This is a genomic window from Novipirellula herctigrandis, from assembly GCA_007859835.1.
Classification (GTDB): Bacteria; Planctomycetota; Planctomycetia; order Pirellulales; family Pirellulaceae; genus Novipirellula_A; species Novipirellula_A herctigrandis.
In genome coordinates this window covers 7,803,322-7,860,992 of record SJPJ01000001.1, presented here as the reverse complement: position 1 = coordinate 7,860,992, position 57,671 = coordinate 7,803,322, and the positions used below count along the sequence as shown (strand labels likewise).

At 54.2% G+C, this 57,671-nt stretch carries 54 protein-coding genes and 2 pseudogenes (1 of these 56 running past the window's edge); 26 read left to right on the top strand and 30 right to left on the bottom strand.

The features are described from left to right. Window positions 1-1,157, top strand: the 3' portion of a protein-coding gene (locus CA13_RS28630) for a rhamnogalacturonan acetylesterase (RefSeq protein ID WP_419194953.1). It extends 796 nt beyond the left edge of the window; the window shows 1,157 of its 1,953 coding nt (coding positions 797-1,953); the start codon falls outside the window, past its left edge; it ends in the stop codon at window positions 1,155-1,157. Between the two features lie 226 nt (window positions 1,158-1,383). After that, window positions 1,384-1,800, top strand: a complete 417-nt coding sequence (locus CA13_RS28625; RefSeq protein ID WP_146402493.1) for a rhamnogalacturonan endolyase family protein — start codon at window positions 1,384-1,386, stop codon at window positions 1,798-1,800. Between the two features lie 259 nt (window positions 1,801-2,059). Here the strand turns inward: CA13_RS28625 and CA13_RS28620 are convergent, their stop codons facing one another. Continuing rightward, entirely contained in the window at window positions 2,060-2,284 is a 225-nt protein-coding gene (locus tag CA13_RS28620) for a hypothetical protein (protein WP_146402491.1), read from the bottom strand. 161 nt (window positions 2,285-2,445) lie between these two features. On the opposite strand from CA13_RS28620, the gene CA13_RS28615 reads away from it, so the two are divergent. Beyond that, window positions 2,446-3,273, top strand: coding sequence for a hypothetical protein (locus CA13_RS28615; RefSeq protein WP_146402489.1), 828 nt, complete (start codon window positions 2,446-2,448; stop codon window positions 3,271-3,273). 121 nt (window positions 3,274-3,394) lie between these two features. Further along, on the top strand, window positions 3,395-4,363 hold the full coding sequence (locus tag CA13_RS28610; protein ID WP_146402487.1) for a CE1 family esterase: 969 nt from the start codon (window positions 3,395-3,397) through the stop codon (window positions 4,361-4,363). A gap of 135 nt (window positions 4,364-4,498) precedes the next feature. Here CA13_RS28610 and CA13_RS28605 read toward each other — a convergent pair whose 3' ends face one another. Then, window positions 4,499-4,756 carry a capsid cement protein gene (locus tag CA13_RS28605; protein ID WP_146402485.1) on the bottom strand — a complete coding sequence of 86 codons (258 nt, stop codon included), beginning with the start codon at window positions 4,754-4,756 and terminating at the stop codon, window positions 4,499-4,501. A gap of 48 nt (window positions 4,757-4,804) precedes the next feature. Here CA13_RS28605 and CA13_RS28600 point away from each other — a divergent pair, with 48 nt between their 5' ends. Together CA13_RS28600 and CA13_RS28595 are read left to right on the top strand one after the other, a co-directional pair. Beyond that, a complete protein-coding gene (locus tag CA13_RS28600; RefSeq protein WP_419194952.1) occupies window positions 4,805-5,617 on the top strand; it encodes an endonuclease/exonuclease/phosphatase family protein in 813 nt (270 codons plus the stop codon). Window positions 5,618-5,758: 141 nt separating this feature from the next. Beyond that, complete coding sequence (locus tag CA13_RS28595; RefSeq protein WP_146402481.1) at window positions 5,759-6,484, top strand: YqjF family protein; 726 nt, start codon at window positions 5,759-5,761, stop codon at window positions 6,482-6,484. Between the two features lie 23 nt (window positions 6,485-6,507). On the opposite strand, the gene CA13_RS28590 is transcribed toward CA13_RS28595, so the two are convergent. Continuing rightward, window positions 6,508-7,188, bottom strand: coding sequence for an alpha/beta fold hydrolase (locus CA13_RS28590; RefSeq protein WP_146402480.1), 681 nt, complete (start codon window positions 7,186-7,188; stop codon window positions 6,508-6,510). Between the two features lie 154 nt (window positions 7,189-7,342). After that, the gene (locus tag CA13_RS35800) at window positions 7,343-7,540 is read right to left on the bottom strand and encodes a hypothetical protein (RefSeq protein ID WP_419194951.1); all 198 of its coding nucleotides are present in this window, start codon (window positions 7,538-7,540) and stop codon (window positions 7,343-7,345) included. Between the two features lie 162 nt (window positions 7,541-7,702). On the opposite strand from CA13_RS35800, the gene CA13_RS35795 reads away from it, so the two are divergent. Next, window positions 7,703-7,855, top strand: coding sequence for a hypothetical protein (locus CA13_RS35795; RefSeq protein WP_419194950.1), 153 nt, complete (start codon window positions 7,703-7,705; stop codon window positions 7,853-7,855). 91 nt (window positions 7,856-7,946) lie between these two features. Continuing rightward, window positions 7,947-8,096: a hypothetical protein gene (locus tag CA13_RS35790; RefSeq protein WP_419194949.1), complete on the top strand. Its 150-nt coding sequence runs from the start codon at window positions 7,947-7,949 to the stop codon at window positions 8,094-8,096. 246 nt (window positions 8,097-8,342) lie between these two features. Here CA13_RS35790 and CA13_RS28580 read toward each other — a convergent pair whose 3' ends face one another. Together CA13_RS28580 and CA13_RS28575 are read right to left on the bottom strand one after the other, a co-directional pair. Beyond that, a complete protein-coding gene (locus CA13_RS28580) occupies window positions 8,343-10,232 on the bottom strand; it encodes a sulfatase-like hydrolase/transferase (protein ID WP_419194948.1) in 1,890 nt (629 codons plus the stop codon). A 542-nt stretch (window positions 10,233-10,774) separates the two neighbouring features. Continuing rightward, window positions 10,775-11,680 (bottom strand): DUF6528 family protein, encoded by a 906-nt coding sequence (locus tag CA13_RS28575; RefSeq protein ID WP_146402478.1) that lies wholly within the window; start codon window positions 11,678-11,680, stop codon window positions 10,775-10,777. Between the two features lie 117 nt (window positions 11,681-11,797). Here CA13_RS28575 and CA13_RS28570 point away from each other — a divergent pair, with 117 nt between their 5' ends. Next, window positions 11,798-12,172 (top strand): hypothetical protein, encoded by a 375-nt coding sequence (locus CA13_RS28570; protein WP_146402476.1) that lies wholly within the window; start codon window positions 11,798-11,800, stop codon window positions 12,170-12,172. A 278-nt stretch (window positions 12,173-12,450) separates the two neighbouring features. Beyond that, complete coding sequence (locus tag CA13_RS28565; protein WP_419194947.1) at window positions 12,451-12,762, top strand: hypothetical protein; 312 nt, start codon at window positions 12,451-12,453, stop codon at window positions 12,760-12,762. Window positions 12,763-13,110: 348 nt separating this feature from the next. Here the strand turns inward: CA13_RS28565 and dsrP are convergent, their stop codons facing one another. The 3 genes from dsrP to CA13_RS28550 form a co-directional block, all read right to left on the bottom strand. Then, window positions 13,111-14,349, bottom strand: coding sequence for a sulfate reduction electron transfer complex DsrMKJOP subunit DsrP (dsrP, locus tag CA13_RS28560; protein WP_146402473.1), 1,239 nt, complete (start codon window positions 14,347-14,349; stop codon window positions 13,111-13,113). A gap of 79 nt (window positions 14,350-14,428) precedes the next feature. Continuing rightward, window positions 14,429-15,370, bottom strand: coding sequence for a 4Fe-4S dicluster domain-containing protein (locus CA13_RS28555; RefSeq protein WP_146402472.1), 942 nt, complete (start codon window positions 15,368-15,370; stop codon window positions 14,429-14,431). After that, window positions 15,357-16,076: a cytochrome c3 family protein gene (locus CA13_RS28550; RefSeq protein ID WP_146402470.1), complete on the bottom strand. Its 720-nt coding sequence runs from the start codon at window positions 16,074-16,076 to the stop codon at window positions 15,357-15,359. Before CA13_RS28550 ends, CA13_RS28555 begins: the two co-directional genes overlap by 14 nt. A gap of 83 nt (window positions 16,077-16,159) precedes the next feature. Here CA13_RS28550 and CA13_RS28545 point away from each other — a divergent pair, with 83 nt between their 5' ends. From CA13_RS28545 to CA13_RS28525, 5 genes are all read left to right on the top strand, one after another. Further along, window positions 16,160-16,465, top strand: a complete 306-nt coding sequence (locus tag CA13_RS28545; protein ID WP_419194946.1) for a chaperone NapD — start codon at window positions 16,160-16,162, stop codon at window positions 16,463-16,465. Continuing rightward, window positions 16,462-18,891 carry a molybdopterin-dependent oxidoreductase gene (locus tag CA13_RS28540; RefSeq protein WP_146402469.1) on the top strand — a complete coding sequence of 810 codons (2,430 nt, stop codon included), beginning with the start codon at window positions 16,462-16,464 and terminating at the stop codon, window positions 18,889-18,891. Before CA13_RS28545 ends, CA13_RS28540 begins: the two co-directional genes overlap by 4 nt. Then, window positions 18,888-19,682 (top strand): diheme cytochrome c precursor, encoded by a 795-nt coding sequence (locus tag CA13_RS28535; protein ID WP_146402467.1) that lies wholly within the window; start codon window positions 18,888-18,890, stop codon window positions 19,680-19,682. Before CA13_RS28540 ends, CA13_RS28535 begins: the two co-directional genes overlap by 4 nt. 231 nt (window positions 19,683-19,913) lie before the next feature. Continuing rightward, the gene (locus CA13_RS28530) at window positions 19,914-20,525 is read left to right on the top strand and encodes a 4Fe-4S dicluster domain-containing protein (protein ID WP_419194945.1); all 612 of its coding nucleotides are present in this window, start codon (window positions 19,914-19,916) and stop codon (window positions 20,523-20,525) included. A gap of 125 nt (window positions 20,526-20,650) precedes the next feature. Beyond that, window positions 20,651-20,941 carry a hypothetical protein gene (locus tag CA13_RS28525; protein ID WP_146402465.1) on the top strand — a complete coding sequence of 97 codons (291 nt, stop codon included), beginning with the start codon at window positions 20,651-20,653 and terminating at the stop codon, window positions 20,939-20,941. On the opposite strand, the gene CA13_RS28520 is transcribed toward CA13_RS28525, so the two are convergent. Then, window positions 20,916-21,152 (bottom strand): Rrf2 family transcriptional regulator, encoded by a 237-nt coding sequence (locus CA13_RS28520; protein WP_146402464.1) that lies wholly within the window; start codon window positions 21,150-21,152, stop codon window positions 20,916-20,918. The genes CA13_RS28525 and CA13_RS28520 overlap by 26 nt on opposite strands. A 167-nt stretch (window positions 21,153-21,319) precedes the next feature. Here CA13_RS28520 and hmpA point away from each other — a divergent pair. The 5 genes and pseudogenes from hmpA to CA13_RS28495 all read left to right on the top strand — a co-directional run bounded on the left by hmpA (window position 21,320) and on the right by CA13_RS28495 (window position 24,406). Next, window positions 21,320-22,535 (top strand): annotated as a pseudogene (gene hmpA / locus CA13_RS28515) (NO-inducible flavohemoprotein). A gap of 186 nt (window positions 22,536-22,721) precedes the next feature. Then, window positions 22,722-22,877 (top strand): annotated as a pseudogene (locus CA13_RS28510) (DUF542 domain-containing protein); the annotation flags it as partial. Window positions 22,878-23,103: 226 nt separating this feature from the next. Further along, window positions 23,104-23,601, top strand: coding sequence for an RrF2 family transcriptional regulator (locus CA13_RS28505; protein WP_473087500.1), 498 nt, complete (start codon window positions 23,104-23,106; stop codon window positions 23,599-23,601). Then, complete coding sequence (locus tag CA13_RS28500) at window positions 23,598-23,849, top strand: DUF3565 domain-containing protein (RefSeq protein ID WP_146402462.1); 252 nt, start codon at window positions 23,598-23,600, stop codon at window positions 23,847-23,849. The genes CA13_RS28505 and CA13_RS28500 overlap by 4 nt, the downstream gene beginning before the upstream one ends. Then, window positions 23,846-24,406 carry a c-type heme family protein gene (locus CA13_RS28495; protein WP_146402460.1) on the top strand — a complete coding sequence of 187 codons (561 nt, stop codon included), beginning with the start codon at window positions 23,846-23,848 and terminating at the stop codon, window positions 24,404-24,406. The genes CA13_RS28500 and CA13_RS28495 overlap by 4 nt, the downstream gene beginning before the upstream one ends. Here the strand turns inward: CA13_RS28495 and CA13_RS28490 are convergent. The 17 genes from CA13_RS28490 to CA13_RS35780 form a co-directional block, all read right to left on the bottom strand. Then, window positions 24,392-24,700 carry a GTP 3',8-cyclase MoaA family protein gene (locus CA13_RS28490; RefSeq protein WP_419195171.1) on the bottom strand — a complete coding sequence of 103 codons (309 nt, stop codon included), beginning with the start codon at window positions 24,698-24,700 and terminating at the stop codon, window positions 24,392-24,394. The two genes, CA13_RS28495 and CA13_RS28490, sit on opposite strands and share 15 nt — an antisense overlap. A gap of 834 nt (window positions 24,701-25,534) precedes the next feature. After that, window positions 25,535-26,980 carry a nucleoside hydrolase-like domain-containing protein gene (locus tag CA13_RS28485; protein ID WP_419195170.1) on the bottom strand — a complete coding sequence of 482 codons (1,446 nt, stop codon included), beginning with the start codon at window positions 26,978-26,980 and terminating at the stop codon, window positions 25,535-25,537. Between the two features lie 34 nt (window positions 26,981-27,014). Then, a complete protein-coding gene (locus tag CA13_RS28480) occupies window positions 27,015-29,240 on the bottom strand; it encodes a hypothetical protein (RefSeq protein ID WP_146402457.1) in 2,226 nt (741 codons plus the stop codon). A 38-nt stretch (window positions 29,241-29,278) separates the two neighbouring features. Beyond that, on the bottom strand, window positions 29,279-30,343 hold the full coding sequence (locus CA13_RS28475) for an alginate lyase family protein (RefSeq protein ID WP_146402455.1): 1,065 nt from the start codon (window positions 30,341-30,343) through the stop codon (window positions 29,279-29,281). Between the two features lie 140 nt (window positions 30,344-30,483). Further along, window positions 30,484-30,717, bottom strand: coding sequence for a sulfatase-like hydrolase/transferase (locus tag CA13_RS28470; RefSeq protein ID WP_146402454.1), 234 nt, complete (start codon window positions 30,715-30,717; stop codon window positions 30,484-30,486). A 48-nt stretch (window positions 30,718-30,765) separates the two neighbouring features. After that, entirely contained in the window at window positions 30,766-31,284 is a 519-nt protein-coding gene (locus tag CA13_RS28465) for a sulfatase-like hydrolase/transferase (protein ID WP_146402452.1), read from the bottom strand. 53 nt (window positions 31,285-31,337) lie between these two features. Then, window positions 31,338-32,789: a sulfatase gene (locus tag CA13_RS28460; protein ID WP_146402450.1), complete on the bottom strand. Its 1,452-nt coding sequence runs from the start codon at window positions 32,787-32,789 to the stop codon at window positions 31,338-31,340. A 1-nt stretch (window position 32,790) separates the two neighbouring features. Continuing rightward, entirely contained in the window at window positions 32,791-34,341 is a 1,551-nt protein-coding gene (locus CA13_RS28455; RefSeq protein WP_419194944.1) for a sulfatase, read from the bottom strand. A gap of 131 nt (window positions 34,342-34,472) precedes the next feature. Beyond that, on the bottom strand, window positions 34,473-35,174 hold the full coding sequence (locus tag CA13_RS28450) for a sulfatase-like hydrolase/transferase (protein ID WP_146402449.1): 702 nt from the start codon (window positions 35,172-35,174) through the stop codon (window positions 34,473-34,475). A gap of 58 nt (window positions 35,175-35,232) precedes the next feature. Continuing rightward, window positions 35,233-35,580 carry a hypothetical protein gene (locus CA13_RS28445; RefSeq protein WP_146402447.1) on the bottom strand — a complete coding sequence of 116 codons (348 nt, stop codon included), beginning with the start codon at window positions 35,578-35,580 and terminating at the stop codon, window positions 35,233-35,235. A gap of 27 nt (window positions 35,581-35,607) precedes the next feature. Then, window positions 35,608-35,916 (bottom strand): sulfatase-like hydrolase/transferase, encoded by a 309-nt coding sequence (locus tag CA13_RS28440; protein ID WP_146402445.1) that lies wholly within the window; start codon window positions 35,914-35,916, stop codon window positions 35,608-35,610. Beyond that, on the bottom strand, window positions 35,913-36,434 hold the full coding sequence (locus CA13_RS28435; RefSeq protein WP_146402444.1) for a hypothetical protein: 522 nt from the start codon (window positions 36,432-36,434) through the stop codon (window positions 35,913-35,915). Before CA13_RS28435 ends, CA13_RS28440 begins: the two co-directional genes overlap by 4 nt. 51 nt (window positions 36,435-36,485) lie before the next feature. Beyond that, window positions 36,486-36,713: a hypothetical protein gene (locus tag CA13_RS28430; protein WP_146402442.1), complete on the bottom strand. Its 228-nt coding sequence runs from the start codon at window positions 36,711-36,713 to the stop codon at window positions 36,486-36,488. 65 nt (window positions 36,714-36,778) lie between these two features. After that, window positions 36,779-38,542 carry a sulfatase gene (locus CA13_RS28425; protein WP_146402441.1) on the bottom strand — a complete coding sequence of 588 codons (1,764 nt, stop codon included), beginning with the start codon at window positions 38,540-38,542 and terminating at the stop codon, window positions 36,779-36,781. 62 nt (window positions 38,543-38,604) lie between these two features. Then, entirely contained in the window at window positions 38,605-39,585 is a 981-nt protein-coding gene (locus CA13_RS28420) for a hypothetical protein (protein ID WP_419194943.1), read from the bottom strand. A gap of 90 nt (window positions 39,586-39,675) precedes the next feature. After that, on the bottom strand, window positions 39,676-40,038 hold the full coding sequence (locus tag CA13_RS35785; RefSeq protein WP_419194942.1) for a hypothetical protein: 363 nt from the start codon (window positions 40,036-40,038) through the stop codon (window positions 39,676-39,678). Then, window positions 40,035-40,895 (bottom strand): sulfatase-like hydrolase/transferase, encoded by an 861-nt coding sequence (locus CA13_RS35780; RefSeq protein ID WP_419194941.1) that lies wholly within the window; start codon window positions 40,893-40,895, stop codon window positions 40,035-40,037. The genes CA13_RS35785 and CA13_RS35780 overlap by 4 nt, the downstream gene beginning before the upstream one ends. Before the next feature lie 473 nt (window positions 40,896-41,368). Between CA13_RS35780 and CA13_RS28410 the strand changes: the two genes are divergently transcribed. The 5 genes from CA13_RS28410 to CA13_RS28390 all read left to right on the top strand — a co-directional run bounded on the left by CA13_RS28410 (window position 41,369) and on the right by CA13_RS28390 (window position 48,423). Continuing rightward, the gene (locus CA13_RS28410) at window positions 41,369-41,782 is read left to right on the top strand and encodes a GntR family transcriptional regulator (RefSeq protein WP_146402439.1); all 414 of its coding nucleotides are present in this window, start codon (window positions 41,369-41,371) and stop codon (window positions 41,780-41,782) included. Window positions 41,783-41,881: 99 nt separating this feature from the next. After that, a complete protein-coding gene (locus CA13_RS28405; protein ID WP_419194940.1) occupies window positions 41,882-43,546 on the top strand; it encodes a sialidase family protein in 1,665 nt (554 codons plus the stop codon). 137 nt (window positions 43,547-43,683) lie between these two features. Further along, window positions 43,684-44,622, top strand: coding sequence for a dihydrodipicolinate synthase family protein (locus CA13_RS28400; protein WP_473087499.1), 939 nt, complete (start codon window positions 43,684-43,686; stop codon window positions 44,620-44,622). Then, the gene (locus CA13_RS28395; RefSeq protein ID WP_146402434.1) at window positions 44,619-47,246 is read left to right on the top strand and encodes a sodium:solute symporter family protein; all 2,628 of its coding nucleotides are present in this window, start codon (window positions 44,619-44,621) and stop codon (window positions 47,244-47,246) included. Before CA13_RS28400 ends, CA13_RS28395 begins: the two co-directional genes overlap by 4 nt. Beyond that, window positions 47,239-48,423 (top strand): AGE family epimerase/isomerase, encoded by a 1,185-nt coding sequence (locus tag CA13_RS28390; RefSeq protein ID WP_146403949.1) that lies wholly within the window; start codon window positions 47,239-47,241, stop codon window positions 48,421-48,423. Before CA13_RS28395 ends, CA13_RS28390 begins: the two co-directional genes overlap by 8 nt. Before the next feature lie 467 nt (window positions 48,424-48,890). Here CA13_RS28390 and CA13_RS28380 read toward each other — a convergent pair whose 3' ends face one another. After that, window positions 48,891-51,860: an HzsA-related protein gene (locus CA13_RS28380; protein ID WP_146402431.1), complete on the bottom strand. Its 2,970-nt coding sequence runs from the start codon at window positions 51,858-51,860 to the stop codon at window positions 48,891-48,893. A 308-nt stretch (window positions 51,861-52,168) separates the two neighbouring features. Between CA13_RS28380 and CA13_RS28375 the strand changes: the two genes are divergently transcribed. Next, on the top strand, window positions 52,169-53,653 hold the full coding sequence (locus CA13_RS28375; RefSeq protein WP_146402429.1) for a sialate O-acetylesterase: 1,485 nt from the start codon (window positions 52,169-52,171) through the stop codon (window positions 53,651-53,653). An 84-nt stretch (window positions 53,654-53,737) separates the two neighbouring features. Here CA13_RS28375 and CA13_RS28370 read toward each other — a convergent pair whose 3' ends face one another. Together CA13_RS28370 and CA13_RS28365 are read right to left on the bottom strand one after the other, a co-directional pair. Then, a complete protein-coding gene (locus CA13_RS28370) occupies window positions 53,738-55,813 on the bottom strand; it encodes a S9 family peptidase (protein WP_146402427.1) in 2,076 nt (691 codons plus the stop codon). Window positions 55,814-55,871: 58 nt separating this feature from the next. Further along, window positions 55,872-57,434 (bottom strand): sulfatase family protein, encoded by a 1,563-nt coding sequence (locus CA13_RS28365; RefSeq protein ID WP_146402426.1) that lies wholly within the window; start codon window positions 57,432-57,434, stop codon window positions 55,872-55,874. Window positions 57,435-57,671 lie beyond the last annotated feature (237 nt).

Genomic DNA, 57,671 nt, shown 5'->3' with positions numbered 1-57,671 from the left:
CACCGCAAACGGCCTACGAATCCGAACAGGGCTACGGATTCGTCTCCAGTGCGAATACTGAGACACCAGCACTATTTGACGTCAATCTGGTGGAAGCCAACTACGAAGTGACGATGCAATTCGGACATTCCGATCACTCGACATCGACAACGATCAAGGCCGAGGCACGTCGCCTAATGTTGGAAAACGTCGAAACGAAGGCCGGCGAATATATGACTCGCTCGTTCACGGTCAACGTGAGGCGACCGCCGATTACACCCGACCGATCGACAAAGCTAAACAGCCGCGAGACCGGGCCACCAATGCATCTTAACTGGGATGATCAACTCTCCTTTGAGTTCAACGGCACAAAGCCTGGCGTTGTCTCGATGATGATCCGTCCGTCGCATGAGGCAATTACGGTTTTCATCGCAGGGGATTCCACGGTGACCGATCAAAGAACTGAACCCTACGCAGGTTGGGGGCAAATGCTTCCGCGATTCTTCGGCCCAAGTGTGGCCGTATCGAATCATGCGGAATCAGGCCTGGCTTTGCGATCGTTCGAGTACCAGCTGCGACTGGAGAAACTGTTGAGCATGATGAAGCCGGATGACTACGTCTTCATTCAGTTTGGCCACAACGACCAGAAGGACAATCGCGATGGAGCCGGGCCGTTCTCAACTTACAAAAACAAACTGAGTGAGTTCGTGGATGTAATTCGTGCCAAACGCGGCATCCCCGTCCTGGTGACTTCGATGGAACGGCTGCGCATGGACGAAAACGGGAACCAGACACCAACGCTTACGGACTACGCCGAGGCGGTACGTCAGGTCGGGAAGGACCAGAATGTCCCCGTGATCGACCTCAATGTCATGAGCCTGAAGTTTTACGCGGCACTCGGTCCCAAGCGAAGCACAAAAGCCTTCGCCTTCTACCCGGCCGGTACGTTGCTCGGTCAGGAAAAAGAACTCAAAGACCGCACGCATCACAATTCGTACGGGGCCTATCAACTCGCACGTTGTGTGGTCGAGGGAATCCAGAAGCACGTACCCGAACTGGCGAAACACTTGGCGAAAGATGCTGAGCGTTTTGATCCCGCCAAACCTGATGACCCGTTAACCTTCGACCTGCCATCGATTCCAACACTCCAACTTCCAAAGAAACCGGCTGGAAACTGAGGAATGCTCGACAACATCAGACGCCCAAAACAAAACAATCCAACGCGACACGCTACTCGAATTCCGCTGCTGCTGATTCTATTGACCGATGTACTTAGTAGCTGTGCGTGTTCTCAGGCTGACAGTGATCAATCGAACGCAAAGTCTGCGAGACGACCGATGGAGTTTCTCGATCGCGGACAGGGTGGCACTTCAGGTGACAGACGGAGTCTATCTCTGATGGCGGATGCTGGGCAGGGATTCGCCGGACATCGGATTCAATCTCTATCGCAACGGTGACAGGATCACTCCGGAGCCAGTTACCTCGTCGACCAACTTGGTGGACCCGGATGGCAGCGCCGAGGACAAGTACGTGGTCGAGTCACTTGCAAAGGACGGACTAAAAGTGTCAGCCGAGGTATCGGTCTGGCCACGAAAATCGGTCGTGGACAAAGAGGCTCTGTGGAGAAGAAAACCTGGCGTGGCCTGCCTAGAAATTCCGCTGGCCGGGCCTCCATCGGACAAGCACACTCCGGGGGACATGAGCGCTGGCGATCTGGATAGCAACGGATTTGGAGCTCACCTTGCACCGAGAAGGCGACTGGCGATTGGACCGGCCAGCAAGCCCGAAATTTCAGCATTTGGATCGAAGACAAGGGGCTGACATGCACGTACGTGATGCCTGAAGCAAGACAAGAAATACACCGACTCGTTTGTTGGCGTTTTGCGTTGTATCCAACACGCGTCTCGATCATTTGCTGAAAAAAACCTCGCTCTGGTACTACACCGAACGTGGACACCGTGCGTGGGATCACTTGCCTTTCGTGCGCGACGGCAATCCGCTGGCGACGATGCCGTGACCGACAAAATCGTTTTGCCTCAAGGCCGCGGATTCGGCGGCGGAGAATTTCCGGTTGCCAACGTCATTGCTTTGGTAACGCATTTTGGTTGGCAACCCCTTTTAACGCTGATAAGCTATCCAGCGTGCCAACGTTTCTCGCTGCGACTACCAGCTTCGACAATCCAAGCGTTCTGCAAACCGAATTGCCGAGCAGGCTTAGATCACCGATAGGACGGAGGATGGTGGATGGAAAACCCGGTTCCGAGAAGGCTTTGGGTGTATCAGCGAATCGATCTGATTTGGCCATCGATGGAATGGAAAATGCCAAAGTCGCACTGAATTGAAGTACATCGATATGGAAACGCTTTGCTGAATGCGGCAGAGCTCTTGACCGCAGCGGCGATCCGTCCGCCAGTCGTGGCAAGTGCAATTAATAGTGGCGGCGGTTTAGAGCAAAGGTTGAAGATAATGATCGCTGACAAATCATGGAAAGTGCCTTCCTCAATGCGAATGACCATTGTGGCCATTGCCATCTGCGTTTTCCCTCTGGGTGTCGTTTATGCTCAGAACTTCGAAGCCGTGGAACGCCGGTTGGGCGGAGCGGTTGAGGCGGGCGAGTTGTCATTGGAGCAAGCGACTTTAATGCTGGACACACTTCGCCGTTCCACTTCGTCCGGCGAAATGAAAGAAAAGAAGCAGCGGTACGAGCGGTACATGAAAGAGATCAAGGATGCATTGGAGCAAGGCAAACTAACGGAAGAAGAAACTGTAATGAAGCTCGCCGCCGTTCGGCGTGAGATGTTCGAAGAAGGCATACGCAGCGACCGCGAGCGTGGCGAATTGGAAGCCAAGAAACAACGGTACAAGCTGTTCATGGAAGAAATCAAAGCAGCCGTCGAAGCAGGCAAGCTTACTGAGGAAGAAGCCGATAAGAAGCTGACCGCGGTTCGCCGAAAGATGTTCGAGGTTGTCGAGCGTGGCGAATCAGCGAGCCGCGATATGAAAGCGAAAAAGCGCCGATATGAACGGTTTATGAACGAGATCAAGGAGGCCGTCGAAGCAGGCAAGCTTTCGAAAGAAGAAGCTGAAATGAAACTCGCCGCCGTTCGGCGTGAAATGTTCGAAGAAGGCATTCGCGGCAACCGCGAGCTTGGCGAATTGGAAGCCAAGAAACAACGGTATAAGCTGTTCATGGAAGAGATCAAAGCGGCTGTCGAAGCAGGGAAACTAACCGAGGAGGAAGCCGAAGAGAAGTTGATTGAGATAAGACGCGAAATGTTTGAAGAGACCCCGTAACGTGTGTCCCGCCAACAAATGAGCGGCAAGGCGCCGGCCGCCGGTATCATCGTCCCAGAAAAAGCAGCCACAGAAACACCGACGGCAAATACCTTGCCGCTCACCAATAGGTAACCAGAACATGACATTGCGATCCATCTTATTGGTAGCCGCCTGCTGTATTGCTGCGGGAACTGCTGTTTCGAACGCTCAAGATGACGCTACGTCGCAAAACACAAACGCGAACGATCGCACAGTCGGCCCTTCGCGATTGCCGTCCGGTGAGTATTCAATCGCACAGTCGTGGTCGCAGGAACGTGAGCACAAGCGGCCGTATTACGTCAATGTTCCTGATGGCACTGGGAATGCAAAACGTCCGGTGCTTATCTTTCTCCACGGCAACGGCGGCAATGCCCAAAAGGCTATGCGAGGATTCATTCGACACCGCAGCACCATTGCAGCGCAGTACATCATGGTGTTTCCACAGGGCTATCGCGAAAGTTGGAACATCGTTTCGGAGCGCTCCAAAGCCGACGATCGCGGCTTCATTGAGGCCATTGTCCGGAAACTGGCCACATTTGAGAATGTCGACCCAAACAATTTCAGCATCATCGGCGCATCGAACGGCGCGGCGCTGGTCAATCAGTTGATGATCGAAAGCAGCCTGCCGAACGTTCGCAATTACATTAGTGGCGTCAGCCCGCTAAACGTTTGGCAGTACGACGGCAAACACTTTCGGGCCAAAGGTGATGACAACAACTATCGTGTCGCGGTCATTCCCGCCCAAGGGAAGCGGCTGATGAACATCTCGGGAATAAGGGACGAACTTGTTCCGTATGATGGTGGACCTTCAAGAGTGATTCGTGCCAAAGATGGCAAGCTTGCCTTTGTTGCCGCAGAAGAATCGACGTTTGTGTGGGCCCGTCACATGGGGTACGAGGGAAAGAGGCTGGTGAAGCCGACCAAAATCAACGGGGCGGTGGAGGTTTTCAGCTACCTCAATGGCGACGTGGTCCATTGCAAAGTGAACAATGAAGGGCATGGTGCCGTGCACGGAATCCCCGAGCAAACGCTGCTGGATTTCCTCAAAGGAAGTCGCCAAGATCGGTAAGCTGAATCAGGCCTTGGCCCTCTATTGGCCACGATGTAGCTGCCCCTATCGAGCGTGTGAGTTCCTGCAATTGACTATTTGCGTTTTCCGAGTCGTAGATCCCTGAAGCACAGGCTCGCTTTGCCGAGCAATTTGCTACCCGTTGACCTGGTAAATCGCGTGGCCGTTCGTGTCGTCCCAGTGAACCTTGGCACCAGCCGATACGGAGATCACCGGATTCTTGGTCACATCAAACACGCCTACGACGGATACGGAACCGAGCACACCAGCACGGATGTCATGCTTGGTAATACCGACCAGTTCGCCTTGGACAACGACGCTGCCGGCCACCAAACCTGCGGTTGGCGTGTAATCAACTGCCGCCCCTTGTTTGACAAATTCTGCTACGCTCATGCGTTAGTAACCTTTCAGTATCTTGGCAAAATCAATTTGAGTTCCGCGATGATCCTCCGTAGAACCTTGCTGTTAGCAATCTTCGCAATCCCAACGTTCCTCTCGGCGCTGCAGGCATCCGAGCCGTCGCGGGTGTGCGTGTTGACCTACAATATCCACCACGGCGAGGGCATGGATGGAAAGCTCGACTTAAATCGTATCGCGGCTGTCATCAAACACTTGGACCCCGACATTGTGGCGTTGCAGGAAGTTGACAAGGCAACGAACCGATCCCACGGCGTTGATCAAGCGGCAGAGCTTGGAATACTGACGGGGATGCATGCAGCCTTTGGCAAGGCGATGGACTACGCGGGCGGTCACTACGGCGAAGCGATTCTATCGAAGTATCCATTGACCAACGTCAACGTCCTTGCTTTGCCAAGCACCGAGGGCTGCGAACCACGTTGCGCCCTTGCTGCCCAGGTCCGGCTTGGGGAAAACGGGCCGGAGTTTGTGTTCGTTAGCACGCACTTGGAGCACGCCAAGGCCCCACTCCGCTTGCGTCAATCCAATAAGCTCAATCCGTTTCTCGTCAGAGCCAATTCTCTTCCGATGATTCTAGCAGGGGACTTCAATGACGTCCCCGATAGCCCTACGATCCGAGTGCTGCAGCCAAACTGGACAGACGCGAGCGTCAAACAGCCTGACCCGACGTCTCCATCGGCCCCGCCGAAAAGGAAGATCGATTATGTGTTCTTCCGTCCGGCGAATGCTTGGCGTGTCGTCGAGCAGCAGGTGGTCAATGAACCAGTCGCCTCAGATCATCTGCCTCTGCTGGTGGTCCTGGAATGGAGCGAAACCAATGATTCCGTAGCGAACTGATCCATTAGTGAAGGGACCGATGACCGAAAGTACAAATCCTTATCAACCGCCGAGCGAGTTACAGCCGCACGAAAGCTGGTGGTCGAAACTGCACGGACGATTTAGTATCAAGGATCAAATCCTCATTCCGATCGCGTCACCATGATTGATCGTATTGCACCGACGATTCGCCCTAGCGGAAGAGCCGACGGAACCCAGCGATGGGAATCGTTGCTATTCTGCCACTGGGAATTGCCTTCCGATGCACTTCGCAGTGTTCTGCCCGGCCAATTGGAAATGGATACGTTTGAGGGAAGAGCGTTCGTGGGTGTCGTGCCGTTCAAGATGCGTCGCATCAAACCAAGATGGCTACCGCAAGCTTTCGCATTTAACTTCTATGAGACGAATGTTCGCACCTATGTGGTTCACCGAGGGCGACCTGGCGTCTATTTCTTTTCGCTGGACGCAAGCTCTCGTTTGGCCGTTTGGGCCGCTCGCGCCGGTTGGGCACTCCCCTATTTCTATTCCAAGATGAACGATTTACGCGATGGCGACCACGCCACCTATTGGAGTGAACGAGCAAGTAGTGGATCTTCCGCAACTCACTCCGTAAGCTACAGCGTCGGCGAGGAGTTCGGTGAATCACAGCCCGGCACCCTGGAGCACTTTCTACTCGAACGCTATCTGTTGTTTGTTGAGCGACGAGAAACCATTCACGTCGGACACGTTCATCACCGACCCTATTTTGTTAAACGAGCCACCGTTCTCAAAATCCAAGATGGCTTAATAGCGGCGAGCGGATTGCCTGCGACCGGCAAGCATCCGGATCTAGCCCACTACTGCGACGGTGTTGACGTTGAAGTATTCGGAATCCGTCCGGATGTTTGACCCAATTTTCGACAGATTACTAATTAGTGTTCCTTGTTTACTTGTTTCAATACCGAGCGAATGAACGCGTTCACTTCACGAGCATGAGTCAGTGAAATGACGTGTCCACCACCAGCGACGATCTGGGTTGGAGTTGTGTTTCGAATTGGCAGCACGATGTCGCGGTCACCGTGAATGTGAAAGAGGGGGCAGTCAACTTGTGGCGAGAAATCCCAATCGAGGATTCGCGATAGCGACCATTTAAATACTTTCGGCTCGCTGTGACGGAATTGCCGGGCCAGTCCGCTGAGGTGTGGAAACCAACGGCCAACCATCTTCGATCCCATTGGCACGCAAGCAATCTGCATCAGCCGGACATGCAGCAGGGAAACGAGTGGTTGCAAGCGACGAGCCAACTTTGCATATCGAGGTAACTCGACTGGCGAGCGAACGCTGCCAATCAGAATAACCGCTAGCGGATCGAGATACTTTGCGACGTGCAACGCAATGATTCCGCCAAACGACGCCCCCCCAATCACCGCCGGACCATAAGGCCGCAAATCGTTTGCCAAGCGTTCACTGTAACTGTCAAGCGTGTCGTCGGACTCAGGAACCGGCCAACTCGGCACGATCAGGTTTTCGAACGCGAGCGACTGAGAAGCAAAGACTTCGCAATCCGCAGCGAGTCCTGAAAACAGAATCAAGGGGGTTGAGTCACGATGCATCGCTTACTTCACACCTTTTCTAATTCCGAAACGATCCACGAATGGTCACTGTCGTCACGTTTGACGATTTGTGCTATTGGCGTTGCAAAATGATGCAACGAAGCGCCGCTCACTTCCGCCCCCGAGCACTGATACCAGGATAGCACGACCGATCTTACTCAATAATCACGGTCGGCACCGTATCGGTTAACCAAAATCCGTTGGCGGACAAGTAGAAGGTGTAACCGGCAGCGTGCATTTTACCCGCGGCCACAACATCTGCGTCTCCACCATTGACAACATTGCCAACATTGCCAAAGCCCACGGTATTGAACCGGCACGACTCGCAAATGCATAAGATCGTGGGAGACATGCCTGAGTGCGCACTGGGTCGTGATGGCCTCAGTCGACTTCACCACAGCGGAAGTCTGGACCAAGAGTGGCCTGACAACGTTCTAATTGCTTTTTGTCATGGAACTGAAAACACGACGCGTCAACTTTGCTCACCTGCACCACCCATCCGAACGAGGCATGGATGAAGACGATTGCCCGCGAGTTGACCCACAACGAGGATAGCTTTCTAAACAACAAGAAGTACTTGATTATGGACCGCGATGCAACATTCCGTAAGGCGATTCGAAACTTCCTACGCAACGAAGGCGTGAGGCCCGTTCGGTTACCACCGTGAAGCTCAAATTTGAACGTCTATTTGAAACGCCTTTTTTTGATCGCTGAAGTGCGAGTGCCTTCATAAACTGATTCTCTTTGGCGAGAACGCGATGCCAAAAACTGTTCGGGGTTTCCTCGATCCTTATTACACGAAGCGAAATCATTGGGGTTTGGACAACAAATTAATCGTGCCCATGGATCGCCCGCCAGACATGGATGTTGCGATCGAAGCAACCGAGCACCTCGGTGGCTTGCTTTGATCGCATCAACGCGTCGTTTAGTTCGTCTGGTCTTCACTCGCTCCGCACCACTCGAATCTCAAAACATCAATGTGATGTCTGCTGTACGTTGCCGCCGCTTTCGACCACTTAACGCCAGCGCCACACGGTCTGGACACAATCTCGACATAGAACCGGAGTCCATCTACCCACGCAACTGCGGATAACACCAACCAAAATGCCAGTTCCATTTTTTGCCCGCGTGCCCAAAACAGAAAATCACATCGGTCAGTTGACCACGTTGTCGGTACCCAACAGCACATTCAACGTTCGATTTGCGACCCGCGTGATGTATTTGTTGGGTTGGTCTTTCAAGCAGGCTTTCATTTCGGGAATCAATGGCTGGGCCAACTCTCCTGCTTCGCCTAATACGATTGCCGCTCGCAATCGTCCCCATTCATGCTCGCTGGCCAGTTCTTGTTTTAGTACAGGTAAGGCCAACTCCGGCGAGTTCAACTTCAACAAGGCACGGGCTGCCGCGATCCGAACGCAAGGTGCTTCATCCTGAATCGCTGAGATGAGTTTTGGCTTCGCTGACGAGGCGACGTCGGATAAATTCCCGATTCCGATTGCCGCCCAATAACGGACCACGGAATCCTGATCGTCGAGAGCGGCGACGAGTTTGGGGAAGTTCTCTGTTCCGCCGATCGCTAGGTTAGCGACGTTACGGATTCGCTCGATCAGTTTAGGATCGGCATTCAGCAGAATGTTGTAACGGGCACTGGTCGTCTTCTCGCGACGTTGGATTTCGGATTCGGGGATCAAGCCGATATCGCGGGTCTCAACAACCCAGTCCAAATGCACATCACGCATTCGGTCGAGAACTTCCTTGTAGGCTTCGTCTGCTGCGAGATTGTTGATTTCGTAGGGATCCGATTGCAGATCGTACAGTTCCTCCGCGGGCTTGCTGTCCGACATAAACAAAGCGGCGGGTTCGGGAAGTTTACCCTCCGCAAAGACACGACGTAGTTCTTTCATCGTCGCCCCTTTTTCGGGCGTGTTCATGTATTGATAGTACGGTTTGAACGGTTCATAGTTGCGAATGTATCGAAATTGTTTGTCGCGAACGGCACGAATGATGTCGTAACGCTCGTCCATTCGATCTCGAGCGCCAAACACGTAGTCTCGCGGTTGGGTCAGGTTTTGGCCCAGGAAAGCGCGACCCTGAAAATATTCTGGCAGCTTGATACTCGCCAAGTTCAAGACCGTTGGAGCAAAATCGAGACTGCTGATCAGTTGGTCGTCGACCGTTGCGGGCATGCCTTGGTTGGCGATCCGAAACGATTCAGGGATTCGAATAACGAGCGGGATTCGCGTTCCCGACTCGTACAACCAGCGTTTGGCGCGGGGCAGGCCGACTCCGTGGTCGGACCAAAACATAATAATCGTGTCTTCGTAGACGCCATGGTCTTTGAGTTCCTGAATCCTTTCAGCTACCCAGAGATCCATGGCAGTGATCAGTTCGTAGTTTCGTTTCCAATCTTCACGTACGATCGGCGTGTCGGGATAGTACGGCGGCAAAGTGAGGTTGTCGGGATCCTGTCGTTGATTGTTGCTCAGGACCTTGGTGACTTCGTTGTATTTCTCCTCATTCGCAATTCCGCTTTCGTGACAGCCGCCAAAATTGAAGACTGCAAAAAATGGCTGGGAGTCGTCTTTGCGATTTTTCCAATGTGCCTTACGGCTGGACTCATCCCAGGAACCCTTCGGTGTTTTAAACTGATAGTCCTCTTTGCTGTTGTTTGTGCAGTAATACCCTGCCTGTCGCATGTAGGTTGAAAAGGGCTTAACGAAATCAGGAAGTTTTGCATTGCATCGCATGTGATGCGTCCCGAGCGTCGATTGGTAGATCCCCGTGATGATCGCTGACCGACACGGCGCACAAACACCGGCTGTCGTAAAGACGTTGGAGTATCGGACACCTTGCTTGGCAAGTCCGTCGATGTTGGGCGTGATCGCATCTTCGTCGCCGTAGCACCCGATATGTGCACTAATGTCTTCGCAGGATAGCCAAATGATGTTTGGACGTTTGCCGGGCGAGGCGGACGCGGGCTCATTGGCAGGCAATGAACTCATCGAACAAATCGTCAATGACAAAGCGAGGAGTCTTCGAAGCATGCCGGTTTCCATCCTGTTGTGTTTTTTTCGGGAGATCATGGTCTCTCAAAACAGTGCAACGCTAAGGCAAGTGCGTTTTTGAGAGGCGACGTGACAACGCCGATAACGAATATAGCTCGTCCCAGATCTCTGATCACCCAGGGAGCTCACAAAGATTCAACGCCACACGCGTCCAACCCCCTCCCAGAACCTAGCCGGCGGAGCAATCAAACCTCTCAACGGAGAGTCCGAGAGCAAACCGAATCACCGTGAAATCACGAAAAATGCCGGCGCCAGTCATGAAGACCAACGTCGGCTTGCTCGGCAACCCGGCGGTCGGAGTAAACCGACGGGTGTAATCGAAGTTGAGTGGGCCAGACGGATTACGAAACGCTTTCCGGAGACTCTCTGTGGGGGTTATGGGCAAAACGCTGCTTTAGCGAATAACCCAGCGGAAACGTGCACGCAAAACGCTGCTGGGTTATGGGCGGCGTGTCTTTCTGCCTACGATTGCGAAACACGCATCCCCACTGTTTCGGGCGACCCAGTCTATGTCAGCTTGACTAATAACTAAAACTGACCTGTTGCCACCAACGAGCTTTGTAAAACCTTGAAGTCTCTCTGGAGTATCGCTTCACTCCTGCTTTTGAATTCAACGATATAAACGCATTGCTTTGCCATTCCTTAGCACCCTCAATTTCTTTGGGTTCACTCACCCAGATAGAGCCGTCAAGATGTTGGCTTGCACTCTTGATGTTCCTCAACGCGAAGATCATCTCAAACTTTTCAGTCTTGATGTCAAATGAAAACAACGCCTCATTGTTGCTGATCAACAACGCCGCATCTTCCCGCAATGGAAAAAGATCGTGACCCGTTGGACTGAGTGGCAATTTAAACTTCCGGTCCAAAACAAGCCTGCCTTCTAAATAATTGATGCAATACAGGAAGTCTCCAAGTACCCAAAGGCAATTGCGAACTTTGTCCCAGGCCAATCCGTGCGCATACGGTATTTTCAAATCGAAAAACTCGTCCTCTGAATGGTGCAACCGCAATATGCCGTGGTTGCTATTGGCACTTACGATTGCACCGCCTGGCAATATTTCCGCCGAATGACAACTGCTGAGCGTGGAATAGTCTTGGATCAGCATTCGATCACTGAACCGCACCAACCGCACTCGACCATGATATGCGGCAAGGACATGAACGACACCATCAATCTCTACGCGCTTCGCATCCGTTGGCCTGTAGTGATGTGTTTTTTCGTCTTCACCCGGGTAGCACCACAACGTGGCCCTATGAATGTCCGTATTGAGTGGATCGAAGAGTCGGATACGGTTATCAGCCTGGTCAGCGATGAGAACTGCTAACGTTTCGGGAGGCACATCGTGGTGCGAGTCGTCCTGAATGGAATCATCCGCGAGGATGCTGACGGGCAAAACAAGCAACAATGCAATGACTACTGCCTTCAAATTTCTGTCCTATAATACAATTGTTCTGAAAACGCGTCCGGTCAAAAAACATCAGCCGACCATTAGACACGGAAGAAACGGAAATTCAAGTTTTGTGAGCAATGAACCTCAGCTGAATTGACATACTTAATCGCGTCCATAAAGTTCCCGCAACTGTTCTCACTGGAATCACAACAACAAGTCATTGGTTACCTTCGCACCGAGAATGCCGTTCTTAAAGAGAAGCTCGGCAAGAAGCGGATCTTGCTGACCGATGACCAGCGGCGTCGTTTGGCAGTCAAAGGCAAAATCCTAAGCCGAAAACAACTCGAGCAGTTTGGGACTCTGTTCACACCGGACACAATCCGGCGATGGCATCGACAATTGGTTGCCAATAAGTGGGACTACTCCGATCACAAAGAGAAAACACATGGCTGGCCAAGGGTCCGCGAAGTAGTCGTTGATTTGACCGTGAAGCTCGCGACAGACAACCCGACTTGGGGCTACGACTGAATCAGCGGTGCGTTTTCGAACGTCGGCTACCACATCACCGACCCCACCATTGGAAACATCCTTAAAGCCCACGGTATTGAGCCGGCAGCGACTCGCAAACGCACAGGATCGTGGGAAACATTCCTGAGTGCGCACTGGGACGTGCTGGCCTCAGTCGACTTCACGACAGTAGAAGCCTGGACCAAGAGTGCCCTGACAACGTTCTATCGGCGCTTTGTTATGAAACTGAAGACTCGCCGCGTCAACTTTGCTCATCTGCACTACCCATTGGTGGCGCGATGCAGCACGGATTACTTCAGTTGCCAGACCAACAGCTACTCGAACTGGCGCATTGGGTAGTTGCGAAGTTATTGCGGATCGACTTGGTCGGTGAACTTTCCGCTCCGCAAACCTTGGAAGCCTGGGGCGTTTTGTTGATCGGGTTTGCTGCGACAATGATGGCTGCTCGAGGCGTGATCGCGGACCAGAAACGCCAACCGATACGATTTCACTGGGCCGCCACAGTTGGATTTTCGGTACTGGTTAGCATGTTGCCCTTCACCGGCTTCGGGTTTCCGATCACAACGCTGCCGATGTTCTTGATGTCTTGATGTCTTGATGTCAGATGGTTAATCCGCCTCACGCCAGACAACTCAAACGCGTCGAATGGACGCTGGTCGTCGGCACCGTGCTGGCGGCGTTTTGGATGGCTCCCACCCTTTGAAGGAAGCAATTGCAATGACGTAAACCACAATCGATGGACAACGGATTGACATTCTGGACTTTGAATCCGATACCGAACGCAAGCCCAAGGTGCGGATCAAATCCGCCCCGATGAACGTGATGCGTTTGGTCATGCCAACCGGCCAACTGCACAGCCTGACGGCCGTTTGCGATTCGACGATGTTGGTAACAAAGTTGACCGGAGCCGTCCGGCGACGGAGTCTCGTGATTCTATTTTAGTGGTCGGACGATTGCTTCAGCGTCGGCAAAGCAGTCTTGATTGCGATGGTGAAGACCATCAAACCGAACGCCCAAATGCCGACGGTGACTTTCCACTCGAGCTGGCTGGGGATGTATTCAACGACCTCGTGCAGCGTGCTGGGGATGAAACCGGGGACAATCAGGCCCATGCCTTTTTCGATCCACGCTCCGATGAAAGCCATCATGCAAGCGGTGACCAGAAGCGGTCGCCATTTCAGTGACAACAGTCCGGGCCAAAGGAATAGCAAGGCCGCCGCGATGTTCATTGCGATTGCGGTCCAGGTCCACGGCACGAGCGCCGTTTTGCCGTGCAGACCGAAGAATAGGTACTTCGCGGCACTGACGTGCGAACCGCCGGTGTAGAACTCGGTGAAGAGTTCCGATGCGACCATCAGCAGGTTGATCAGGATCGTGACGCGGATAATCTTTGTCAGGGTCGCGATCGGATCATCGAGCCCCACCACGCCGGTGAGTCGTTTGATCAAGATCATCGCGACAATGATGAACGCGGGGCCGGAAACAAACGCGGACGCGAGGAATCGAGGCGCCAGCAAGGCCGTGTTCCAAAACGGTCGTCCGCCGAGGCCGCAGTATAGAAACGCGGTGATGGTGTGAATCGAAATCGCCCAGACGATCGATAACATCACGAACGGCACGTACCAAACCGGGTTGGGTTTGCGACCGAGGAATCGCATGTAAAGCAAGTAGCCGCAGATATGCAGGTTCAAAATGAGGTAACCGTTCAAGACGATCACGTCCCAGGTCAGCATCGAGATCGGCCAATTGAATTTGCCGATGCCCGGCACCATGTGCCAGAACCGGTCAGGGCGACCGAGGTCGGCCATCACGAACATCAAACACATCACGATCGCGGCAATCGCAAGCAGTTCGCCGATGATGACGACGTCGTGCATCTTGCGGTCGTGATACAGGTACGCTGGAATCACCATCATCACACCACCGGCGGCCAGGCCGACCATGAAGGTGAAGTTCGCGATGTACAAACCCCAGGAAACCTGATCGGTCATATTGGTGCCGATCATGCCACCGGCGACCTGGTTGGCCCAGGCATTCGCACCGACCAAGAACACGGCGGTCAGCGCGGTCATCCAAGCATAAAAGCCGAACGATCCTTCGGTAGCGAGCCATAGCGAACGTCCGATGAATCTCGGGTAGCTCGTGATGTGCGTTTCGTTGGCGGGAATGCTACTCATGATTTTCGTGGGGTAAGCTTCCAGCTTGCCGTCAACATGGAATCGCAAGCTGGAAGCTTACGCCACGCGCGGCGGCTGACTAATCGAAGTAATAGAAAAACGCTGGCTTGGTGCCGAGTTCTTCTTTGAGGATGTAGACACGCTTGTTTTCAAGGATCCAGCGGATATTGGAATCCTTGTCCAAGATGTTGCCGAAAACGCGGGCACCGGTCGGGCACGCTTCCAGACACGCTGGCAACTTGCCGCGGCGGGTTCGGTGCAGGCAGTACGTGCATTTTTCGACGACGCCGACCGGACGGACTCGATTGCTCAAGTAGCTTTGGTCCGGGTTGATCTCTTTGGTTGGAACTTCAGGTTCCTTCCAATTGAAACGCCGAGCGTGATAGGGGCAGGCGGCTTCGCAATACCGGCAACCGATGCACCAGTTGTAGTCGACGACCACAATGCCATCTTCTTCCTTCCACGTCGCCTTGACCGGACAAACGTCAACGCATGGCGGCTCGTCGCACTGTTGGCACTGGACGGGCAGATAGAACTTGTCGTCTTTGGGAACCGCACCGGAGTAGGTCGTCGATCCTTGTTCCATGTCCATCGTGCCTTTGGGCATTTCAAGCACGCGAATGTAGGACTGATTGGTTGCTCGGTCATGGTTGTTTTCTTTGTGGCACGCTTCAACGCACTTGCCATTACCGTTGCAGACGCTCAGGTTGATTGCGTAGACGAACTTGGTGCCGGGAATCGGTCGGTCATCGGCGATGGTAACGTCCGCGCCGTATTTCTCTTTCGTTTCCGCTTCCAAGCGAGCGATCACGTCGGCTTTTTGCTCGGGTGATAGCTCCGTGTAGTGCTGCTGCATGAACTCGGCGGCCGTGGTGTTCTTCGCAGCTTGACGCAACGGCGAGATCGCGGCAACAAATGCCCCTGCACCCAACGTCGCAAAGGCACCCTTCACGGCGGCTCGTCGGGTAAAGTTTTCAACGATCGGGAGCGAACGGTTTTTGCTCGGTTCAGTGCTCGTCATGTGAGGCTGCTCCTTCGTGGTCATGGTCGTCGATGGAAGGTTCGTTGAAACGATCCTTGGGCTTGAAGCCGACGATCATCTTGGGATAGCTCGGTGCGTGCGGATCGTGGCAGTCGATGCAGTTGTTCTTCATTTGCGGACCGCGACTTAAATCCCAGTGACCGTTCATGCCACCATGAGCACCGTGAGCGAACGATTCGGCTTGCTTGCTGTGGCATTGCGAGCACAGCGTCATGACGTTTTCGTAGGTAACCGTGCTTCCGTCGGCCAACCGTAGAGCGTCCGAATCGCCCGGATTGTGGCAGGCATAGCAGGCGATGGTGCCGTGATTGAATGTCATGCCTTGGTGAAATTCATCCAGCGTCGCGGCCGTTTTGTTTTCCAAGTTTGGTTTGCGAACACTGTGGCAAGTCGAGCACGCAACGCTGCCGGTTCGGCCTTGTGGGTCGGTGCCGCCGAGTTCAATTCGCGGTGGGCCAGAGGGTTTGCGGATGATGACGGGATATTTCGTGGCGTCAGCTTCCGGCTTGCGATCAGCATCCTTCGCCGGCTGCAAGCCTACGCCACTTTGCTGCGCAACCTGAGCGCGATCGTCACGGGTGTTTTGCAGATTCGCTCGCGTGCCAGACTGCCAAACGGCCACCAGAAACATCGAAGCGGTCAAACACACGACGCCGGCGAAAAACAGATTAGCGACTCGCGGCATGAAATTCTGTTCCAAATGAGGTTTCACTGACGACACACAATGTATACATTGAGGTGCGCCTTAGCGATACCTCAGTTTCGAACATGGTTCCACTTTTCAGGAATGCAAGCACGGTGCCAATCAGCGGACTCGTCGTCACCTTTGGATCCTCGGTCGCGGAACATGCCGACAGCATCGAGTCAATCGCTGCGATTCCTGAGATAGACCTCGGCGAATCCGCGGGCAGTAAGCTGGCGATCGTGGTCGATTCAGAAACCAAACGCCGCGATCAGGAAATTTGGAACACGGTACAACAGTTGCCAGGAGTGATCGACTTGGCCGTCGCCATGGTCGCGTTTGATGAAACCGCCGAGACCAACAAACTTGATTCAATCAGGAACGAAACATGATGGACTCTAAGCGTCGTAATTTCTTGAAATCCGCCGCGATGGCTGCAGCCGGTTCGATGGTTGCCGGCAACACTGGGCTACCGGTCGTCCAAGCTGACGAAGGCGTCAGTGATCTGCCTGATGCTGATGGGCTGTCGTGGAACAAAGCCCCCTGTCGATTTTGTGGAACCGGATGCCACGTTCAAGTCGGGGTGGAAGACGGTCGCGTCGTCGCGGTTGCCGGCGATAAGGCTGCTGACGTCAACAAAGGTTTGTTGTGCGTCAAAGGCTATCACGTCGGGGGCATTCTCTACGGGAAAGACCGACTAACCAAACCGCTGCTTCGCAAAGATGGTCAATTGACGGAAATTGAGTGGGACGAAGCGATCGAGATCATTGCAAAACGGATCTTTGATTCGCCCGACACGTTCGCTTTCTATGGCTCCGGCCAATGGACGATCCCCGAAGGCTACGCCGCTCAGAAATTCATGAAGGGCGGACTCGGTAACAACCACATCGATCCCAACGCGCGTCTGTGCATGGCGTCGGCGGTGACTGGCTTCTTGGCAACCTACGGCGTCGACGAACCGGCCGGTTGTTATCAAGACCTCGACGAATGCAACGTGCTGATCACATGGGGCAACAACCCGGCGGAAATGCACCCGGTGTTGTTCTCGCGAGTGACCGATCGTCGGTCACGCGGCGAAAACATTCGTATCATCGACATCGGCACGCGTCGAACGCGAACCACCGACGCGGCGAACGATTATCTCGAAATGAAACCACACGGCGATGTCGCGATTTCGCTCGGTATCATGCATTTGCTAATCGAAAACGACAATTACGACAAATCGTTTGTCGAGAAGCACTGCAACTTCCGCGGTGCCGAAGAAGTCACGCCGACGCTGCAGGGCGAGCAAATCAGCGAAGACGAATTCCGCAAACGCATTGCCAAGTACACGCCTGAATACGTTGAGGAGCTGTCGGGCGTTGCCGCAGACGACATCCGTATGCTGGCCGATCTGTTTGGCAATCGTGATATCCGCATCACGTCGCTGTGGTGCATGGGGATGAACCAACACACGATGGGCACAGCGGTCAATTCGCTGGTTCATGGCGTTCATCTTTTGTCGGGGCACTTCGGTCGTCCCGGCGACTCCCCAACCAGCCTCACCGGTCAACCGTCCGCCTGCGGAACTGTTCGCGAAGTCGGCACGCTCGCACATGCGTTACCTGGTGGCCGCGTGGTTGCGAAACCAGAACACCGCCAGCAATGCGAAGGGTTCTGGAACCTAAAACCCGGTAGCATCAACGAGGTGCCAGGCTACCACACGGTAAAGATGTTCGATCAATTCACCAAGTCAACGGATGATGGCGGTGACATCACTACCTTGCTCGTGCAAGTCACCAACCCCGGCCAAACGCTGCCCAACTTGAACGCACTTTTCAACGACAAGAAGAGTCTCGAAGACAAATTCTTAATCGTCAGTGACGTCTATCCGACCGCGACCACCGCGCTGGCCGACTTGATCCTGCCCGCTGCGATGTGGGTCGAAAAGAACGGCATGTTCGGTAACAGTGAACGACGAACCCAGCAGTGGTTCAAGATGGTCGATCCGCCCGGAGAGGCTCGTGACGACACTTGGATGACGATCGCGATCGCACACAAGTTGTTCGAGATGGGCTACCAGGGGATGAAGGACAAGGACGGCGAGTTTATCTTCGCGGTCAAAGACGAAGACGGCAAAGAGATTCCGGTTTGGGAGTTCGATCGTTACTACGACACGAATGTCGACAAGCATTTGTTCGAGGAGTACCGGCAATTCACGACGATGAAGCATAAGAACTTGGCCCCCTACGATGAGTATGTCAAAGCCCGTGGGCTGCGTTGGCCGGTCGTCGAACAAGAAGACGGTTCGTGGCGAGAGACCCGGTTTCGCTTCTCTGCGTTTGACGATCCGTTCGTCAAGGAAGGTCAAGAGTTCGATTTCTATCACTCGTCATCCAGCGACGGACGCGCTCAGATTTGGTTCCACGAATACGCTCCGCCGCCAGAAATGCCCGACGACGAATACCCAATGTGGCTCTGCACAGGTCGAGTGCTGGAACATTGGCACACCGGCACGATGACACGCCGGCTCGCCCCGCTGAACCGAGCGATGCCGACGGCTTACGTGGAAATGCACATGGAAGACGCCAAGGCCGCTAACATTCGCCAAGGTGAAGTCGTCACGATCCAGTCACGCCGCGGTGTTTGCGAATTACCGGTCTGGGTTGACGGACGCGGGCGACCGCCACGAGGCACGGTCTTCGTTCCGTTCTTTGACGAAACCAAGTTGATCAACAATGTAACACTCGAAGCGCACGACCCATTCTCGAAACAACCCGACTACAAAAAGTGTGCGGTTCGCGTCGTGAAGAAAACCGCTGCAAAGGTGTCGTCATGAATCGACTGACAACGATCTTTCTTTCGTTGGTCATCGCGATTGCAGTCATCGGTTACTTCGTCGGTATCGGCGACGGTGTGCCGCAACCCGATGGTCTTTACGAATCCGCGTTGCTCGATCGCGAGCTAGCTCGGACTGCGGCCAGCGATGCAAAACTGATCCCGGCGGTCAGCTACGCGGAAATCGCGAACACTCCAATGGGACCGACGAAGTCATGGCAAGCGATGCCTCAAACGTTGCCGGGCGCGGATTACGATCTCTATACCAAGATCGAACCAAGCGAAGCTGAAAAGGAAGCGTCGAGCAAGCTGCGAGCATCACGTCGGGCGTTCAACGGCGCGCCGCCGGTCATCCCTCACCCGGTCGAAAAAACAACCGATGCCGCTTGCTATGCCTGTCATTCCAATGGCGTGAAGATGGCAGGCTTGAAAGCCAGCGTGATGTCGCACCAATTCCTTGGCAACTGTATGCAGTGCCACGCGCCGATGGCACCGGCACCCTTTCAAAACGTCGATGCGAATGTCGAAACCAACTTTGTTGGTTTGCCAGCACCGAGACAGGGCAAACGTGCCTACCAGGGCGCACCGCCAACGATCCCGCATTCCCAGTGGATGCGAGAAAATTGCAGCGCTTGCCACGGCGGCCCGCATGGTTGGGCCGGAATGGAATCGACTCACCCTTGGCGAACCAACTGCACCCAATGCCACGCTCCATCGGCCGTTCTCGATCAAGCCATCCCGGTGATGAACGAAGTTCCGATGCTGCCACCGTTGGATGTGGTGGTGAATTAGTTGGCTGAGAATAAGAAGTTGACGCAGAGTCACGAGAGCCGGAGAGACGCAGAGAGCCCAGCGCAAAGCTTCTTTTCTGTGTTGCAACACTTGGTCTCTGCAACTCTCCGCCTCCCTGTCTCGGCGTCAAAATTTCTCTTCGCACCGTCCCGACCCAACCAAAGCCGACGCGATCTCCTGCGTGGTCGAATATGGAAGTTCATTCCATCGACCAAGTTTGCACCGTTAGTGATGCGGTATCCCAAGCCAGAAGAGGAACCGCCGTCGGAGGCGCCCCCCAAGACACAGCCGCGAAGCATTGGCGGCATCAACATCGCCCCCGTCCCGCCGACAGACTTGGGACGCAAATCGGTCTCGCCAGCGATCCCCGTCTTCCGTCCACCAGGCGCGATTGACGAATCTCAATTCTTGGCCGGTTGCACCCGATGCGGTGACTGCATCACGGCGTGTCCGTACGACGCGATTCGTAAAGGCTCCGATCGACTCGGCAATGTCGCCGGCACGCCGGTCATCGAAGCCGACACGTCTGCGTGCATGATGTGCGAAGACTTTCCTTGCATCGCATCGTGTGAACCTGGAGTGCTCGTTGATTCCATCCCGCCGATCATGGGTACGGCGAAAGTCACCCCGCATTTGTGTCTCGCGCATCACCACACAACCTGCACGGTATGCAGCGAACGTTGCCCGGTCGACGGAGCGATCACCGTCACCGACGGCAAGCCAACGGTCGACGAAGACACTTGCACCGGCTGCGGCGTGTGCCGCTACGTTTGCCCCGCACCCGAAAATGCAATCCTGTTGATGCCCACATTTATTCGCCCTGGGCCGGGGAGAAGAAGTTGACGCAGAGACGGGGAGTCGGTGAGACGCAGAAACAAAGCTGAGCCCCAGGTTTCTCTGCGTTGCCCCCGTACTCTCCCCGTTTCCCCGTGTCTGCGTCTCTGCGTCAGCTTCTCCCACTTAGTATCATGAACGACAACGAACCCTCGCTTCCCGAAATCCTGCAAGCCGAATGGGCCAAGGACCAAGTCTTGCAGCTGTTCGCCGATCTCGCCGGTGGTGCTGATGTTCAACAAGTGCAGATGAAATCGCATGCCACTGACGCTGCGGTGACATTGGCGACCGCCGAAGCTGCCTTCGCGGCCGACGAGGCACAAGCGATTCAAATTCGATACGTCTTCGAGGGCGAAATGTGGTGCGACACCATCATGCCCGGCAATCCCACCACCAAGATCATTCGCAATCGGTTACCAACGTAGACCACGCGTTTGAATAGCCGCCTCGGGAAACACATCGCGATTCCACCAAATCCGCATTTGCTAGGTTTTGCATCACTCGGTGCAGATAGCGTCGTGGGATCTTTGTGACGCCGGCACTCGCGTCGACGGACGAGGGCGTTTTAACCCAGGTGGTCTGGCCAGCCAAGCAAGTGACGGCGCGAAGGGCGTATCCAGCAGTTCTTAGATGCATCGTGGAGAACGGAGCGAGGAAAATACGTGGACCCGATAACCCTGCACCTTGATGTGCCTGTCTCAGCGTATACCTAAACGTGCATGTCTCGAAGTGACGTTTTTTTTCGTCTGAATTCTCTCCACCAGTCCTTCCTTCACTGAACCCTCGATGCTGAGCAAAAAACGATTCGGATTGTCAAGGCAATCACACCACTGGTGGCAGCCAACGCAGAAACCATCACGCGACGGTTTTTTCGAACGGATGTTCGAGGCCAATCCGAAAGTGAAGGCGTTCTTCAATCAGGCTCACCAGCACACCGTCGGTCAACCGAAGACACTCGCCGGCGCGATCTGTGCCTACTTCACTCACATCGACAATCCCGCCGTGCAAATGCCGGCCGTCGAGCTGATCGTTCAAAAGCACGTATCGCTGGGTATCAAAGCGGAGCACTACCCGATCGCCGGCAGCAACCTGCTCGGCGCGAGCGGCGACGTGATGGGTGAGGCGGCGACACCGGAAATCGTCGAAGCGGTCTCCGAAGCCTACGGATTCTTGGCCGACATCTTCATCGGCCGCGAAGGTGCGGTCTACGAACAGCAAGCCTCCGCACCGGGCGGCTGGAATGGAACGCGCACGTTTGTGGTGGCCGAAAAGATTCCCGAGAGCGACATCGTGACGTCGTTGTATCTCAAACCCGAAGACGAAGGCCCACTGCCACCATTCAAACCCGGCCAGTACATCACGGTCCACATTGACCACCCGCATACGCCCACGTCACCCCGCAACGACAGCCTGTCGGACTGCAGCAGCCAACCGCACTACCGGATCAGCGTCAAACGCGAAGAGGCTCTGGCCGCCGACGCACCCGACGGTCTGATTTCGACGCACTTGCACGACGGCATTGAAGAAGGGCACCGCATTGAACTTGGACCACCCTGTGGCGAGTTCACGATTGATCCAGCATTGGTTGCCAAACCGGTCCTGCTGATTGCGGGCGGTATCGAAGTGACGCCACTGTTGTCGATGGCCAAGTCAATCATCCACGCAAATCCCGACGCCCACCTCTCCTTCATTCAAGCGGCACGCAACAGCAAGGTGCAAGCGTTTGGTGCAGAGTTAGCTAATCTCGCCGCGACTGGTGCGAACGTGAAGACCAAGACGGTCTACGACGCACCGCTCGCTGGCGACATCGACAACGGCAACCTCGAAGGTTTCGTCACGACGGAATCACTTCGCGACTTCACGCCCGTCGCCGTCGCCGTCGCCGACTTCTAGTTCTGCTTCTGCGGTCCCAAACCGTTCATGCAAAACATGCACGCCTGTTTGCAAGCACTGGGCATCGACGAACACCGCCTGCATTACGAATTCTTTGCGCCGAAACAAGAGTTAGTCGCTGCCTAGAAAAAAAAAGAGTTGGGTTGAAAATTGAGGGTAGATCATTCCAACATGCGATTCAGCGAATCACGATCAACCCGCAATCTTATACCGAATGTGTTCGTGTCAAAATCTTCCGCACCCTACCCCGAAAACCAAAACATGCTAACCCTCGATCCCGATCAAAGCGTTGGCGACTAAGTTCGTCAGTCACCCGCCCGGGCACGTGTCTTTGAATCGCTTAAGATTGACTACTGTTGTGGTAGCAAAGTCTCACTCGCTCAGGCATGCGACAAACGTGGGATCGCCGTCGAAGACGTGCTCGCAAAGATGGGGCAGTGCGACAATTGCTTGTTGTTGCGTTCGTGATCAGCATTGCCATTGTTCGCCAGAGTAAGGCAAGCTAGAATGTTTCTGCACCCAGACGTACACTTTTCGCGGTATCTTTCGATGGAGACCACCGCGGAAGCTACGAATCAGATTTTCGACACCCCATTTTCTACCTCTCTCGGACGTTGGGACAGATGCTGCCAGCCAACGCGATCCGCCCCGTTTAGGTAACGTGATTGGGTTGCACATTGAGGATAAAAAATGGATGACGACTCAAGTCATGGTGGTGTTTACCGAGAAGTGTACTTTTCAACGTTCTTTCTTGACCAACCGTATGCTCACTAAAACCGCTGAATATTCGCTTCGCGCGGTCGTCTGCATGGGCAGCCAAGTCGATCGGCCGGTCTCGGCGAACTTGCTGGCCGAACAAACCAAGGTGCCACGCCGCTATCTCACGCGTGTGCTTCAAGACCTCTGCGCCGCGGGATTGGTGAAGTCGCGTTCCGGTCCCCGCGGTGGCTACGAACTGATCCACGCGACCAACAAGGTGACGATCCTTGACATCATCAACACGGTCGCACCCATTGCGCGAATCAAAAAGTGCCCGCTGGGACTCAAGACTCACACGCACCTTTGTCCGTTGCATGCGGAACTTGACCGAGCCTACGAGGCCACCGAAAAAGCGTTTGCCGGAGTGACGATTCAGGACTTGGTCGAATCGGCCAGTCCCATTGCGCCCCTTTGCGAAAGTGTCGCGCGATGAAGGAAGCGATCAGCGATATTCAGCAACCGATTATCGGCTACCATCGTGACGACGAAGGTCACTGGGTCGCACAGCTGGCTTGCGGACACAACCAACACGTCCGCCACGCCCCCCCCATGGTTCATCGTGAGTGGGTGAGATCACCTGCAGGTCGCGATTCCATGCTCGGCTTTGAACTTGGATGCAAGAAATGCGCCGAGGGTGCCCCCGACGACGATCGGCCCGTCTTCTCTGAGAGAGAACAATGAACCGCTTCAAGATTTTCCATGCTTCGATCATCTTTGCTGCTGGGTTGCTGATGACGGCGTTGGTAATTGCCGGTGAGCCGGGCCAAACAAACGAATCTGAAATCAAATCGAACATCACACCCGCCAGCACGGCGACCGAAGCACGTGCGAGAGCGAACATGCTACACGAGTTGGTTCGCGGATCCTTGCAAGTGATGCATCGCGACTTTTTTGATGAAGACAACGCTCACGCGATTCCGTCAGCTTCGCTCGAAGATGTCTTCCACGAGATGGGCGAAATCTACGATGTAAAAATGAAGTGGTTGATCGTGAACACCGATGTCGTCAACGTTGATCACCAACCCGAAACGGCCTTTGAAAAAACAGCCGTTAAAACGCTCGCCGCTGGCAAGCCGTTTGCCGAAGCGGTTAACAATGATCGCTACCACTTCGCCGGCGCGATCACGCTCGGTTCGCAGTGTCTGAAGTGCCACGTCAAGCGTCGTACCAGCAACGAAGATCGCACCGCGGGCCTTGTGATCACGATGCCGATTGCCGCCGCGTCAACCACCGATTGAATACATCGGTCGTGATGGGCGATTGAACGATAGACCGTCCCTTCCGTGGTCGCGTTTTTTCGCCAGGACCGCGTCCACCATCAGATTCGCGATTTCCAGATTGTCGGATCCGTTTCGCAAGAGACTTCGGACGTCGCCGGAATCGCTGCCGATCAAGCAAATCCGAAATTGTCCATTGGCGGTCAGCCAAAATCGGTTGCACGTGCGACAGAACGGCTGAGTGACCGAAACAATGACGCCTTTCCCGTCGTCGAACTGAAAGCCATTTGCCGGGGAAGCGCTGGACTCACCCACGGGAACCCGTGGTCGCTCTTGCTCGGCATACAATTCCAAGATCCGTTGCCCCGGCAAAACACTTGCGGTATCTCACTTCCGATCCGCGTCAAGCAGCATGAAGTCGATGAATCGAATGGGGATTCCCGTCGACCGGGTGAACTTGGCAAAGGCCGCAGTCTGATGTTTGGTGAAGGTCAACTCCCATCGAGATCGGTTTCTCGCATGCCCGAGAAATACCCGATCCAGACCCAAAAAGGCCGATTGTCGAGCTTACCAACAACCGCTTAACGCATGGAGGTGACTCACAACGATCCAGCGACGAATAGGCAGGCATCGAAGGAGGTTCGCTATCTTCGTCGAATCTTGGCCCAAGTGGCGGTCAACGGCAACCATCCCAAACGGGGGCACGCACTCAGACCCCTCGCCAATCTTTCAGTTACCGAGGTCGCCCCAACGCTACCGAAATAATTCAGCGACGGCAGTATGCGACTCGGGTTGCATCGGCTTTAAACTGACGTCGTGCTTTGCGGGTGTCTTTGAGTGGCTTCTTACTCATTTTGGCGATCTCGTTCGTCGGCCATTCTAAGCCCCATGCGGGCCCGGAATCAGGTCACCAGCTCATCATAGCCAAGTCAACGGCCAAGGAATTGGACCAGCAAGTGAAAATAGCTGAAAGCTGAAAATCAAATCTTGCGGAGCCGGCTTCAAACTAGCGTCATGCTAACTCAGCAGGATTAAGACAGCCACGCGACAAGACAGGCTGCCAAGTTCAGCTACGATCTCATTCGAGCAGACTTATTGCGCGGGGGGACCTACTGCTGGTGCACACGTCGCCTTCCCAACGTTTCCGCGTCAATGCACCTCCAGCACGACTCGGCGGTAATCGTACATGCCGATCTCCTGGTGCTTGTCTACAACTTCTAGAATGATGTGGATTTCTTTTCCACCAGCATCAGTGGGTACGGTCACTTCGGTTCTTTGTTTACCGGTATCGGCGATCGTGACTTTGCCGGGGTAGGTACCGGCCTCTTGGTAGGACCACCATTGAAAAGTCATGGTGTCGCCATCGGGATCTGATGATCCTGATGCATCAAGAGTCAGTTTCTGGCCAGGCGATACTTGCAAGTGGAAGATGTCGTTTCCTTTGTCGCCGTTCACAGCGGCCAGCGGATTATGGTTTGCTTCGCTGAACTCGCTGACGCACCAGTCCATGCGGGCGCGAAAATCGTTAAACATGGCCCTTCGAAAACGCCATACGGGCGTCATGAAGCTATGGAATGTTTCGTTGTGGTCGGGGTCAGTCCATTCATCCACTTCTGAATCCGCCTCGAACATGTAGAAGTCACCATACTTCTGTTCGTCGGCTTTTTCGCGTGCATGCCTCGACCAGATGTTTTTGTGCTTGGTTCGAGAAAAGCGGCCACTCCATCCTCCCCAGTAAAGGCGTTCCGGATCGGAGAGTCCGTGATTTGCCAAGCCGGTCCAGGGAATGGTTCCGCCGCCTTCGATAAAATGCCAACCTTTCATGATGCGATCAGGGAACAGCTTTCCCAACGCTCCGTGGTTGGTTTGAATATGTTCGTGGGACCACTCCCCCTGGCCAATAGCGTTTCTCGCAAAAGGCTCCCACGTGTAGGGACCGTCCGCACCATGGTTTCCGCCCGGTCCGCCGTAGCAATAGGTCTGTTTGTTGCTGCGATGCCAGGCGATTTCGGGGTACTTGTTCGCAATCCAAGCGCCGGAATTATCTTGAGCCCCGTTTTCAAACACGATGAGTTTTTTGCAGAGTGCGTCCATTTGCTCTTTCGAGCGAGTCTTACCGAGGTCTACCAGGGCTTGGGCCAAGGAGTTCGTGCCCGCGTTGCCCACGATGTAAAGCTTGCGGGGATCGTCCTTGAGGATCGCCGCCTCGAGCAACTTGGAGGCCTCTGTTGAATTTCCTGGTGCCACGGCCGCGATTCCGTATTGGTCGGTGCCGGCTTTGACTATGCTACGCAGATAATCCGCCTCGGGCCATCCGGACGCGTGCTTCTTTAGGTTGTCGACTACTGCTTCGTAGCCGTCGATCAATTGATGGAAAAGCTCGGGATGGACTTTGCCCTTGAAGCCGTCCCTGCCGTCATGCAGGTACTTGCCCGAACAGGCAATAAGGCCCTCCAGGTCGAACATATTGCAGTACATCAGCATGTGCATCATCTGCTGCTCTTCATCAGGCTCGTTTCCCATGTCGGCCATGATGATAAGCCGTGTCTTTTCAAACGCATAAGTTGCCTGCACGGGCAACAGTAGACAAAACACGCAAATCAATAGGTTCTGTTTCATCGTTGTCCCTTTATCTTGACAGGCCCTTCGTATTCGGTCCGGTGATTTGCCTTGTAGGTTTTTTGGGATTGTCTTCTTCGTCCTGAACCGACTGAGCCTCTTTTTTGACGTCCTCAAGAATCTTCCACCAATCCAAGTAATGAGTGCGTGAGAAGAGCTGGGGATTGTACTGGCTGGTAGCCGAGCGGGCGTACGCTTCCCAGTCGCTGACGGCTTGCTTGAAGTGCGCTAGGGCGCGCTGGTGATTGGCGCGTCGCTGGGGATCTGTTCGGTAGACTGCTAATTCGGCGGCGCCACGGATCTTGTTTGCGTAGTACTTACCCAACAGCGCCATCGCCTCCAGGTCACGGAGCGTTGACAGGAACTCTTTTGGAGCCGGTTCGGTTTGCTGACGCATGGCTGACACTCCCTGCAACGTCTGATTTGCTGATGCATCCAATGAATCGGCCACCTCCAACGGAGTGATCCCATCGAACGGCTTGCTGGTCAGCACCGCGTCGGCAAACTCTTGAACGGACAAGATCCCGGAACCCTCCAAGGGGCCATGCTTGAAGAAGGAATCGTCGACGGTCAGAAAGCCTTGACGTGCGATGCATCCTTCCGGAGAAAACATGGAATCGTTGATCCGAAAGAAGAAACGGTTGATTTGGGGAATAATCTGGGAGGATGCTTTCCAGGTTTCGTAAAGCAATTTTGCATCCGCTTGCGGAAAGCGATGCTCTAGTTTCTGTTCGAAAAACTCCCGTGTCAGCGTTAGGTCATAGCCCAGTCGGCCGAACATCATGAAGCGATACCAATGCTTGTCCACCTCGAGTTGACCGGACAAATCCGGATCCTTGTGAACGAACTCGCGTCCCTGAACGAAGCCGTCCGGTCCCATGAAGTAGCCGGCTTCCCATCGCATTAGGTCACGGGGGACATTGGCCATGAATTCGCGTACGTAGTCTGGATCTCCCCAACGCAACACAAACAAATCGTCGTTGCGGAGATTCAACCAGCAGGGCACCTTGACTGATTCGAGTCCCTCGCGGTACTCGAAATCGAGATACGGTGAGGTGGTCGTGGAATGCACGCGTGCCCGGGCATACTTGTGGTCCGTATGGAACGGTCCGGCATCATAGTCCTTGAATGTGTCCATGATGGTTTCAGCATTGGACAGCAAACTGCGAAAGATGAAACCAATTTGACGATCCGGGTGGTCTTTGTGGTGATCCATGATTCCCAACCCATAGGTCCGCCACAGCCATTTCTCTCGTTCTCCCTTTGGAATATCGAAATGCTCCCCGGCGGCCACGCCAATGCCGTCAACCTGCGGATAGGTTTCGAGAAATCGGGTGATGCAATAGCGGATGTAGGCGATCGTCTTTTCGTTCCTGCCATTGTCCGTAATGCCATATTTGTCTTCAGCGCCGAAGGTGTAGATGTTCCAATGAAACAGATGGATTTCAATGCCATGGTCTTCGGCGTATTGGAAAACCTTTTGCCAGAACGCGATTTTGTCGTCCAGGGAAATCTGCTTCACAACTTTGGTATTTGCGGGATCGAAGACGTCCAGCTTATCCCAGTGGCGGTCGCCTTTTTCATCAACGGGTTGTTTCAGAACATGGACGTCGTCGTAGTTCACCTGGGGATACTCGGGCAGCTTGACGATGCCCGGATAGGGATGGGTTGTCCAGAGTGTCAGGACGTTATAGCGGTTGCGAACCATCGCATCGAGGAACTCTTGCCAGAATTCCCACTGCCACATTACAGGGATATTCTCATGGGCCGAGGTTCCCGTGTCGTCATAGCTTGGTGCCCGCGCGTCCAAGGGGATGTTGAACTTCAATCCTCGCCGCAGGATGTACGGCTTGCGAGCCTTGTTATGGACCGCGTCCAGGCCACCGCCCATGCCGATCTGCTCGGCGAGTTCCAACGCTCCGTACATTGCGCCTACCGAATCGCCTGCAACGATACGGACGCCTCGTGTTCCCTCTCGCTGAATGCGGAATGATTGGGGCCCCATCCCTGGTTCGAACTGGGCAATCGCAATTCGAAAAGAAGCACTCTCGCCAACCACTTGATTGCCCGTTGCTTCGAGAGCCTGCTTGAGATCTCGAGCACCAAAGGCGTGCATCGCATTGCTGGCGTCATAGGTGATTGAAACCGTTTCTCCTGCGTGACCCAAACCGACCATGCACATCAGCGGCATGAACAAGGCTACAAGGCTTAACACGGCAATGTTCTTTCTTTTCATAGCTCAACTTCTCCAATCTAAACTTTCGATCGAATGCACTACAACTGCTGGTAATCCCACTTCTTGTCGCCCTTGATGTACGGGGCCAAGAAGGCTCTTGCCTTCGTGATACTTCGCCCGTCAGGTGTCTCGTAGCTCCCTAAATCAACGCCGACCTTTTCACCAAGTCGAGCCAGCCTTTGAAATGCACTCAGGTTCATCTTGCTGTAAGAGAGGCTTTTCGTGCGGGCAAGCTCGTGCGGTTGGCGGCCATCGGGCTCGATCTGTGTCGCAATCCGCTTGGCCTTTACTGTTTCAAGGACGTCGCGCATTTCCATCTTCTTTCCAAGGAACAGCAACAGACCGACGATTTGAACATCGTACCACGTTCCGTGGTTGTTCAGGCGTTCGCATTCGGTTCGGCCCATTTCACTGGTACGCAGCCATTGCAAATAGGATTCGAACCATTGGGTGATGGCTTGGTCGGTCGGCCCCGGAATCGCCTGGGAGGTGCGTAGCACCTGGATCGGCGTAAGCAGTTTGTCGATGTCGCACCACTCAATGATTCCGAAACAGCGACCATCATTGAGACCGGGAATACCCTGGGCATACTGCAGGTGGGGTGTCATGCGGGTCCGCGGATCCACAAACCAAGCTTCGAGTTGGGCCACCGCGTGCTGTGAGTACTCGGGGTTATCGGTGTAGAAGCCGGCCATGGTAAGCGTGTGGACGCGATCGAATAGATGCTGCTTTGCGGGATAGTCGACATTGTTACCTCGTGTCGTCGGATTCACTCTGCCGTCGCGTCGGATGTACGGCAAACCGTCCGTCGTTTTTGGATCCGGCCACCAGTAGGGTGCTAGGCTCAGGTAGTCGTGCTTGTCGCCGCTGGCAGCGATTTGTTTCTTCTGCATGACCGTGACCGGTTCTTGCTGCAGCAAGCGATCCGCCTTCGCAACGAGTGAGCGGATCGGCGCCGGTGTCTCTCCGTCTATCGGTTGGTACTCGTGCTTCTTGGCCAGCAACTGCTGGTAATCTGCAGATACCAGCGCCACGTCGTCCTGGCCTGTTGCAAGGCTTATGAACAGATGGCACAGGCCGACGGTTGCCATTGCGATTCGCATAGTTCTCACTTTCCAGCTGGAGGGATGTTCAAGTTTACCACGTTACCAAAACTCGTTCCATCAATGTCAGCGACCGGTTCTCCACCAGCAAGCTCGACTAACGTGGGCAACGCATCCGTGTAGCTGGTCAACGCCGATGTTCAACCGGGCTTTATCTTTCCGGGCCAACGAACAATGAACGGCACGTTCAAACCGCAGTCGTCGATCGTGAACTTCGCGCCGGGGCCATTGCCGTGATCGGATGAGTAGATAAACACGGTGTTCTGATCAAGTTCGTGCTTATCGAGAAGTTCCAAAACGTCTGCAAGCTCACGTTCCTTCTCAGCGATATGGTCGTAATAACCGGGCAACCAATTATCGGCAGACGGTTGCATGTGACGATCCCGCACGACTTGATCGGCTGGGAACGTCGCTTTTTTGGGTTAGGGCCGATGCGGATAGTGTGACATGATGAACAAGCAAAACGGCTTGTCGGCGTGGCTCGAAAAATAGGCGTCGATGTCATCGGCCGGCAACTTCTTCTTGGTCGGTCTGATTGGTGTGCTCCAACGAAAGACGGAGTCCGGTTTGACGTGAACTTTCCCGACCCGCGAGACATCGTAGTCCAGCGGAGTCAGCGCGTCGTAGATCGTTTGCGTTCCGCTGCGAGCCGAGGCGTGCTGAACGAAGAGCCCATTGCGAATCGGGTAAAGACCGGTCAGTAGAGCGGTTCGGCTTGGTGCACAAATTGCTTCGGCCGCGAACATCTTGTCGAACACGAGACCTTCGTGCGCCAAACGACCAACAGTCGGCGTTAGGTCGACCGGCAAGCCGTAGCATCCGTAGTCCGCCTTCAACTGGTCGTCGCTGAGGAAGAATACAAAGTTGGTTTTTTCGCCAGCCCTGGCCTGAACCGCCGAGAGTATTAGGAAAAATGCGATCGCTGCGTAGTTGTTCTTCATCACTAGGTTGCTATGTCGGGAGTAAAAATCACTTATTAAACCTTTGTATGGAGTCACCTGCTCCGGAATTCCTTGCGTCCTTTTTTGCGTAGGTCTCCAATGGCTTGTTCTGTCTTTTTAAGTGACTTCAACATCGCTGCGGTGCGGTCGGGCATTTTCGCTGCGATATTTCGCTGCTCGCTGATGTCCTGACTCAGATCGAACAATTCGATCAGGTCTTCGTCGATCCACATGACCAGCTTGTAATGGCCGTCAATCAGCGAAATGGCTCGCGTATCTCCTGTACTATCAGCACGAGCCTGCCATTTATACCAGAACATGGGATCGCGTTGATACGTTTCCCCGCGTAGTGCGTTCGCGTAGCTGCGTCCGTCAACGTGTTGTTCTGGACGCAAAGGCGCTCCGACGATTTCGAGCATGGTCGGGTAGTGGTCTGTTCCGGTGACCTGAACGGTAGACGTTGTATTTGGCTTGATTTTTCCCGGCCACTTGACAATCAGAGGGACTCGCGTGCCACCTTCAAAAATCGAACCTTTGCCTTGCCGTAGCGGCGCGTTGGAAGTTGCCAGGACTCGGTTGCTTGTGAGACCTCTGGTGGAAAGCCCGCCGTGGTCTGATGTCAGGATGATCGCCGTGTCGTCATCGATGCCCGCGTCCTCGAGCCCCTGCATGATGCGACCAAGAGAATCGTCCGTTTGTTCGACCATTGCTGCGTAGATCGGATTATTCTGGACCGTCTTGTTGACACCCTGACGGTCGGTGACCATGTCGGCATCGTGTTTCTTTCCGCCGACGGCGATGCCGGCATTGTCAAGTTTTCTCTGATATTTCTTTGTGATGTCAGCGGGAGCCTGCAAGGGAGTGTGGACGGCATAGTGTGCCAACACAAGCAGGAATGGAGCGTCCTTGTGTGATGCAATGTACTGGACTGCTTTGTCCGTCAGACGATCAGTCAGGTAGTCACCCTCTTTACCATCCACTGGATTGATGACAGGCAAGCCTTTCTCTGTCGGAAACGGAAAAAAGTAATCACCGGTCGCACCTGCTGACCCAGCATGAATGACGGTGTCAAAGCCCTGCGCAGCGGGATCGCCACCCTGCTTGCCCAAATGCCACTTGCCGATGTAGCACGTTTGATAGCCGTGCTGCTTTAATGCCTCGCCGAAGGTGACTTCACTGAGAGGAAGGTGATGCTTGTGATCACCGGACTTGATTGATTCGTTTTCAATCCGACATGGATACTTGCCTGAAAGCAATCCTTGACGTGAAGGCACGCACCGGGGATAAGCGGCATAGGCATTGGTAAACCGCATTCCCTCCGTTGCCAGACGATCCATGTAAGGCGTTTCGTACAACGTGCTGCCGTAGCACGTGAGGTCCCGCTGCCCAAAGTCATCGACGAAGAACAGCACGATGTTCGGCCGTCGCCCGTCGTCTGCCAGCAGCGAGTCAGCCAGCAGCAAAGCCATGCAGGCCACGATAAAGAAACGTCGCTCGAATTTCATATTAGTTCTCCTGCGCGACGCCGCGCTTTTTGAAGATGCGTTCAAAGTTGGCAACGACGTCCTTGTGTTCGGGATTGCCGGCGAGATTGACGGTTTCAAGGGGATCGTTCTTATAGTCATACAACTCATTGGCAACCATCGGTCCGGATCGTTCGCCGGCGTAGTAGTCCATCTTGATCCATTTGACATAGCGGTAGCGTTTGTCGCGGAGAGTGTAGCCCATCTTGTTAGAATTGCGCGGATACTGTTCCAACGCTGCCTCGTGTACCATCGCGTCGGGGTCGTCAAGGATTGGCAGCAGCGAAAGGCCTTCGACGCTTTTTGGAACGGGAAGCCCGACCAGTTCGCAGAGTGTTGGGAAAACATCAACAAACTCGGTGGGCGAATCCGTTTTTGCTCCCTTCGCCTTCTGTTTCGGCGCGGCAATGATCAGCGGCGAACGGACGGCCTGCTCGTAGTTGGAGTGCTTGCAGAACATGCCGTGATCGCCCAGATGCCAACCGTGATCGCCCCACAGCACAACGATCGTATTGTCAGTCAGTCCCAGTTCGTCAAGCTTGTCGAGTACCTTACCGATTTGTGCATCGATATAGCTCGTACAGGCGCGGTAGCCATGAATTAGTTCTCTCTGCATTTCCTGAGCGATTGGCGCGGGGCTGGCCGGAACCCCGGTGTAGCTGCGCAGCTCCCACGAGGGTTGACCGGCGTAATCCGGCGCGCCCTTCGGTGCGTGCTTGAAAGGCGCCAGTTCAATCTTTGATCGATCATAGAGGTCCCAGTATTTTTTTGGCGCTACGAACGGGAGATGCGGCTTGGCCATTCCCACCGCAAGAAAGAAAGGCTTGTCGCCGTCGGCCAGTCTCTTCATCTGATCCATCGCGCAAAGGGCAAAAACCCCATCGTTGTAGGCCTCATCCGGAAGATCCAGGCACTCGACCGTTGGCTTGGACAACGGAAACTTTTTCCGAGCAGCGGCATAAGCTTCCTTGTCCTGCTCAGTGATACCATTGTCTTTCAACCAGATGTTGAACGCCTTAACCTGTTTTTGCACTTCCGGATCCTGGTACCCAAATACCGGCCTCTTAATTCCTTTCGGAGTATACTCACGAGGCGCATTCTGCAGGAATGGCTGCGTCCACGACGGCGCGTCGAAGGATTTGTCGACGCTGCGTGGATCGTAAACCTTCCCCGTGCCTGTGGTTTCGTAACCGTGCCGACGCAGATATTCAGGCAGCGTCAGCGTGTAGGGGTTCGCCTCGCGCATTTGCGTCTTGAGATCGTAGACCTTCGTAGTATCGACGTAGGTGCCGGTCATCATACTGGCCCGCGACGGTGCGCAGACCGATTGCTGGCAGGAAGCGTTCAAAAACACCGTACCGCGCTGGGCCAGCGAATCGATGTTAGGCGTCCGAATATCCGTCTCACCATAGCATCCGAGCAACGGTTTAAGGTCGTCAACTGCGATAAACAAGACGTTGGGTTTTTCCCCAGCACTGGCCTGAACCATCCAGAGCATCAGGAACAATGCAATCGCTACGTATCTGTTTGCCATTGTTAGGTAGCCATGGGGGGAGTGAAAGATCATCTCTTGAACCTTTGTTTGTGATCACCTGCGCCGAATTTTCAACTTCAGGATTTTGATTGGTAATTTTGCGAGATCGTTGGAGTATGCCGATAGCAAAACTATTTACAACCGGACGACACGCCGGCCATCGTGATTACTTCGTTTGTTTGATGTTGCCATGCTTGCCGAAAATCGCTGCCCGATTCTGCTTGAAGCCTGCTGCATCGCGTTTGGCGGTCAGTTGCGTCCGGAGCATCTTCACCACCGAGGCATACGATGGATTTCTTGCCTGGTTTGTGAATTCGCCTGGGTCTTTTTTTCAGGTCGTACAACTTCCTACCTTTCTCGCCAAAGCCCCACTGAGTGAAACGCCAGTCCGCTGTAGGAATGAATTCCCCGCCGCCGCGGCTGATTGTGAATGCTTGCTCCTGCTTCCAGGAGGGCGATTGGGTATCGGCCAGCAGCGGTTTGAGATTTGCTCCCTGAAGAGTGTCCGGAGCGGGAAGGCCGGCCAGTTCAGCAAGAGTCGGATAAGGGTCAACCCGTTCCGTGGTCTTGGTGTTGCCACGACCGACTTGATCTTTGAGCCACGGGACGCTGATGATGAACGGCACGCGCGTGGCCTCTTCAAACAGGTGCTGCTTCTGGTATTTGTGGTGATGCCCCAAAAGGTAGTCGTGATCCCACGTGAATACGACAATCGTATTATCCGCCAACCCCTTTTCTTTCAGAGCATCCAGGGCGCGTCCGACCTGTGCGTCCATGCAGGAAATGCTGGCGTAGTAGGCCTGCAACAGAGCTTTGTGCAGTTCAGGCGTCACCCCGTAAGTTGTGCTGTTTCGCTTTTAGTCGCGGATGATTCCGGGCACATCGTCCAGATCATTCTCCGGCACAAGTGGCGCTTCCATTGCCTCTCGATTGTAAAGGTCGAAATACTATTTCGGTGCGACAAGAGGCACGTGCGGTCTCACGAATCCCCACAACCAAAAAAAACGGTTTGTCTTTTACTTGGTCAAGAATCTCGATGGCACGTTCTGCTGCCATCCCATCGGCGTGTTTGCTGTCCCCGACCGATGCAACCACACCATTAAAGGTCTGTGACCAATGGCACGAACGAAGTGAGCCGACGGCTTTTTGTTCCGGAGCTTTGATATTGATTGCTTCGTCCCACGAGAAGGGATCATCGCTTTCCGCAGTTCCGTCCATGATCTCAAACGGAATCCGCATGTGATAAATCTTGCTGACTCGTTCCGCCTAGTAGCTATTGTTGCGAAAAGTCTGGGACAGCGTCAGATTCGAATACGGATATAGACCAGACATGATCGACGCACGCGACGCACCACAAACCAGATACTGACAGTGCATGTTCTCAAACGTGACGCCACGCTGTGCCAGACGATCGAGGTTTGGTGTTTTGCACTGCTTGTGCCCAAAACCACTCAGCGCGGTATTCAGGTCATCTGCTATCAAGAAGAAGACATTCGGCTTCTCAGCATCCGCCGCTGACTGCGGAATCAGCACTACTGCGATCAGGACAAACATTATGAGAAAAGTCGTATTCATCCTTCGATTCTTCTTTCTTCATTTTCGACAGTTGCAACGGTGAGCGAAATCCAGTTTCTCGCTCGCAGGTTCGTAGTTGTTCCTTCAAACCTCCCGTTTCTTGGGTTGTACCACCGAGCTTGAAAATCCACGTGGTCGTTTTTCAAATCGAGTCGCCCTGTCTTCGATGCGGTTGGATAATCGATTGCGTAGACGGGCCCTGGATTGCAGAAAACTTGAGCACCCAACTGAAGCGCGGTTCCTGACCGAAGACCAAGTTTGATGGTTGCTTCCCCGTCGACCAACTGATCAGCCGGTGACATTTCCCAGCAGGGCAAGTGGTCTTCCATGAACATTCGCGCGATCGCAACGCTATGGCACCGTGCTTGACGTTTGGCTGTCTTGAACGACTCGGTTGTCAGCAGGTCTTCCAGGATGAAATCGATCTGTCCTCCGGACAATTGGGTAGGCAACCGCGAACTGACCCCGCGTTTGAGTTCAATATCGTGGTTGCCAACGATGCTGTTGCTGTAAGGCATTCGTCCCGTGAATAGCGCCGCACGACTGGGCACGCAGGCTGGCGACGCGACCTAGGCATTGTCGAATCGAATTGCCTGGTCATCCATTTCTTGCAAATTGGGCGTTTGAAATTCGCTCGATCCATAAACGGATGAATGGTAAACCCCGTGATCGTCGGCGATGGTGATCACAAAAGTCGGCTTCGCGGCACCGTCCGTCTGCCCGCAAAGCAGCACAACAGCCAAGGCAATAACCGGCATCACGTTCGGAGCGATGCAATTGAGAGAACCGATTTTCATTGAGGCAGGCAACTTAATGTCTAAGGTAAGTCGCTTTCAAGTCCAGGCGATACGATTGAGTGCATTTACTTGGAAGTGTTGACGTGGGGTTGAATGTCAGCGGGTATCAATGCGAAACGCGGATCATTTTCGACCGTGCGAATCGCTCGCTTGTCGCCGAGGTATTTGCGACGCAAATCAACAAACGGACGCTTCCGAGACTCTTTGGCCGGCTCATAGTCGGGATTGATGGCAGGCGTGTATTTAACGTCGACGTTTTCATCAATCCAATCATTCAATTCGATAAACAACTCGCGGGCCTTGTCGGGCATCGCCGCTGACAATTCGTTTTCCTCGTGTGGATCGTCGACAATGTTGTAGAGTCGAATCGCACCGGACCAATCGAAGATGAGTTTCCAATCCCCGCTTCGGATGGCCGAGGAAGGAGCCGATGGCAATCCGTCTTCGGGACTCTTGACGATCACATTCAACGGGTAGTGCTGAAAGAACGTGTCGCGAGGATATTCGCCGTTGACGTTGGACGGATCGTTTAGCAGCGGTGCGATACTGCGCCCATCGATGCCGCCTGACTTGGTGTACTGTGAAGCATCATACCCCATCAATTCCAAGACCGTCGGGAAGATATCGTTGCAGTCGACCGGCACGTTGGTCCAGTGACCTGCGTCAACATGGCCTTTCCAGCGAATCACCAACGGCACGCGAATGCCGCCTTCAAAATGGGTCCCCTTGCCACCTTTGAAGGGAGCATTGTTGGTCGCGATCGGATCGGTATACATCACCCCTCCGTTGTCACTCATGAAAACGATTAACGTGTTTTCATCCAAACCGGTTTCTTCAAGCGTATCGAGAATTCGACCAACCGAAACATCCAACCGTTTCAGCATCGCTGCGTACACAGCATTGTCATGCCCATTCCAACCACGCGTCGCCTTCTGTTCAAAGTGCGCGACATCGTCGGATCGTCCTTGAAACGGCGTGTGCACGGCGAAGTGACAAAAGTGCAAAAAGAACGGCTTGTTGCCCGATGTCGGTGAATCCGTTCCCTTCGTACTAGCCTTGCGTTGCAAGAACTTGATCGCATGCTGCGTCAATTCATCGGTTAAATACTCCTGCCCCAAGTCGCCGCCTGATTTTCCACGCAGCAGTTTCTCTTGAGGAGTCTTCGGGTGCAGTTTCTTGCCGCTGTCCCAAATGCCTCGCCAATGGAAGTAGGGCGATCCGCCTTCATCGAGATACGAAATCTCTCTAAAACCCTGATCGGCCGGTTGCCAGCCTTTCGAACCATGTCCGCCCAGGTGCCACTTGCCAATGAAGGCCGAATCATGGTCCGGCATCGCTTCCGCAAGCGTCGTTTCGTTTTGCCGGTTGTCCAACGGGTGCCCCGATGCTAATCCATCGCGCGTGGTACCGTTGACGAGCGCTTGCTGAATCTTGATTTTGTCTTTCCAAACCAGTGCGTCCTGAGCGACATATCCTTCCGGCGGTTCGATCGCTTGGTTGTAGAAAGTTTGAACGTTTCCGCCAACGGCAGTGGTGAATCCCGTACGAGCGGCGTACTTGCCCGTCAACAAACTTGCCCGCGCCGGTGAACAAAGATGGCAGGCGTAGGCTTGTGAAAACGCTAGTCCTTCCTTCGTCAGTCGATCTAAATTGGGCGTCTCGTAGTACATCTGAGAAACCTTTGCGCCAGTAAACTTCGACGCGTAGGCGTTCATGTCAACGATCCCAAGATCGTCGGCCAGGATCACAACCACATTTGGTTTCGATGCATGAACCAAGGCCGCGGAAGCTGATACCAAGCAGCACAGAAAAATGGATTGTCGGATCATGGTGAATTCAATGTCGTGAGTCGAGTGTGATGCGATTGAGGTTTAATAGTCTCGCTTTAAGATCAGGGCCCAATCAGTTGCGACCGTTCGGCTGCATACTTCGCATTGAGAGCATCCAGACGCGTGGAAATTTCTGTTTCGTCACCAACGATCAACCAGTAACGATATCGAAAGGTTGACTTGTATCCGAGCAAGACACGGTCGATCGGCGCGACGTGCATGCAGGGTCCGTCGGTAGGGGCGTCGCTCAGTCCACCGCCGTGAGGACCGTAGTTCCAGATCTCGCCGGACGTGGGTGAATAGACGGCCACGCCTTGGCCCGATGACTCGAACATTGCCATCGCTTTGAGTGGTGGATTGGCACGGCCCCAAGGCGGACCGGGTGGCTGGTGTTCGTTCCGCCACTTGCCCGCACCCAGATAACTCCGCACGGAATCAAAGTTACGGGTGAAGTAACAGGCGGGGACTTCTTGAGGACTGTTTCTAGCGGCACCCCAGCGATCACCTTCGCGGCGCATCGATTGAATTTCGCATCGCACACAAACCACGCCGGAAAGGTTTTCTTCCAACGTCGTCCATTGACGCATCATGGCGTCCGCTTCTTCGTCAGCCATGTCCCAAAGTTTCGGGATCGTTTCGGAGTACAAGGCATTGGCGTTCTTTTCGAATACCGTGACGCGCGACCATGTCCCTTTGCCGCCGGCACTACCGACTCCGCCACCTTGAATCGGGTTCCATGTCCAGGGACTCCACGCTTTGCTTTGCCCTTCCGAAGTCCGGTCAAGACGTCGTCCGGCATAGTACGATTGCTGGATCAGTCGGCCAGGGTCAGCAATGTTGACGATGTTGCGTGGATAACCGTCGGAAGACAACCAAGTGATCGCGCCGCCCTTCTCGCGATCAATCCCAACTTTCACCGAGTCGTTGTTGATCGTCAACAAATCTTCAGCCGAAACCAAGCTGAAAGAGAAACAACAACTCAGGAGGCAAATCGCTTGCCAACCAATCCGTTTGGTGCGGAAAAGTGTAGGGATAAAGTTCATTGAGTAAGCCAGAATTTCAAGGAGTTTGAGTTAGTGCCGTGCGGGTTGTCCCAAACACGCTCTGGGGCGAGTCAAAGGCAGCAGTCTACACTAATCCGTTAGCGTTACTGTTTTTCCGTTGGCGGATTTCAATTCGATGGACTTGATCGACGTGATTCCCGACGGAAAATGGACCCGGACGTGAATGATTTTCGATTCGCTGTACAAGCTGGCTCGGATCGTTTGCCACTGGTCCGACTTTTCCACGCTGAAGTTCACACGGTTTTCGACGGCGAACAGTGTGTCTGCTGAGTTACGCCAGGCGAAGCCAATCGCTCCGGACGATGCCGTCTTTACAACCATGCTAACCGAAATCGGTCCGACCAGACTCATGCCGTTTCTGGTAATGAACGGTATTTGCTTCGCGTCCGGCTTTTGCGGTGCTATCTGCAAGCCCTCGCTGGTGACATTCATTTTGCCGCTGCGAACGATCCATGGAAACGCTGATTTCCTTGATCTTGAGTCGGAGTTTGCCGAGCCGGATTCTCAGGCTGCTTGTCGGCGAGATTATGTTTCTCTTCGAGATCGCTGTTCAGGTTGTACCGATACTCGCGGTCACTGCCATCAAGGCCGATGTTTGCCGCGAAGGGTGCACCAGAATTTTGGTTGAACGCGTGCTTGAATCCGTGGTCGGTAATGTTGGGGGTCGGACCGAGGTGCCATTTTCCGAACTGCGCCGTAACGTAACCCGTTTTCCGCAAACGTTCGGTAGTGGTCAGCTCGCGATCAAAACCTAGCAGTGTTCTGCCGTTGGCTTCGACGCCGAATTTCGATTGCAATTTTCCGATCAGCAATCGCGCTCTCGACGGTACATATTGCGGTGCAGTGCTGTATCCATGCCGGGCAAGCACGCCGCTTTTCGCCAACGCGTCGACATTGGGAATCTTGATGTCGTCGAACTTATGCAAGGGCCAGATATCTTCGTGACGATCAGGATTAAATGGAATCGTTTTGCGTTTCGGCTCGGCGTTGGATGTCGAAAAGGCTGGCCCTTCAAGGAACACATGCTCGGCATGTAGCTTTGATTCGGAGTTACTGACAGCGACATCCACGACACCATCGAACTCGGTGGTGATCCCAAACGCGATCCCCAGGTCACGAACATGCAGATCGCCGACGATCACCGTCAATTCGCTTTGTTCGGTTGGCAGCCGCGCGGCCATCTTTCCGGACTCAAAACGCAATGTCTCTCCGGCATTGCAAACGGCGCCGGTGCCGTCATTGAAATTGAGCCAGCCATCATCCTTGAAGCTCCGGTTGGCATCGGACACACTCAGCCAATGGTTTGGTAGGCCGACGTGACTTTGATGCGAGCTCTTCCGCAATCTCGGCACCACTTCCGTTTTGAAAATAGCGAAGCGAAGTGATCTCGTGCCTTCGCGGCGTCAATTCGTCCAGACACCGCGCAAGGGAATCGACCAGATTGGTTTCACGGTTCGCAACAACAATGCAAAAGTTTTTTTTGAAAATCCCGTGGGGTCAAAGTATCGGTAAACCTTGCCAGGGCGTCGTAACGTCTCGCTGCATGCAAGGCGACGGTCTCTTCGTTACACGCGGCAATATTTGATGTTATAACAATCAGAGTCGCGTGGATCGTATGCAAGTCCGGATGGACCAAATCCGCTGAAACTTGTCACCGTTAATCCCCTGCGATGTTTGTAGAGTTGGCTCCGCCGAGCCAACGAAGGAGCCGCTTTCTAGAAACTGATATCCTCTTTGCCCAAAATCGCAACCGAGTACACCCGTGGGTCAAAATCTTTCTGAACTTTCGTACGAATACATTCGAGCAAAGCTTGCCAGTGGTGAGGTTCCAGCTGAACAACCGTTGGTGCGTCGAACACTTGCAGAAGAAATCGGGGTGAGTGTGATTCCGGTACGTGAGGCGATTAACCGGCTTTCCAGCGAGGGTTTGGTGGACCACGTTGCCGGTGCCGGTGCTGTCAAGTTCATCACTAATTCGATCGAGGCTGGTGGAGGAGTGATGGTTTCACGTAACGGCAGCGGCGGCACGCTACAACCCGGCTCCATGAGTCCTTATCGATTGTGGGGGCATTGGGAACCAAGGGCAACAAAGAGACAATTGGCTAGTAATTCTAGGCTGCCATCTGCAAATCGGGATTTGCGTGACCGGGGCGAGTCGCGCAGGCTGCTTTTGTAAGCGTTTCCGCGCCGACCCACGAGAATTTGGTATTCCTGTGATCACGTAGATAATCCGGTGATAAATATGACCCTCTGTCGCTTTTTCCTGATCCCGAGCATGCTCCTGATGTTCGCGTCCACGCTTTGTGCTGAGAATCATCCGAGTCCTCAGGACGTGGTTGTGCAGACGGGACAGCCGGCGTTGTTGAACGGTGACGCGCCGGCCGATGACGTTCTTTTCAGCACTTCGTTTGAACGTCAACCGGAAGCGACGTTCCAGCAATTGAAAATTAGCTCGGTCGAGATCAATGCGACTGGGACGGCAAGCATCACTTCACGGTTCGCCCACAGCGGCGACAAATGCCTGCACATGCTCGGCGACACAAAGAATAAGGTAACGCTTGTCCTTCCACCGGAACTGTCCGGCGTCAAGGGGATCCGCTTTGATGCGGAGCGATGGACAGCCAAAGGTCCCTTCGAATTCAAGGTCGAGGTGCAACAGGACGGGAAATGGCACGATGTTGCACAGCTGGACCATGTCATCGAAGTAGGCGCGCGTTTCCGTTCACATATCCAACTTCCGGTTGCGGGCAACGCAAAAACCGAAGCCATTCGTTTCAGCACCAAAGCCGCGCCCCAGTCAGGGCTGCTGATCGACGATCTGTCGTTGCATGCTTCGGTTCCGAAACGGCCAACAACCATTCCGACCGATGTGATGCCGAGCGATCCACTGAAACCAATCAGCAGCCAGTCCCTGTTCGTATCAGGCACACAAGACACGCATACGTTTCGCATCCCCGCCATTGTTACCGCAACCAACGGTGATTTGATCGCCGCCTGCGATGCCCGACGCACTGGATCGGGTGACCTGATCCCACAGCGCACGATCGATATTGTGTTTCGTCGAAGCTCCGATAATGGCAAGACCTGGACACCAATGGAGATCTTGGATCAGTCCGACGATGGAGGCTGCAGCGACCCGTCGTTGCTGGTCGACAAAATCACCGGCGACCTATTCTGTTTTTACAACTTCATGGTTGAAGATAAGTCGAACAAGGAATTTCGCTTCTACGTGCAAAAGAGCTCGGACCACGGAAAGAATTGGGGAAAGCCGGAGGACTTCACCAGTCAGGTCGCCGGACCCGAATTAAAGAATGCGTTCAAGTTCATCACGTCGGGCCGAGGAATCCAAACACGCGATGGGACGCTAGTCCACAATTACGTTCGTGTCGGAAAAGGAATCACATTATTCGCCAGCCGAGATCATGGCAGGACATGGAGAACGCTCAGTGATGTCACGCCGGGGGACGAGTCAAAAGTTGTGCAACTTTCCGATGGTGCGCTGATGGTCAATTCCCGGATTGCGCCCGGCAAGAGATTTGTGCATCGGTCGGCTGACAGTGGCAAGTCATGGGAGAGTGCGGCCGATTTCGGTCTTCCCGATCCCCGTTGCAACGCCAGCATCATCCAGTACACGGCCAGACGGGATGGTTATTCAAAAGATCGATTGCTGTTCTGCAACGCTGCTTCGAACCAACAACGCCAAAATCTCTCTGTCCGAATCAGCTATAATGACGGCGCGAATTGGAGTGCCGGAAAGGTGATCGACCGCGGGCCATCCGGCTACTCCGAAATCACCATCCTGAATGATGGCAGCTTCGGCGTGCTGTACGAATCGGGCCTTAAGGAAATCCGTTTCGTCCGCTTCTCGCTCGCTGCACTGACAAACGGGACGGACCAATTGAATCGACCCTATGCCCACGCCAACAAGGTTGAAAACTAATCAATTGATCTGATTTGCTCACTTTGTCCGGCGCCGCGCGTAGTTATCCCAAATTGAATCAAAAGCGGCTTAGAATGCCCTTTGCGTCCGCGAAATCCACTTGCCCGGCGTCCAATACCAATAGGAATGGTTACATCGTGAACAACAAACTGAGCGGCCTAATTGCTGCGACATATACACCGCTCGATGACAACGGCCAACTGGATACTGACCCGATTCTGCCGATGACCGAATGGCTGATCACGCAAGGCGTCAGCGGCCTCTATGTCTGCGGAAGCACCGGCGAGGGAATGTCGCTCAGTGGTGCTGAGCGTCGTAAAGTTGCAGAGGCATACGTCCAGTCCGCCGGTGGCCGAGTCCCAGTGATCGTTCATGTCGGGCATAACAGTCTCGTCGAAGCGCGACAGCTTGCTGATCACGCTCAACAGATTGGCGCGAACTACATTTCAGCGACTTGTCCTTCCTACTTCCGCATCAATGACGTTGGCACTCTTGTTGATTGTATGGCTGAGGTTGCCGCTGGTTCGCCGCAGCTGCCGTTTTACTACTACCATATTCCAGCACTGACGGGTTCCACATTGGATATGGTTGAGTTTCTCAAGCTCGGGGACAAGCGAATTCCCAACCTTCAAGGTCTCAAGTACACCGACACGAAGCTTCATGAGTTTCAGCAATGTCTTGAGCTTGAGAACGGACGTTTTGACGTTCTATGGGGATGTGACGAGATGTTGCTGGGGGCTCTGGCCACTGGTGCGGGCGCCGCGATCGGTAGCACTTACAACATTGCCGCACCATTGTATCTTGGCATCATGGATGCCTTTCGCCTCGGTGATCTGGTCGAAGCTCGACGTCTGCAGTCGCTATCGGTGGAGATGATTCGGGCGATAGGCAAGTACCCGTTTCATGCGGCGATGAAAGCCGTACTGGGCTTCAATGGCTTCGATATAGGGAGCTGCCGCCTGCCTCAAGTCCGCTTGTTGGAATCCGAAATTGAAACGTTGCGAAACGATTTGTCGTTGCTTGGATACTTCGAGTGGTCACAGCCAAGCTGCCGCCTTTCCGCGATTTCGTCATGAGGTTCTTCGCCGCATCGATCTTCCTTGGCTGCATTCTTGTTGGCTCGATGTCGATGTTCGCCAGTTCAACGAGCTGGTCCGACGAGCCGCAATGGTTGTCTTGGAGCGAACTGCCACCGATGCCCGATGAGCTAGGATTGGCTGGTCCCTTTGCAGGTATACACAACGACGCATTGATTATGGCAGGAGGTGCCAACTTCGCCAAACCGGTTTGGGAGAACGAAAAGCAATGGCATGAGAAGATTTTCGTACTCGTCAAGAACGGCGATGGATACGAGTGGAAAGACGGCGGCAAACTTTCGAAGCCGATCGCTTACGGCGCGGCCGTATCGACTGCTGACGGCGTCGTCTGCATCGGCGGAAACGACCGGTCCGACACCTTTGCCGAAGTCTTCTTGCTGCAGTGGGACGGCGAAAAGATCACCTCCAAAAAATATCCGTCGCTACCGAGGCCTTGTGCACATGGAGCGGCCACATTAATCGGTGATACGATCTATTTGGCAGGCGGCCAAGAGGATGCGTCCCTCCAATCCGCAGTGTCGACTTTTTGGTCGCTAGACTTGTCGCAGCGAGGCAGCGCCAATGAATTCGTTTGGAAAGAGCTTCCGCCGTGTCCAGGTCCCTCTCGTGCGTTTAATTTGACCGTCGCGCAGCACAATGGTTACCACGATTGTGTCTATGTTATCAGCGGTAGGCGACAGGACGGCGACGCATTTGACTTGCTTCGAGACGTTTGGGAATACACGCCCGCGACGCAGCAGTGGCGGGAGCGAAAAGAGGCCCCGCGGTGTGTAATGGCTGGAACGGGAATTGCTTTCAGCCAAAGCCACATCTTCGTCCTGGGCGGCGCGGACGGCTCTCTTTTTTTCAAAGGTAATGAGCTCAAAGACGATCATCCCGGCTTTATCAAACAATCGCTGGCGTACCACACGATCACCGATACGTGGTTTGAAGCTGGCTCCGTTCCACAGAATCACGTCACCACGATCGCAGTTCAGTGGGACGGTTCGATCATCATTCCCAGCGGCGAAATTCGTCCACGTGTGCGATCGCCCAAGGTGTATCGCGTCACGCCGATCAGCGCAAGTCGCGATTTCGGCACGGTCAATTACATCGTGTTGTTTGGCTATTTATTGACGATGGTATCGATTGGCATCTACTTCACAAACAAGAACAAGAGCACCAACGATTTCTTTCGAGGCGGCCAGACGATTCCGTGGTGGGCAGCCGGATGCAGCATTTTTGCCACCATGCTCAGCTCGCTCACGTTCACGGGTATCCCGTCGAAGTCGTTCGCCCAAGATTGGGTATACTCGATCGGCAACATGATGATTCCCGTCGTGGCCGTGATCGCAGTCTTTGTCGCCATGCCGTTCTTTCGCCGGATCGACGCAACGAGCGCGTACGAGTATTTGGAGAGACGGTTCAGTCGCGGCGTACGGTTATTCGGAAGCGCCAGCTTTACGCTGTTTCATGTTTTTCGCATGGCGGTCGTGATGTCGTTGACAGGGATGGCGATTTCCGTTGCCACACCACTGACACCAGCCCATTCAGTCTTACTGATGGGTGTCCTTAGTATCGCCTACTGCACGATGGGAGGCATCGAAGCGGTCATCTGGACCGACACCATCCAAACGTTTGTGCTGCTGGGCGGCGCGATCTTAGCGATCGTCCTGCTCCTATCGGGCGTGGACGGCGGCGTCAGCGGTTTTGTATCGACCGCGGTGGACGCGGACAAATTTTTAATCGCCAACTTCCACTGGGATGCGACAAGTTCCCAGATCGCATTGTGGGTCATCATCGTGGGCGCGATCGCACAGAACATCTCTTCGTACACGGCCGACCAAGCCGTCGTGCAGCGGTACATGACTACCGAGACGAAGCAACTCGCGGCCCAAGCGATTTGGACGAGCGCCATTTTGACGATTCCGGCCACGCTGCTGTTTTTCGGTATCGGAACCGCGTTGTTTGTCTATTACAGTTCCCACCCCGAAAGGCTAGATCCAACGATCACAACGGATCAGGTTTTCCCACTATTCATCGCACGCGAAATGCCGGTCGGCATTGCTGGGTTGATCGTGGCGGGGGTGTTTGCGGCCGCGCAATCAACCGTTTCAACGAGCATGAACTCGACGGCCACCGCAATCGTGACCGACTTCATGCGGCCGCTGCGTGCCTGCAAAACAGAGCGCGGGTATCTAAACGCAGCCCGTTTCTGGACGTTCTTGTTGGGAGTGGCCGGTACGTTGTTGGGTCTTGTGTTCGTCAATCCCCAAATCAAGTCATTGTTTGACACTTTTATCATGGTCATCGGACTGTTTATGGGCGTTCTCGGCGGCTTGTTCGTGATTGGCGCATTGACGCGACGCGCAAACGCAACGGGTGCAATGATCGGCGCCATTGTCGGCGCTGGCGTGATGTTTTGGCTGTGGAAGTTCACGTCAATCAACGGTTATTTTTACACGGCCAGCGGAATTACATCGTGCGTGGTCGTCGGAATGGTCACCAGTTTCGCGTTTGGACGACCGCACCAAGATCTGACGGGGCTAACGATCTACACTTTGCACGAACCACTCACGGCAAGTGAGCCCCACTCAGAGGCAGCACCCGATGTTGATAGATGATGCTGGCAGGCAGACGCTTCTCACCACGTATCGCGATGGCTTGTTGAACGACACGCTGCCGTTCTGGACCAAGCACTGTGTCGATCGAGAGCACGGCGGCTTCACAATGTCGCTTGCTCAAGACGGCACCGTCATTGACACCGATAAAGGCGTTTGGCAGCAGTGCCGATTTACTTGGTTGCTGGGTGAACTATACAACAACGTCGAGCCGCGCGAAGAATGGCTTGAGTTGGCCCAGCACGGCGCGCGTTTCATGGACGATCACTGTTTTGATCCTGCGGATGGCCGGATGTGGTTCCATGTCGCTCGTGATGGGAAACCGATTCGGAAACGACGCTATGCGTTTACGGAAAGCTTCGCTGCGATCGCCTATGGAGAACTGGCCAAAGCGACCGGGGATGAACGATACGCGGAAAAAGCGGTACGCGTATTTCGACGGTTCCTCGATCACAACCTGAATCCTCAGCGCGCTGAGCCGAAATTCACGTCGACGCGGCCGACCAAGGGGATTGGCTTTCCCATGATTGCGATCGCAACGGCACAGGAGCTGCGTGATTCGATCGGCCTGCCAGATGCCAATGCGTGGATTGATCGCTGTATCAATGACATTCGCAAGTGTCACCTCAAAAAAGAAATCCAATGCGTGATGGAAACGGTTAGTCCAAACGGCGACTTAATCGACCATTTCGATGGAAGGACATTGAATCCCGGTCATGCGATGGAGGCCGCATGGTTTATCATGTTGGAGGGGAAACTTCGCGGCGACAACGATCGGATCTGTACCGGCTGCCAGATGCTGGACTGGATGTGGGAGCGAGGCTGGGACAAGCAGCACGGTGGAATCCTTTACTTCGTCGATGTGAAAGGTCTTCCAGGCCATGAATACTGGCACGACATGAAGTTCTGGTGGCCGCAAAACGAAGCCATCATTGCAACGTTGCTTGCGTATCAATTAACGAGAGATCCGAAATACGCGAAATGGCACGCAATGATTCATGCTTGGACGTACGAGCACTTTCCCGACCCAGAGCACGGTGAATGGTTTGGCTACCTGCATCGGGACGGTAGCGTCAGTTCGACGCTGAAGGGCAATCTTTGGAAAGGCCCGTTTCACATGCCGCGGATGCAACTGATTTGCTGGAAACTTCTTACTGGGTTCAATGATCTGATGTTGTAATCATTGGATGCGTTTGACGGTGACGAGTTCGGCGATACGCGAATCTTGCTAACTGATGACGAGCGACGTCGTTCGGCAGGCAAAGGAAAAACCCGCGGGCGAAGAACACTCGAGCAGCTTGGCACTCTGTTCACACCGGCCAGAATCCTGCCATGGCATCGTCAACTTGTTGCGCAAAAATGGGGACGACTCCGATCGCAAAGAGCAGAACATGGCCGGCCAAGAACCCGACGAGTGATCATTGAGTGGGTGATCGTTGAGTGGGTGATCGTTGAGTGGGTGATCGTTGAGTTGACAGTGAAGTTCGCGAAAAAGCCCCCGACCTGGGGCTACGATTGTTTGTTAGCCAGCGCCGCTCTGCGCGAGCAAGATTTTCGACCCAAAATGGAGGCTCATCTGCCGTCGTAATCCCGAATTTTATCGGCCGACGTGCTCGGTCGCGTTTTTGCCCCCACGGGATCGGGATGTTAATTCTCTTTGGTCGGTGGCCTCCACTGCGGCGTCCATTCCTCATAAGGATTGACTGTGCCGATCGCTTGCTCGAGCGTTGGCGTCGGGCGGTAGTTGGGATGGTCGCTATGCGGCGGAACGATGCGTCCCCAATAGGATCCGTGATAGACGCCATTCGCGTCGATCCAGGTCGCGATACGCACCCACTCAGCGAGCGTCAGCTTATTCTCGTTGCCGGGGCAGCCTTTCTTGATCTGTTTCATCAACGGACTTACATACGAACCGATCGTCTTGGCTGGAATGTACTCGGTACCTCCAAAGTCGCTGCCTTCGAGAAAACCGGGCACATACCCCTTAGACCTGAGCTGTGAAGCGGACGTGTTGGCCAGCCAAGCGTGCTCGCCCGTCAATCGCAAATCGGCGGCCGGATCTGTTTCGCCGTGGCAACTGACGCATTTCTCATCAAGTATCGGTTGAATGTCTACTGCATAGTGCAACGGCCGCGCGGCGTCTTTGTCGCCCGGTTGCGGCTGGGGCATCACGGGCGGCTTGCCGAGTGCCAACGGCATTCTCATCATGGGTGGCGCATCGTCGGGCGTTTCGTGACAGCCGATGCACGATCGAGTCTCACCGGGTCGATAGTTGACGTACGTTCGCTCTCGTTGCAATTCAAGATAGTCCTCGTTCAAGGCTTCGAAGTAGATATTTCGATCCGCTGGGACATAGAAGTTCGCGGACCCGTCCTCCTCGACGGGGACAATCCCGCGAAGCAGCTTGACGCTTAGCGGCCCGCCACCGCCGGCGATCTGAGTGTGTCCACATGCCGGCTCCCAACGTCTTCTTGAAGCCCATGGACGTGGAATCTGTTCCATGATGCGAATCCACTTCACTTCGCCACGCTCGACATTCTCCATTCCATGATAGATATCCATTACCGAGCAGACGGCCAAACCTTTCCCTGCAAGTTCTTCGTCGCGAGGCATCTCAACAATGGGCGGACGTACGCGCGGACGCAGCGGTTGAGCGCACCAAGTCGATGTGTCGGGGTCTCGGTAAATCCGTTTGTGATGCGAGTTCCGATCAAGCGTGTAGAGTCCGTAGGCCGATGGATCCCTCACGTCGCGTGTACGGTCTTCGTTGTGTGAAACGATGAATGATCGCTCGCTCAGCGGGTAAGGATCGCGGTAAAGTGGCCCCCGCGGCGAACGGGTCCAATAGTTGGTTTCAAAGTCGTACTGATTGTATCCCCCCTCCTGCATTACTTTGACGTAGGGAGTGATGTAACTCATCGGCTCGAGGGTGCGAATCGGCTTCGTCGTGTCGATCAGAACGACCGTGCCCGTTCCGCTCTGTGGATAGTGGGGCGAGCCGATAGCTACAAACAGATTCGAGTAACCTGGGATCTGACGCCCTTGGATCAGCGTGGGTGGAAAACGGATGTTATTGCCGTAGACCTCGCGCGACGCGGTTCCATCCGGGTTCATCGACCAAAGACACTTCACGCCTAGTTGTCCCTTGTCGATATACTCCCATCGCGTGTAGATAACGCGTCCATCTTCCGCGACGGAGGGAGTGAATTCTGAAACCGCGCTGTTCGTCAATTTCGTCAGTTTGCTCCCGTCTCTCTCGACGCGGTAAAGCACTGTGGTGGCTAGTTGGTCATCGCTGTTGCATAGCGTGCCATACTCGCACCGCGAGGAAACGAACATGATTCCATCATCGGGCAGGTAGCAGGGATGCAGGTCATCGGTTTGATGATGATAGATCTTCGCGAACTTCAATTCCGACGAACGATCGTATTTTTTTATCCGCAGCGCTTCGTCCTGCGGCGGGAAAGTGATTTGCCGCAAGCCTGTTCCATCGACGTTGGATTCGTAGATGCGGAAGCCTTCCCATTCCGACGCCTTCCAGCCGAAAACGATTCGCTTGGCGTCGAACGAGAGATCGACTCGACCGAATATCCCCTCGGTCATTTTGCCTTCAAACAGATCCTTGACCTCGCCCGTCAGCATGTCGAGAACGCAGATGTTGCTACCGAATCTCCCGCAGCCATCGATGAAGTCGCTATAGAAGTGGCTCGAAGTGTACGTATCGCGTTTGACAAAAAGTAAATGTTGGAATCCCATTTCCTTGACCAACGCGGGACCGTATTGGGTGTCGGTATAGGTCGGCTCGGTTATCTCGGGGAGTTTCGACGTGATAATGTGTGCGGTCTTGCCTTCCGCGTGATCCGTCAACGGCAACCATACCGCACCGGCGCCGTCAAATGCGACCGACTTGCCTCCATCGCGTCCCTCTACGTAGTGGAACTCACCCACTGGTCGCAAGTCATGCGCGGCGCCAGTCGTATCCTTTGTGTGCCCGTCAAAGGGCCAGTGCGCCAGTAAATTCGTGTCGCGGAACTCGGTTTCGCCATCAAAGTGTTTGACTATCTCTTGGTCACTCATTCGGCGATCATAGATTCGAACGTCGTCGACCTGACCGGTGAATTGCCGCACCGTATCGTTAGGATAATCCTCGGCGCCTTGGCCGATTTTCAAGACGCCTCCCGGGCTATCGAAAACCGGCGAAAGAGCGCTACCGAGATCCGGAGGATTGTCGATGCCGTGGGAAGCCCGCTTGCCATCGACGTAGATCATTCGCGTCAGCGTGATTTGGTGCCACCGTCCATCGTTGATCTTCGGTCCACCGACCGTGTGCCCGGCGCCCTCGATCCGATAGTTAAGCCGACCGCTTTCACCGATATAGATGCACCTGGAACCAATCACATGGTTTCCGTCCAGCGGCGCGACTGTGAAGATCGGACCCGTCGCGGTTGTTTTAATCCATGCCGAGAGCGTGTATTGATCCTCGCCGAAATCGACTACGGGCTTGGAGACTTTCATGCTGGCAGCATCGTCGTCGGCCAACACGTATCGAGCCGGGGAGAGCATGATCAGTCCGCAAACCGTACCGATTGCGATACGAGATAGTCCGAGCAATTTCATAGCGATCTTTATTTTTCAAAGGGGGGGCGATCACGGCTTTTCAAAGGGGGGCGATCAGGTTGGACCACCGACCGTCGTCGGTTTTTCGAACAGCGTTCGCTGCAAAACAAACCGCGAACTTAGCTCTATTTTTGCGAAGAGTAGTATTGTAGCACGTTTCCCGTTTCGTTGACGATTCGAGCAGAGAGACTCGGTCGATTCCCTAGGTTTTGTAACCGTCGAAACACTACTAGGCTTTTCTTTGGCCATCGGTTCGACGATAACTTGTGTCGTATTCCACTCACTTTCTAAACTTGATTGCCGTTCCGATGAATCGTCTTCTTTTTCCAGCTCTGCCCCTGTGTCTGATATTCGCCTCCTTGGTGTCGGCGGACGACTTGACACCACAACAGACGGCTTTGCGTTTGTCCGGCATGTTCGGCGATCGCATGGTGTTTCAACGAGAAACCGACGCACCCGTCTGGGGCAAAACGGATCCTGGCGCGACCGTGTCGGTGACTCCTTCGTGGTCGAACGAAACGTATCAAACGAATGCCGGCAGCGATGGTAAATGGCGAACCAAAATCCAAACTCCTAAAGCCGGTGGGCCGTTCCAGGTTCACGTGACCAACGGCAAAGAAACGGTGCAGCTGAAGGATGTTCTTGTTGGTGAAGTCTGGATCTGTTCCGGACAGTCCAACATGCAATGGAAAATGCGTGGTTTTGGACTCGATCATTTCAAAGAAGATGTCGTCAAAGCAAACTATCCGCAGATTCGCTTCTGCGACGTGCCGCAAATTTTGGCACTCAAAGGGCTCGACGAAGTCCAGGGGAAATGGACAACGTGTAGCCCCGAATCGGTTTTGAACTTCAGCGCGGTGGGCTACTTTTTCGGATCGCGATTGCATCAAGAATTGGATGTTCCGATCGGATTGATCTCGACCAACTGGGGCGGTTCATCAGCCGAAGCGTGGGTGAGCCCCGAGGTTCTGAAGAAAGAGTTTCCAGAATTCGACGAATGGTTCGCCAGCAATGCGAAGACGGCAAACGACGTGGGCGTTACGTTCAGGCGAGGAAAAAAGACACCAATAGGGCTGAACCAACGGAACCCCAGCGTTTTATACAACAGCATGATTCGACCACTGATCCCGTTCTCGTTTCGCGGAGTCATCTGGTATCAGGGCGAATCCAACGTCAAGCAACCAAAACAATACCGCACGCTGTTCCCTGCATTGATTCGCGACTGGCGAACGCGTTGGGGAGCCGGGGATTTTCCATTCTACTTCGTCCAGATCGCGCCGTTCGCCTATCAACAGGAACCGATCAGCGCCGCGTTTCTGCGCGAAGCTCAGATGATGACCTTGTCCGAATCGAACACTGGCATGGTTGTCACCATGGATATCGGAAACCCGACCAATATCCATCCGAAGCAGAAGAAACCCGTCGGCCAGCGGCTTGCAGATCTCGCTCTCGCTCGAGAGTACGGACGCAAAGACGTTGTGGATTCCGGCCCGCTTTTTGAGCGACATGAAGTCGACGGAGCAACCGTTCGGCTGTTCTTTGAAAACGTTGGCGGCGGATTGGCCACACAAAACGGCGCGCCCCCAAGTCACTTTGCCATCGCGGGAGCCGATCGAAAGTTCGTCGCTGCAACTGCTGTAATCAATGGGGACACGATCGAGGTTCGCAGCGATTCGGTCGCTCAACCTGTTGCCGTGCGATACGCCTTTGGAAGCGGTGACACGCCAAACTTAGCAAATAAAGAAGGGCTGCCCGCGTCATCGTTTCGCACAGATGATTGGCCAATCCAATAGTTCATCGATTGGCAAGCCGCCAATGGGCGCGAGAACAACGGGCACGAGAATAACGGGCTTGAGAAGATTGTGCCGTCGCTCTCTTTAGCGTGGTCCGCGCGGAAGGTTTTCGATCAGATGCCTGAGGATCAGCATTCGCACATGCACAAGTGAACCCGGGCCCTCGCGAAGACCGTGATCTCGGTTGGGGTACACCATGTAGTCGAACGGTTTTCCCAGTTCGATCAGGCGGTCGACCAAACCTTCGATGATCTGAATATGCGTGTTGGTTTCGCCAGAACCGGTGACGATTAACAACTTACCTTTCAAGCCTTCTGCGAAATGGATCGGTGCCGAACGCTGGTAGCCATCCGCGTTGACTTCCGGCGTTCGCATGTAAATCTCCTGGAACCATGCGTTGTACAAGTGCGGTTGCGGTTTCGGCACAACGGCGATTCCCACGTGATACAGGTCCGGCTTGCGGAACATCGCATTGAGTGTATTCGAACCGCCTCCGCTCCAGCCCCAGATTCCGACACGCGAAAGATCAACATACGGCCTCATACTGGCCAGCTTTTCGATGGCGGCCGCTTGCTCTTGTGTCGACAAAGGCCCTAGGCTTCCAAATATCGAACGTCTCCACGCCGCACCCTTGGGACACGCCGTGCCACGGTTGTCGATCGAAACGACCACGTATCCCATGTCGGCAACAACGCGATGAAAATCGATCTGAGCCGCGCCCCAACGGTCGAGAACCGTTTGCAAATAGGGTTCGCCATAGACGTAGACAAACAGCGGGTACTTTTTCGCTTCGTCGAAATCGCTGGGCTTGGTGATCGATGCGTCCATCACCACACCATCGCCGATATCGATCTGGACGAACTCGGTTGGGTTCTTGATGGTCTGTTTTGCTCTGGCGTGAAGTTCGCGGTGATCGTTCAGCACGCGAATCGTCTTGTGTTCGGGCAGTTCGATGAGATCAACAATCGGCGGTATATTCAGCGTCGAATAGGTGTGGATGGCCCATTTGGTGTCCGGAGAAAAATCGTACGAGTGAGTGCCCGGTTGATCTGCGGGGGAAATTCGTTCTAGCGTCCCCGATCCATCCAGCGGAACTCGGTGCAGATATTTTTGGGTGCCATTTTCAGGTGACGCGTAGAAGTAATACCAGCCACCGTTTTCATCCACTGCGGCGCGGTCGATGATGTCGAACTCGCCCGATGTAAGCAAGGTTTCTTGCTTGCCGTCACGCGAACAAAGCCAGGCGTGTCGCCAACCGTCTTTTTCGCTAATCAAGATGAATGCTTCGCCATCACGAATCCACGTCGCACCCGAATTGATTTGGTGGCTGCCCACCGCCCACGCTTCGTTGACTTCGCGAAAGATTCGTGTTAGCTCACCATCGGGTTTGGCGATCAGGAATTCTCGTTTGTCGCGAAATCGGCTGAATGTTTCGACCAGCAATTCATTCGACTTCGGCACCCAGTCGACTTGGCCCAAGTAAAAGCCTTCGTCGGGCGTGTCGAGCGACAACCAGCGATTCGTTTGATTTTGAACATCGATAATCCCAACTCGTAGCGATTCGATCTTACCGCCGACTCGTGCAAAACGGTGTTTCGCGACGCCTGGGTAGGACGGGTCTTTGGGAACCAACACCGAGCGCTGAGCGACGTCGGTTCGATCGATTTCGACGAACGAAACGAATTCACCGTTGGGGCTCCAACAAAGATCGCGGTACACAATGTCGCGACCATCAGCGGCTTTCAACAACGGAGTTTGTTCATCGCTTTGAACATTCCGAACAAACAAGCTTCCCTCTCGCGACTCGAGTTGCAGTTTGCCGTTTGGCGAGCGGCGTTTGCTGTGATCCTTCGCTGCTTCTGCTTTGCTGCGTTGGCCGCTGAGCACATCATAACGCCACCGGACGGGTTTTCCTGTCTGTGGGTCATTTTCTCGCATGGTGTAGGCGGAACTGTCGCGAAGCCATGTGGACTGGAATTCGGCGGCCCGAAAGTCCCCACGATCGTAGACACCTTTGAGCCGCCGAGTTGCCTCGTCCTGCCAAGTCGCCTTGCTCATCGATTGTGTGTCAAACTCTCGGCCCTCTTTGGCCTGGACGTTGTGGATCAGGATGAAGGGGCATAGGAGAGTGACCGCGATGAGGAAGCTGAGGTATTTCATGGAGTATTCGCCAAATTCAATGAGTGCACTAATGATGGAAACTTCACCAGCGAACGGACTAAAGCTTTTCGTATTCCGGCGCATCATACGTTTCACGAAGGCGATGATATTCGGCCGTCAAGGCTTCACGCGTTTGTTCGTAAGCCGGGTCCGAGTGAACGCTTTGCATCTCTTGCGGGTCGGTCTGCAGGTCGAACAGGTTCCACTGGTCGGTTTGAGGAAAGTACATCAGTTTGTGGCGATCCGTTCGCACGCCGAAATGTTGCGGAACGGCGTGTTCGCCCAATTCGTAGTACGCATAGTACAGAGACTTTCGCCAGTTACTGTTGTCGCCCGTGAGCAGCGGAACGAGCGAACGGCCCTGCACGGCGGACGGTGTTTTTAGCTTGGCCGCGTCCAAAAACGTCGGCGCGTAGTCGATGTTTTGGATCAATTCTTTCGGCTTTGAACCCGCTTTGACAACGCCGGGCCAGCGGATAACGAACGGCATTCGAAACGATTCCTCAAACATCCAGCGTTTGTCGTACCAGCCATGTTCGCCCAGAAAGAAGCCTTGGTCGGACGAATAGATCACGATCGTGTTGTCGGCCAAGTCATTCTCGTCCAGGTACTTCAACATGCGACCAACGCTTTCGTCGACGGCTTTGACCGTGCTCAAATAATTCCTCATGTAGCGACGATACTTCCAGCGGACGACGTCGCGATGCTCGAGCTTCCCTGCTTTGAAGTCGGCAAGGAACGCCTTGTTCTTCGGGCCGAAATGTGCGTCCCACTCTTGGCGTTGTTCGGGTGTCATGCGGTTGTATTCGGGCGTCCCGTAACGGTCGGGAGCGGGGAGGCTTACGTCGCCTCGTTCGTCTTTACGAATTTTTGCGTCGTACGCCCAATCAAAATGGCGATCGATTTCCATTTCGTTCTTCGCCAGTAAATCAGACCGCTTTGAATAGTCATCAAATAGCGAATCCGGTTCCGGAATTTCTACGTCATCGAACGCACCGAGGTGCCGGAGCGCGGGGGAAAACGTACGATGAGGTGCCTTGTGCTGACACATCAAAAAGAACGGTTTTGAGGTGTCTCGCGATTCCAACCATGCAACCGCTTTGTCGGTGGTCACGTCGGTTGCATAGCCTTCGAATCGCTTTCGCTTGCCATCCATCTGAAGGAAGTCGGGGTTATAGTAGCTTCCCTGGCCCGGCAGCACCTCCCAATAGTCAAAACCAACCGGATCGGATTTCAAGTGCCACTTGCCAATCACGGCGGTGGTGTAGCCGCCCGCATGGAGTTCTTTGGCGACCGTCCACTGAGTCGCGTCAAAGCTGTTGCCATTCCGCATGAAACCATTCACATGGCTATGCTTTCCGGTCAAGATCGTTGCACGCGATGGCCCGCAAATCGAATTGGCACAGAACGAATTTTGGAACACAGCCCCTTCGGCCGCAATGCGATCAATGTTCGGAGTCGGTGCGACCTGAGCGAGTCCCCCGCCGTACGCCGAAATCGATTTGATCGCGTGATCATCCGAGAACAGAAACAAGATATTCGGCCGCTCGGCTGTACTTGAGCTCCCAAAGTTGGCTGACAGAAAAGCGAGTAGAACCAAGGAAGTGCGAGGTATTTTCATGGTTTGAGAGTTCTTTCGTTCTGCAGAGGGATGCATCGGTCGCTGTCTTGCGAGACCAAAGATCTCACCTCGTGTGAGACGACTTTGTTTCGACGCATAGTGTGTTGGGGGCTGCGGGCAGTTATCGCCTTCGACGAAGGAGAAGCTCGATTGTATGTCCACATCATCGGACAGTCGAAGCCCTTCATCAATGAGCTTTGCGTCTCAGTGTATCATGTCTCACCTTTCGGCAAACGG

Coding starts and splice junctions, on each gene's coding strand:
- CA13_RS28625 (WP_146402493.1), top strand. CDS start 1,384: ATGCTGGGCAGGGATTCGCCGGACATCGGATTCAATCTCTATCGCAAC.
- CA13_RS28620 (WP_146402491.1), bottom strand. CDS start 2,284: ATGGCCAAATCAGATCGATTCGCTGATACACCCAAAGCCTTCTCGGAA.
- CA13_RS28615 (WP_146402489.1), top strand. CDS start 2,446: ATGATCGCTGACAAATCATGGAAAGTGCCTTCCTCAATGCGAATGACC.
- CA13_RS28610 (WP_146402487.1), top strand. CDS start 3,395: ATGACATTGCGATCCATCTTATTGGTAGCCGCCTGCTGTATTGCTGCG.
- CA13_RS28605 (WP_146402485.1), bottom strand. CDS start 4,756: ATGAGCGTAGCAGAATTTGTCAAACAAGGGGCGGCAGTTGATTACACG.
- CA13_RS28600 (WP_419194952.1), top strand. CDS start 4,805: ATGATCCTCCGTAGAACCTTGCTGTTAGCAATCTTCGCAATCCCAACG.
- CA13_RS28595 (WP_146402481.1), top strand. CDS start 5,759: ATGATTGATCGTATTGCACCGACGATTCGCCCTAGCGGAAGAGCCGAC.
- CA13_RS28590 (WP_146402480.1), bottom strand. CDS start 7,188: ATGCATCGTGACTCAACCCCCTTGATTCTGTTTTCAGGACTCGCTGCG.
- CA13_RS35800 (WP_419194951.1), bottom strand. CDS start 7,540: ATGTCTCCCACGATCTTATGCATTTGCGAGTCGTGCCGGTTCAATACC.
- CA13_RS35795 (WP_419194950.1), top strand. CDS start 7,703: ATGAAGACGATTGCCCGCGAGTTGACCCACAACGAGGATAGCTTTCTA.
- CA13_RS35790 (WP_419194949.1), top strand. CDS start 7,947: ATGCCAAAAACTGTTCGGGGTTTCCTCGATCCTTATTACACGAAGCGA.
- CA13_RS28580 (WP_419194948.1), bottom strand. CDS start 10,232: ATGCTTCGAAGACTCCTCGCTTTGTCATTGACGATTTGTTCGATGAGT.
- CA13_RS28565 (WP_419194947.1), top strand. CDS start 12,451: ATGCAGCACGGATTACTTCAGTTGCCAGACCAACAGCTACTCGAACTG.
- dsrP (WP_146402473.1), bottom strand. CDS start 14,349: ATGAGTAGCATTCCCGCCAACGAAACGCACATCACGAGCTACCCGAGA.
- CA13_RS28555 (WP_146402472.1), bottom strand. CDS start 15,370: ATGACGAGCACTGAACCGAGCAAAAACCGTTCGCTCCCGATCGTTGAA.
- CA13_RS28550 (WP_146402470.1), bottom strand. CDS start 16,076: ATGCCGCGAGTCGCTAATCTGTTTTTCGCCGGCGTCGTGTGTTTGACC.
- CA13_RS28545 (WP_419194946.1), top strand. CDS start 16,160: ATGGTTCCACTTTTCAGGAATGCAAGCACGGTGCCAATCAGCGGACTC.
- CA13_RS28540 (WP_146402469.1), top strand. CDS start 16,462: ATGATGGACTCTAAGCGTCGTAATTTCTTGAAATCCGCCGCGATGGCT.
- CA13_RS28535 (WP_146402467.1), top strand. CDS start 18,888: ATGAATCGACTGACAACGATCTTTCTTTCGTTGGTCATCGCGATTGCA.
- CA13_RS28530 (WP_419194945.1), top strand. CDS start 19,914: ATGCGGTATCCCAAGCCAGAAGAGGAACCGCCGTCGGAGGCGCCCCCC.
- CA13_RS28525 (WP_146402465.1), top strand. CDS start 20,651: ATGAACGACAACGAACCCTCGCTTCCCGAAATCCTGCAAGCCGAATGG.
- CA13_RS28520 (WP_146402464.1), bottom strand. CDS start 21,152: ATGCATCTAAGAACTGCTGGATACGCCCTTCGCGCCGTCACTTGCTTG.
- CA13_RS28505 (WP_473087500.1), top strand. CDS start 23,104: ATGACGACTCAAGTCATGGTGGTGTTTACCGAGAAGTGTACTTTTCAA.
- CA13_RS28500 (WP_146402462.1), top strand. CDS start 23,598: ATGAAGGAAGCGATCAGCGATATTCAGCAACCGATTATCGGCTACCAT.
- CA13_RS28495 (WP_146402460.1), top strand. CDS start 23,846: ATGAACCGCTTCAAGATTTTCCATGCTTCGATCATCTTTGCTGCTGGG.
- CA13_RS28480 (WP_146402457.1), bottom strand. CDS start 29,240: ATGAAAAGAAAGAACATTGCCGTGTTAAGCCTTGTAGCCTTGTTCATG.
- CA13_RS28475 (WP_146402455.1), bottom strand. CDS start 30,343: ATGCGAATCGCAATGGCAACCGTCGGCCTGTGCCATCTGTTCATAAGC.
- CA13_RS28470 (WP_146402454.1), bottom strand. CDS start 30,717: ATGCAACCGTCTGCCGATAATTGGTTGCCCGGTTATTACGACCATATC.
- CA13_RS28465 (WP_146402452.1), bottom strand. CDS start 31,284: ATGAAGAACAACTACGCAGCGATCGCATTTTTCCTAATACTCTCGGCG.
- CA13_RS28460 (WP_146402450.1), bottom strand. CDS start 32,789: ATGAAATTCGAGCGACGTTTCTTTATCGTGGCCTGCATGGCTTTGCTG.
- CA13_RS28455 (WP_419194944.1), bottom strand. CDS start 34,341: ATGGCAAACAGATACGTAGCGATTGCATTGTTCCTGATGCTCTGGATG.
- CA13_RS28445 (WP_146402447.1), bottom strand. CDS start 35,580: ATGCGGATTCCGTTTGAGATCATGGACGGAACTGCGGAAAGCGATGAT.
- CA13_RS28440 (WP_146402445.1), bottom strand. CDS start 35,916: ATGAATACGACTTTTCTCATAATGTTTGTCCTGATCGCAGTAGTGCTG.
- CA13_RS28435 (WP_146402444.1), bottom strand. CDS start 36,434: ATGCCTTACAGCAACAGCATCGTTGGCAACCACGATATTGAACTCAAA.
- CA13_RS28430 (WP_146402442.1), bottom strand. CDS start 36,713: ATGAAAATCGGTTCTCTCAATTGCATCGCTCCGAACGTGATGCCGGTT.
- CA13_RS28425 (WP_146402441.1), bottom strand. CDS start 38,542: ATGATCCGACAATCCATTTTTCTGTGCTGCTTGGTATCAGCTTCCGCG.
- CA13_RS28420 (WP_419194943.1), bottom strand. CDS start 39,585: ATGAACTTTATCCCTACACTTTTCCGCACCAAACGGATTGGTTGGCAA.
- CA13_RS35785 (WP_419194942.1), bottom strand. CDS start 40,038: ATGAATGTCACCAGCGAGGGCTTGCAGATAGCACCGCAAAAGCCGGAC.
- CA13_RS28405 (WP_419194940.1), top strand. CDS start 41,882: ATGCTCCTGATGTTCGCGTCCACGCTTTGTGCTGAGAATCATCCGAGT.
- CA13_RS28395 (WP_146402434.1), top strand. CDS start 44,619: ATGAGGTTCTTCGCCGCATCGATCTTCCTTGGCTGCATTCTTGTTGGC.
- CA13_RS28380 (WP_146402431.1), bottom strand. CDS start 51,860: ATGAAATTGCTCGGACTATCTCGTATCGCAATCGGTACGGTTTGCGGA.
- CA13_RS28375 (WP_146402429.1), top strand. CDS start 52,169: ATGAATCGTCTTCTTTTTCCAGCTCTGCCCCTGTGTCTGATATTCGCC.
- CA13_RS28370 (WP_146402427.1), bottom strand. CDS start 55,813: ATGAAATACCTCAGCTTCCTCATCGCGGTCACTCTCCTATGCCCCTTC.
- CA13_RS28365 (WP_146402426.1), bottom strand. CDS start 57,434: ATGAAAATACCTCGCACTTCCTTGGTTCTACTCGCTTTTCTGTCAGCC.